Source organism: Kaistella sp. SH40-3, from assembly GCF_030686865.1.
In the GTDB taxonomy this organism is placed as follows: domain Bacteria; phylum Bacteroidota; class Bacteroidia; order Flavobacteriales; family Weeksellaceae; genus Kaistella.
The window spans coordinates 1-57,671 of the sequence record NZ_JAQYUS010000007.1 but is presented as its reverse complement, the minus strand read 5'-3'; the positions used below and the strand labels follow the sequence as shown (position 1 = coordinate 57,671).

The following is a 57,671-nucleotide window of genomic DNA, read 5'->3' as shown; positions in this document are numbered from 1 at the left end:
TAACTCTGAAAATAAAATATAAAGATTTCGCGGTTTATACCAGAAGCAAAACGCAGGAAGTTTATTATGATAATGCGCAAGACTTTTATGAAACTGCACTAAAACTTTGGGAACTCCGACCCTTTGATAAACCGGTTCGTTTGCTGGGATTATCACTTTCTAATTTAAATACGCAAGAGAAGAAACAGATTTCGGTGCAGTTGAAAATACCTTTTGAGGAATTTGACTAGGGCTGAATTCAAAATCAACTCCGTAAAGATTAAATTAATTTACCTTCTAAAGAAAAACCGCATCATTAAAAAATAATGTAAAAAATTTCTCCCGTAGTCGAAATACTATTTTTTTTAGACGGTTTTCTACATTCGACAAGAATTCTCCTATCCCAAACTGGAACTTTTTGAAATTATCCGGCACTTCTTATCATAGGTCAATCTCCCCCTCGCTTGGGTGCTTTATTTTTGCACCCAGATAACAATTAAATATTTAAAAATGAAAAAAGTATCAATGTTGGCGCTTTCAGTGGCTCTTGCTGTAGTATCATGTAAGGAATCAAAAACAGACACCGCTACTTCTACTACAGAACAAACCGTGGCTGAACACAGCGAAGAAACCTTCAACGTGAATACAGACAGTAGCATGGTAAAATGGACTGCTTACCACAAAGGCGGCTTAAACCCAAGATTTGGAACAACCAAAACAACAGGTTTATTTTCTGTAGAAAATGGTAATCTTATCTCCGGAAGTCTGGTTTCTGATATTAATACCTTAACTACAGATTCAACTTCAGTAGATCCTGCAGCCACCGAAGGAAAAACTTCTACAGATCTTGACATGCATTTGAAAAGTGTAGACTTCTTCGATGTTGCAAAATACCCAAGTGTGAAATTTGACATTACCAAAGTAGAAGATCTTCCTGCAGGTACAGAAAGCAAAGTAGAAGGAGCAAACAAACAGGTGAGCGGAAATTTAACAATCAAAGATAAAACTGTAAATGTTACTTTCCCGGCGAAAGTTCATATCACTGCGGATAAAATAAATTTAGTTTCCAAATTCACTATCAACAGACAAGATTGGGGCTTAGCATATGGCGCAGAAGGTGATCCAAAAGACTGGATGATTTCTCAGGAAGTTGATCTTGAACTGAATATTGTTGCAAACAAATAGTTTTTTTTTAATAGTTTATTAATTTAAGGCCGCAATTTTTGCGGCTTTTTTTGTTTTTAATGGTGAGAGGTTTCGAACCATCTTTTAAGGTTAAAAATTCTTCCTAACTTATTTATAATACTTCTTAAACCTGAGCTAAATTCAGTGATTTTAAAAAGTAATTTTTTAAAAAATCAAGCATAAATCAGAGCAAGATCCACAGAGCAAAAATTCAATTCTCCATTAAAAAAGAAAAACTTCATAATATACTATCTTTGAATTATAAAGGAATACTTATTAATAATCAAATTCGGGATAGTTTTTGCTCCTCCATTTCAAAATTTATAAACGATGAACCCAACCATGATTCAATTTTTCCATTGGTATTCTGATGGAAATTCACAATTGTATGATCAGATTAAAGATTCAGCAACTTATTTAAAGGAATTAGGAGTTTCTGCCGTTTGGTTTCCGCCCGCTTACAAAGGTGCAGGTGGTGGTTATTCTGTGGGGTATGATCCTTATGATTTATTTGATTTAGGAGAATTTGACCAAAAAGGAACCGTTCCAACAAAATATGGAACGAAAGAACAATACTTAAATTCCTGCAAAACTTTACAGGAAAACGGAATTTCGGTAATTGCTGACATTGTGCTGAATCACAAAGCGGGAGGTGACGAGAAAGAAAAATTTCATGCGGTAAAAGTCAATCCGGAAAACAGGCAGGAGAATTTATCTGAACCTTTTGAAATTGAATCGTACACCAAATTCACATTTCCGGGAAGAGGTGAAAAATATTCCGATTTCAAATGGAACTTTCAATGCTTTACCGGCGTTGATTATGCTGAAGGTCAGGAAGACGGTATCTTCCAAATCATTAACGATCATGGCGAAGGTTGGGAAGAAATGGTGTCCAACGAAAAAGGAAACTACGATTATTTGATGTACAATGACATTGACCAAAGAAATCCATTTGTTCGCGAAGAATTAAATAATTGGGGAAAATGGTATCACGATCAAATTCATTTTGATGGCGTCCGTCTGGATGCGGTGAAACATCAATCACCCGAATTTTACCAGGAATGGCTTTATACCTTACGCGTGAATACAGGCAAAAACATTTTCGCTGTCGGTGAATATTGGGCTCCCGGAGAATTACCTCTTCTGGAAAAATATATAGAAGCCACCGAAGGTTCGATGAGTTTATTTGATTCCTCTCTGCATCATAATTTTCACGAGGCCTCTTTGGCAGGTGCTGACTATGATTTGCGAAAAATATTTGATAACACCTTAACTTTAGCCAATCCACTTTTATCGGTGACATTGGTTGATAACCACGATACGCAACCTTTACAGGAACTGGAAGCGCCCGTAGAAAAGTGGTTTAAACCTTTGGCCTACGCTTTAATTTTATTGCGACAAGACGGTTATCCCTGTATTTTCTATCCCGATTTATTTGGCGCTCATTACACCGATAAAGATAAGGAAGGCAACGATCAGGAAATCTTTTTAGATAAAGTAGAAAAAATTGAAGAATTGTTAAAAGCCCGACAGTTATTTGCGTACGGAAATCAGCGTGATTATTTTGAAGACGCCAACTGTCTCGGTTGGGTTCGGGAAGGTGACGGCGAACATAAAGGATGCGCCGTAGTTTTGAGTAATAAAGAAGCGTATAATAAACCTATGGAAATGGGTGCACAATATGCTGGACAAACTTTTCATGATTTTCTTGGATGGTTTGATGAAAAAGTAATCATTGACGAAAAAGGTTGGGGGAATTTTCCAGTTCCGGCCGGAAATGTTTCTGTTTGGGTACCGGAGGAATAAATTTTAAGAGAGTTCAAAGAATTATTTAGTACTTCGTTAACATAAATTCTCTAATCAAGAAACTATCTTTGTGTCAATAAAAATAAAAATAAATGAGCGATAACTGGATTATAAAAGCATTCGGAACGATTTCTAAAGACGATGATTTAAAAGAAATGACCATCGATAGAAGAGAAGTTAAACCAACGGATATTGAAATTGAAATTCTATATTGTGGCGTTTGCCACAGCGATCTTCATACCGCCAGAAATGATTGGGGCGGCACAAAATATCCCGCAGTTCCCGGTCATGAAATTGTGGGAAGAATTACGAAAGTTGGTGCAGAAGTAACCAAATTTAAAGTCGGTGATTTAGCCGGAGTTGGTTGCTTGGTTGATTCCTGCAAAGAATGCGAAAGTTGCAAACAGGATTTAGAACAATATTGTTTGAATGGTTCCACGGGAACTTACAATGGACATGATAAATATTTAAACCAGCAAACCTTTGGTGGCTATTCTGAAAAGATTGTTGTTACTGAAGATTTCGTTCTAAAAATTCCGGAAAATTTAGATTTAAAAGCAGTTGCACCGTTATTGTGTGCTGGAATTACGACTTGGTCTCCGCTGAAACACTGGAATGTAAAAGAAGGAAGTAAAGTTGCAGTCGTTGGTCTGGGCGGTTTAGGTCACATGGCAATTAAATTGGCCAGAGGTTTAGGTGCTGAAGTTACTTTGATTTCACGAAGTCCGGATAAAATTCAGGATGCCTTAGATTTAGGCGCTCATGCTGTTGTAATTTCTACCTACGAAAATGAAATGAAAGCCGCTGCGGGAAAATTCGACTTGATTATCGACACCGTTCCTTATGACCACGATATCAATCCTTATTTATCTACTTTAAATATTAGTGGAACATTAGTTTTGGTAGGATTTATCGGGAAAATGGAAGATGCTCTTTTCACTCCTCCGATGATTTTAGGAAGAAGATCAGTTGCCGGTTCTGTGATTGGTGGAATTAAAGAAACGCAGGAAATGCTCGATTTCTGTGGTGAACACAACATTTTACCGGAAATCGAAATGATCAACATGCAAGATATTAATAAAGCATACGAAAGAATGTTGAAAAGCGATGTCCGTTATCGATTTGTGATTGATATGCAGTCTTTGAAGGACTAATTGTTTAAACCACAAAAGGCACAAAAGTTTTTTCTTTATTAAAGTGAAAATTATGCTTCTCATAAGTTCACAAAAAATCTGTGGAATCTGTGCGTGATAACTCTAGTGGTTTTTGACACATAAGTCACATTAGTTTTAATTCCTTTAGCGTGAAACCATCTTTCTGATAAGTTCACAAAAGTATGTCGCTAATCAATACAGACTATAAAAACAGAAAATCCGGTTAAATTTCAGCCGGATTTTTTTGTTTTTACTTTAAGATTTCTTTCGCAACTTTCTGTGTCCCATCAATTGGTTCGGTCATTTTCAATTTTAAAACATCAGTCACAATCGGATAAACATTTACATTTTGAAACTCCCCTATTTTTTTATCATTTTTAAAGGCGGGTCCAAATGCGATAAATGTTGCTTTCATTTCCGGAACTTCGTACGGACTGTAACCGTGTTTTCCCAGAGAAGTTTTCTTTCCTTTTTCTAAAAATATTTTCGGTGCTTTTGGAACGACGATAATTTGTCCGATTCGGTTATAACGATCGTCTTTCAAGGAAAAATTTAATTTCTTTGGAAATCTTTTGTTCAGAAAAACATCGTAATCTGAAGTTTTATTTTTCTTTAATTCTTTGTAAACCGAGTGTACTTCTGCGGGGTCTTTTACCACAACCCTCATTAAAGTTTGTGAATTATAAAAATCAAATCGGGATTTATCAAAAAGCATTTCGGGAATAGCAATCGGATGTTCAACATCTACTTTTATCATTCCATGATCGGCCACAAAAATAAAGTTCACATTTTTCAATCCCAGTTGTTTTACTTTTTCTACTAAATTTCCGACGGCGTCATCAATCAAATGAACAGCATTTTCGGTTTCTTTAGTATCTGGACCAAAATGATGTCCACTCGCATCAACTTCCGGAAAATACAAGGTAATAAAATGCGGACGACGATCCTCCGGTAATTTTAGCCAGTCAACGACTTTATCTACTTTTTCGTTCGGTGTAAATTTTTCGTGGTAGTGATAATAATAAGTTGGTCTTTCTCCACCAGCATCACTAGCAGACCCAACCCACATCATCGAGGCAGAAAGCATTCCCTGTTTTTCAGCCAAACTCCAAAGTGGTGTTCCGCCGTACCACGTTCCGTCTTCGGCTGCTTCTTTATTGCTCATGGCGTAAAACTTTTTCTTTTGATAATCGTAGAAATAATTATCAATCAAACCATGATGCGCAGGATATAAACCGGTAATTAAACTCCAGTGATTCGGAAAAGTGATCGAAGGGAAACTAGGTAACATCGCTTTTGCAGAAACTCCGTATTGCGCAAGTTTCAAAAGGTTTTCTGCTTTATATTTTTCAGCATAATCATACCGGAAGCCATCAGCAGAAATTAAAATCACGTAAGGTTTTGAAATCACTTCAACAGCGTTTTTTCGGTCGAGGTTAATGACTTGGGCAGTATCTGTTTGGGCAAAAAAAAGAAAAAAACTTAAGAGTAAAAGGGAAGAAAATAACTTTTTCATAATTTAAAAATAAGCACAAAGTTACTATTAAAATACATTTTGAAATATTTAGAAATAATGGGATTGTATAAATAAACAAAAATCCATAAATTAAAAACAGATGATAAAAAAATATCACATCGCTAACAGCAAATAAAATATGTTACGGATATGCTAATTTTTATTAATTTTTGTTAAAAAATATTACATTTGCAAGGAAACCATGTATTCAATATGAAAAAATTACTACTCTTTATATTTTTCTTAATTTACTTTACATCTTTTGCACAACTCGACCGTGAACACTGGTTTGCCCCCATGGTCGATCGTGTAGGAAATGGCTCGCAGTATCAATCAATATATATGTCAACTAATGAAACGATTCCATTCAAAGTTGAAATTTATCATAACAATATCATAATTGCTACGGTAAACATCAGTAAAAACAATCCTGTAAAGTATAGCATTCCCAATAATCAGCGAAGTAAAATTATAACTAAAAATCAGTCTGATTTGTTTCGACCAGTTGCTATGGGTATTTATTTAAAGGGTGACAAACCCTTTTTCGCGAGTCTGCGATTTTCCATTAAAAATCACGGAGAGATACAAACTTCTAAAGGTACCGCGGCTTTAGGAACAGAATTTCGAGCGGTCATGGCTCCTATAACCGTTTACAATGATTATCTGAATTTTATGAACAGTATTATGGCGACAGAAGATAATACGAAAGTTACCATCACCGATTTTCAGTCTAATATTGTATTCTCAGATTATGTCAATAGAACCCAAATTACATTTACACTTAATAAAGGAGAGTCTTATATTATCGATGGAACTGGAGAATATTCCCAAAATTTCACTGGTTATATCGGGGCAAAAATAGTTTCTGATAAACCAATTATAATTGCCAATGGTAATTTCAATGGTCAATATGCTGGAAACTACGGAAGTTCTTCAGATATTTTAATGGACCAGGGAGTTCCCGTTGATAAACTAGGACAAGAGTTTGTGCTGATGAAAGGAAATGGGAATACTAATTCCAGCATGGAAAAGGGATTAATTTTGGCTACAGAAAACAACACACAAATTTATATTAATAACGGGACAACGCCTTCTGCGACATTAAATGCTGGTCAATATTACCTCACTGATACTTCTGCTTATCTCAATCAAGGATCTGGGCATTATAATATGTTCATTAAAGCAACTAAAAATATATATGTTTATCAATTATTAGCGGGAGCAATTTCATCGCCAGAAGCAACGGGCGGATTTAATTACATTCCACCTTTAAACTGTTATCTACCTAAAAAAATTGATGAAATCGGAAAGATTGAAGAAAACGAATATTCTTCAAATAATGTTAGTTATAGTTTAACAGTTCCTACAAAACTTAATATCATTACAGAAAGAGGAGCGACCGTTGACGTAAAACGGAATGGAGTATCACTGGCATTAAATATAAATAATGGCCCGTTTGATGTAAGCGGAAATAATGCTTGGGTCACGTATTCTATTCCTAATATCACAGGCAATATTGCAATATTCTCTTCTAATGCAGTTACGGCAGGGATTTCTGCTGGAAATGACGCAGTGGGATACGGTGGTTATTTCGCCGGATTCTCGTCAATACCCTTAATTTTAAAAACAGAAGGAGAGTGCCTCCCAGGCGTAAAACTAGAAATAACAGCAGGCTTTGATTCTTACGAATGGTTAGAAAAAATTGGGGGAGTTTATGTTCCTGCTTCAGGAATTAACAATACTTTTCAATACATTCCAACGCAAGCTGGAATTTATGCTGTAAAGGTAAAACAAGGTTCTTGTGATGAAATACAAACCCGTGATTTTAAATTCTACAACTGTACTACTTTTACAAATTATAATTACACCACTTGTACCGAAAAGACAGTCACTCCGATTTTTGCACTAAGCACCCAAAGTGTAAATATTTCAACCCTTAAAATTGATACTCCGCCTACCAAAGGAACTGTCGTAATCAATCCCGATGGAACCATCAGTTATACTGCAAATGTTAATGCTATAGGCGCTGATACTTTTAAATTCTCATTCTGTGGAAATGGTACAATACCCGACTGTGAAACCGTGCAGGCAACAATCAACCTGAATCAAATTGAACATTACGACAAGGTTTTGAATGAATGTTCCCTCACCGGAATTGCTACTTACAATCTTAGTTTAGCACAAGTTTCACCAGATGCTACAGTTACCAAAGTATATTATGAAACCTTAAACGGTGCACAAAATCAAATCGCTTCAGAAGTGATTAGTAATTTCTCCAGCATCACTACCCCAGATCGTTTTGTTTGGGTGCGACTGGTAAATGGTTATGGCTGTATTGCAATTGCGAAAATTGAACTTAAATCAAAATTAGCCGCCGAGGTTAAACCTGAATTATATGTAAAAACGCATTGCGACGAAGATATTGATGGCGTGCTTGACGGTATTTATAAAGTTGATCTAACCACGATTACGCCATTTGTTTTACAAATTCCAGCCGATTATGTTATACGTTATTATGATACTGAAATCAAGGCAAACGCAGGATCGTTAACAGAAAATATCTCTGGTATTTTCAGTTTCCCTTCAAATACTAAAATTTGGATCAGAGTTGAACCGAAAAATGGTTGTCCAGAAATTGTTAAAGAAATCTTTTTAAAAACTGGAATCAAACTTAATGTTACCAATTCAATTGACGTTACCGTTTGTGATAATAATGTGGACAATATCGAAAATATTATTCTGAGTGACTACACCAATCTCTTTACAACTGAACCAACTGCAACCGTAAAATATTTTTCCACTTTAGCGAATGCCCAAAACAATACCACTTCGGTTCCTGCTGCACAAATTATTACTGAAGATGAGACGTTCTATTACCGATTTTCAAAAACAGGAAATTGTGATGTACTGGGAACTTTGAATATTTTATTTAAAGCATCTACGCCATCAACAACACTTCCTCCAACTGTTAAAGTTTGTGAAGGAAATACAACTCCCCTGAATGTAGGAAATGATTACACAAATGTTCTTTGGAGCACAGGTTCAAATGCAACTACCATTAATGTTGGAGTTGGAAATTACTGGGTTGATCTTACCAATGCATCTGGTTGCGTTTATCGTCAAGATGTTTCTGTTGTTGAATCAGCAAAACCTATATGGAATATTGCGACTTATAATGCAACAATTTGTGATGATGATTTTGATGGAAATATTCCAGTTAAATTTTCAACAATAACGCCGACTATCATCCAGAACGCTGCTTTATTCACGGTTGAATATTCTTTGTCGCCAACCTTCGTCCCACTTCTACCAGATGACTGGACTTATTCTGCAAACACCACGGTTCATGTAAGAACTATTTCAGCATTCTGCCCAACTGAAACAAAAATCATCGACTTTAAAGTCGGAGCAAAACTGAATTTAATTAAAACATTACACCTCGATTCTGAATGTGATGATGATTTTGATGCTACTAAAACAATTTACTTAAGCAACTACCTTTCAAAATTTACAACCGAAATCGGAGTAACAGCCACGTACTTTAAAACTTTAGGTGATGCTCAAAAAAACACAGGTTCAATACCAAGTCAAGTAAGCATTACCAATGCTGAAACTTACTATCTGCGTTTCCATAAAAACGGAGTTTGTGACCAAATTGGATCCTTAACTTTAACCATCAAAGTTCCAACAAAATCAACAACTTTATTTGACTCCCCAATCTATATCTGTCCAAATGTAACCACTACTTTAGATGCAGGTCCAGGTTACGCTGCGCCTGGAAGTATAAAATGGAGTACCAATCAAACTTCTCAAAAAACATCAGTGGGAGTTGGCGAATATTGGGTTGATCTTACCAATGCTGCTGGCTGCATATATCGTCAAAATATTTCGGTAAAAGCAGTTCCCTTACCACAAATTACAGGCGTTGAAATTCAGGGCGGAACCGTTACCGTATTAGTCTCTGGCGGAAATTCGCCTTATCAATATTCAATCAACGGATCTGATTATCAAACTTCGAATATTTTCACCAATATTCCGGTGGGAGATTATACCATTTATGTTATTTCTAAAGATCAATGTATTCCGGTAACAACGGGTATTAATATTCTTAGGATTCTAAACGTAATAACGCCAAATGATGATGGCAAAAATGATATTCTTGACTATTCTGATTTGCTTCGAAAAGACAATCCATTCTTACAAATCTTCGATCGTTTTGGCGTTTCTGTATTCAAAGGTGACAAGAATAACAGTTTCTCTTGGAACGGAAAATCTTCTGGGAAAACCGTAGCGACTGGCAGTTATTGGTATGTTCTACAATGGCAAGAACCAGGCTCAGCAACCATAACAAAATTAACAGGTTGGGTTTTGGTTAAAACCAGAGAGTAATGGAGTTGTTAAGGAATTACGGAACTATCTAAAATTCTTTAATTGCAAAAGGCAAACGCTTTATTTTAATATAAGTGAATCAGAAGTCTGCAAAAGCAACATAACAAAACTTCACAAAAAAAACCTGAATTCGTGTTGAATTCAGGTTTTATATTTTAAGAGAAACTTTAATTATAAAGATACAATTTCGGCCAATATCTTTTTAGTTTCTTGTTCCAGTTCTTCTAAACCATCATTATTAAAAATAATATAATCGGCTAATTTCACTTTGTCTTTTTCTGGCATTTGTCTCAACATAATGGTTTCAACTTCGCGATAAGTTTTGTTGTCACGATCCATTACTCTCTTCAATCTACAGTTATCATCGGCAGTTACCAGAAGAGATTTGTAGCAACTCTTATTTAATTTTAACTCAAATAAAAGTGCTGTTTCTTTAAATACAAAAGGTGAGGTTTGCTGACTGACCCATTTTTCAAAATCAATTTTTACCGCGGGATGAATTAATGAATTAAGTTTTAACAGCAATTCTTCATTTTCAAAAACAGTTTCTGCAACATATTTCCGGTCATAAAAACCATTTTCATCGTAGGCTTTTTCACCTAACAATTCTTTGATTTTCTGCTTAAGTTCCGCATTATCATTAACAATCGTTTTCGCTCGGATATCTGAATAATACACAGGATAACCTGCATCTTCTATAAGTTCCGATACGGTTGATTTTCCGGAGCCAATTCCACCGGTTATTCCAATTATCTTTGTATTTTCCCTGGGTTCGGGTTCAGCTTCTTCTTCTATCATAATTTTAATTTAATATTCTAATCTTAGTAACCAAAAACCTCATTCATGCTAAAGGTTTCATCTAGTCTAATTCCTTTCTCCGTCATTTTCAAACTCGCCAATTCGTTGTGCGCATCGTGTTCAAAAAACAACAGATATTCATTATCCACACATTGTTTCAAAAACTTCGCTTTTTCTTCCATCGTCAAAAGTGGTCGCGTATCATAACCCATCACATAAACCTGTGGAATATGCCCAACCGTCGGAATTAAATCTGCCGCAAAAACTATCGTTTTTTCCTGATACTGAATCACGGGAAGCATTTGTTTTTCGGTGTGTCCGTCAACAAAAATAACATCCATTTTCAAATCCGGAGCGAAACCGTAATTCCCACTTTTCGGAGTTGGCAAAAAATTCAACTGTCCGCTTTCCTGCATCGGCAGAATATTCTCCTTCAAAAAACTTGCCTTTTCTCTCGGATTAGGTTCAGTTGCCCATTTCCAGTGCTCTTCGTTCGTCCAGAAATTTGCATTTTTAAAAGCAGGTCTGTAACCGGTTCTGTCGTCATTCCACTCAATTGCACCACCACAATGGTCAAAATGAAGGTGTGTCAAAAAAACATCTGTAATATCTTCTTTTACAAAACCATATTTTTTCAGGTTTTTATCCAAAGTATCATCGCCCCAAAGGGAATAATGTCCAAAGAATTTATCGTCTTGTTTATTCCCCAAACCACAGTCGATGAGAATCAGTTTTTTACCGTCTTCCACCAAAAGTGAACGTGTCCCCAATTCAATCAAATTATTTTCATCCGCCGGATTTGTCCGTTGCCAAAGCGTTTTCGGCACCACACCAAACATGGCACCACCATCTAATTTAAATTTTCCGCACTGTATAGGATAGAGTTTCATAAAATTTTAATTTTTTATCTTGATATATTTTTAACGCAAAGATGCGCAAAGGATTTCTTATATACACTTTACCTTTTAAGAACGCAAAGGCGTTTCACTCAGCAAAGTAACGTCTATAATTTATTGACTATTCTTTTAACACCATCTTTAAACAATAATGAGTGAAAGTTTAAAATCATTCCCAATTTAAATCCTGTAATTCTTAAATAATTTAAAAGTTGATAAGTATGATAACTATTAATCTCAGAAACTGTTTTAATCTCTGTTATTACTTTATCCTCAATTAATAAATCCAATCTAAAAGCCTTTTCAATAATCAATCCTTCATATTCAACTGGAATGTCTTTTTGCATTTCAACTTTTCAACCTTTTCTCTTTAATTCATAAACCAAACATTCTTCGTAAACTGCTTCATACAGTCCAATTCCAAGTTTACGATGAATTTTTAACCCCGACTCAAATACAACTTTTGAAATTTCATTTTCATTCATATTTCAAGTATTTACTTTTAAGATATCTACTCAAGCCTTGGCTAAGTGAAACGCCTTTGCGACCAAATAATAACAAATATATTAAAATTTCTTTGCGTCTTTTGCGTTAAAAATAAGTCTAAAATAGTTCATCCGGTCTTTTCGGAATCGAAATATTCAAATGTTTATATGCTTTCTCCGTCACTTCTCTTCCTCTCGGAGTTCGAATAATAAAACCTTCCTGAATCAAAAACGGTTCATAAACTTCTTCCAAAGTTTCCGGATTCTCTCCAATCGAAGTTGCCAAGGCAGAAATCCCCACCGGTTTCCCACGGAAATTTTCGATCATCACGCGCATAATTCTATTGTCCATATCATCGAGTCCGAATTCATCAACATTCAATGAGTTCAAAGCAAATTTCGTAATTTCAATTTCAATTTCGCCATTTCCTTTAATCTCCGCAAAATCCCGAACTCTTCTCAAAAGTGCATTTGCAATTCTGGGTGTTCCACGACTTCTTCTGGCAATTTCCAAAGCGGCATCTTCATAGATTTTAACATCTAAAACTCTTGCACTTCTTTCGATAATCATTCCCAAAAGTTCAATCGTATAATATTCTAATCTCGACTGAATTCCGAATCTTGCCAACATCGGTTTGGTCAACATTCCACTTCTCGTAGTTGCTCCAACCAAAGTAAAAGGATTTAGTCCGATCTGAACACTTCTCGCATTCGGACCACTTTCGAGCATGATATCGATTTTATAATCTTCCATCGCCGAATATAAATACTCTTCTACAATGGGAGAAAGTCTGTGAATTTCATCGATAAATAAAACATCATTTTCTTCTAAATTCGTGAGCAATCCGGCCAAACTTCCGGGTTTATCCAAAACAGGACCCGAAGTTATTTTGCAGCCAACTCCCAATTCATTCGCGATAATATGTGCTAAAGTCGTTTTCCCCAATCCGGGTGGACCGTGCAAAAGAACATGATCCAACGCGCCGCCACGGTTTTTCGCCGCTGCAACAAACACTTCTAAATTATCCAAAGTTTTGCGCTGTCCCGCAAAATCCTGAAAACTCTGCGGACGGATTTTTTCTTCTAAAATCAATTCATCCTCGGAGAAATTTTCTTGATCGGGATGCAAAAAATCGGTCATTTATATAAATTTGTTCAAAGATAGAAAATTTTAGAACGGAAATATTCTTATATTTTTGATTAAAATAATAAAACCGAGCATTGTTTTTTCTTCTTTAAACTTTTATTTAAAATCCAAAACACCAAAAAATAAAAGTCTTAATTTTGCACCAATATGTTTTCAACACCTCAAAAGCAAAGAACTGCTTTATCTGCCTACTTCTTTTTATCGGGACTTTGTTTTTCTACCTGGGCTTCCAGAATCCCCACCATCAAAGCAATTTTTAATCTTACGGAAGGAGATTTAGGAAATCTCTTAATGATTATGCCTGCAAGCGCCATTATCGGAATTCCTCTTTCGGGATGGCTGGTCGCAAAGTATGACAGCCGAATTCCTCTACAATTTGCCAGCGTACTATTTCTGTTATCTTTATTTTCAATTGGTTGGGGTTTCTCATTGGTTGGACTTGTAATTTCCCTTGTTGTATTTTCAATCGCCCTCCGGATTATTAACGTCGCAATTAATACACAATCCCTTTCGATACAGGAAAAATTCGAAAAGAGAATCATGGGAAAATTTCATGGCGTTTGGAGCATTGGTGGTATTGCCGGTGTCCTTTTCTCAACGATTATGATTAAATACGAAGTCTCGATCTTCTGGCACTTTCTAATGATTATGCTGTTTGGTCTTTTAATAATTACCGGCATGTTTCCGTTTCTGATTAAAAATGATAAAGCGAAAACAAGCAATCCTTTCAAATTTCAAAAACCCAGCAAATACATTTCCTTACTTGGTTTCATCGTCTTTTTCGCCGCAGTTTGTGAAGGTGGAATGTACGACTGGAACGGCGTTTATCTAAAAGAAATTGTTAACCAGGAAGTTTTCACATACGGATATTTACTGTTCATGGTATGTATGACGATTTCCAGATTAACCATCGATAATTTGATGAGTCGATTTGGAATGCAAAAACTGTTCATCACAAGTTCAGTTCTTATCGTTTCGGGAGTTCTTCTAGCAACGCTTTTCCCCTTTTTGGTGCCCGTTCTCATCGGATTTTGCATGGTAGGATTTGGTGTTTCCGGACTTTTTCCTATGACATTTATTCTCGCTGGTAAAGCAAAAAAATATTCGGTTCCAATTGTGATTTCGATTATCAGCACGTATTCTACGGTCGGTATGTTTTTAGGCCCGCCGATTATTGGTTATCTTGCAAGTGCCTTTGGATTGCAAAAAGCATTTATCACTTTTATTTTTGCGGGATTAATGTTTATACCACTTTCAAAAATGGTTTTTGGTCATTTAAAAAAGACCAGTTAGATATTTATTCAATTCATTAGTAAAACACTCTTTATTAATACATTACGAAAAAATAAACCACAAAAGTCACAAAAGTTTCTAGTAATTTTGAAGATAAACAATCTCTCATAAAGATAAAAAAAGGTGATGCAAAAGCGTTCTGCCTATTTGAACTTTAATCGGACTATTTTTATGCTTTTCTCTTTTGTTACTTTTGTGGTTGAAAAAATTCAATTATAATTTTTTCCAAGTCCTAAAGTCTTTTATTTTAAATTTGAAAATATTTTAAAAACTATCCTCATGAAATTAATCGGTCCTTTCAAACAAATTGTAACGCTTGCCAATCTTCCGTTGCGTGGAAAACTTTCAGATGATCAACTCGAAATCATCAATGAGGGCGGACTTTTAATTAAAAATGGGAAAATTGAAACCGCTAATTCTTTCCAAGATTTAAAAGAACAATTTCCAAATATAGAAATCGAAAATATACAAGAGGAACAAATTTGTTTGCCGGCCTTTACAGATTCTCACACGCATATTTGCTTTGGTGGAAATCGCGCCAATGATTTTGCCATGCGAAATGGCGGGAAGACCTATTTAGAAATCGCAGAAAGTGGCGGTGGAATTTGGAGTTCCGTTCAACATACAAGATCTGCGAGCGAGGAAGAATTATTAAAAACAACTTTAGAAAGAATTAATTTTCTGATATCACAAGGAATTACGACGATTGAAATAAAATCCGGTTACGGTTTAGATGTTGAAAGCGAACTGAAAATGTTGCGTGTCATTAAAAAAGCACAAACTTTTACAAAAGCGACTTTGGTTCCGACTTGTCTTTCTGCCCATTTAAAACCCAGAGATTTTGAAGGAAGTTCGCAGGAATATTTACAATATATTTTAGATCAAATTTTACCCAAAGTAAAAGAAGAAAATCTCGCAAATCGAGTTGATATTTTCATTGAAAAATCCGCATTTCTTCCAGAAGAAAGCAAAGCATTTTTATTAAAAGCAAAAGAATTAGGTTTTGAAATTACCGTTCATGCGGATCAATTTACGTCAGGAAGTTCGAGAATCGCCGTAGAAGTTGGTGCAAAATCAGCGGATCATTTGGAAGCAACAATTGATGAAGATATTGAGTTTTTAGCAAAATCTGAAACGGTTGCAACTGCACTTCCGGGCGCAAGTTTAGGTTTAGGAGAAAAGTTTACGCCAGCCAGAAAAATTTTAGACGCAGATGGAATTCTCGCCATCGCCTCGGATTGGAATCCAGGTTCTGCACCGATGGGAAATTTAATTACCCAAGCGAGTATTTTAGCGACTTTCGAAAAATTATCGACGGCGGAAGTTTTAGCGGGAATTACTTTCCGATCGGCTTTTGCTTTGAATTTAGAAGATCGTGGAACTTTAGAAAAAGGAAAGAAAGCAGATTTTGTTATTTTTAAAACAGATAATTTCCAAAATGTGCTTTATCAACAGGGAAGTTTAAAAGCGGAATCCGTTTACATTGACGGTGAAAAGTTTTAAAAAAATCTTATCTTTAAACCATAAAATTCAGATCAATGAGCAACTTAGATATGTGGGAAGTTTTTATCCAGACAAAACCGGGACTTTCCCATAAACACGCAGGAACTGTGCAGGCAGCAACGGCGGAAATGGCATTACAGGCAGCAAGAGATGTTTACACCAGAAGAATGGAAGGAACCTCAATTTGGGTCGTTCCGAGTAAATATTTGGTGACTTCGGAAGGAATTGATAAAGAAGCATTTTTCGATCCGGCCGATGATAAACTCTATCGCCACCCGACTTTTTATGAAATTCCGAATGATGTGAAAAACATGTAAATTCTTAGAAACAAGAATCAAGAACCAAGAATCAAGACCTTAATTCTCGGTTCTTGGTTCTTGGCTCTTAAATCTTTAAAATAAATGAATCCACTTTTTAATTATACTTTAAAATTAGCCGATGATACTTTGATTTTTGGTCAAAGGTTGGGCGAATTGTGCGGACAGGGACCTTATCTGGAAGAAGATATCGCCTTGACGAATATCGCTTTAGATTATCTCGGACAGTCTAATAATTTTTATAAATACGCCGCGCAAATTCAGGATCTTGGAAAATCAGAAGACGATTTGGCATTTTTGCGTTTGGAAAAAGAATATCTGAATTGTCAGTTGTCGGAACTTCCGAATGGTGATTATGCAAATACGCTTTTGAAAGTTTATTTCTTTTCGGTTTATCAGAAAATTCTTTACACGGAATTAATGAAAAGCAGCGATGAACAACTTTCTGCAATTGCGGAAAAATCTTTGAAAGAAGTAAAATACCATTATACGCATACTTCAACCTGGATTAAAATGTTTGCTGGCGGAACCGAGGAAAGCAAAACCCGTTTGAAAAACGCGGTTGAAAATCTTTGGGAATATACGGCCGGAATGTTTGCAGAAACTCCGGGCGAAGAAGATTTAGCAAAATTAGAAGTTGTTCCAAACGGAAAAGAAATTTATGAACTTTGGAAAAAAACAGTTACTGAAGATTTCCAGAATTTCGGCATAGAAATTCCAGAAAGTGACTTTATGCAAAAAGGTTCCCGAACTGGTTATCACACCGAATATTTCGGTTATATTTTATGTGAATTGCAATATATGCAAAGAACTTATCCGAATTGCGCCTGGTAATTTTAGTTGATAGTTGATAGTTGATAGTTGATAGTTGATAGTTGATAGTTGCAAAATTATTGATATTGCCCTTTGATGAACTTTTCAACTGCATAATTCACTTTAATAATCATAAAACTTTTGTGCCTTTTGTGGTTAAAAAAATATAAATCCCGTGGTTAATCAAGCAGACTTATTAGAGATACTTTCCCAAATTCCGGATCCCGAAATTCCCGTTATCAATATTGTGGAACTCGGCATTGTTCGGGAAGCAAAAATGATTTCCGACAACGAAGTTGAGATCGTGATTACGCCGACTTATTCGGCATGTCCGGCGATGTTTAATATTGAAGAAGACATCATTAAACTCTTTAAAGAAAAAGGAATTCAGGCAAAAGTTATTACCAAAATTTCTCCCATTTGGACGACCGACTGGATTACCGACGAAGCCCGTGAAAAACTGCGCGTTTACGGAATTACGCCACCAGAAAAAGGAAATCACGAAGATCATTTAAATGTTCCGAAAAAATGTCCAAGATGCGGTTCGACCAATACAAAGCAAATCAGTAGATTTGGTTCTACCCTTTGCAAAGCCAGTTATCAATGTAATGATTGTCTGGAACCTTTCGATTATTTTAAATGTCATTAATTCAATTTGAAAATGTGCTAATTTGTAAATTTGATGATTTAAGAAATCGTTATTCAGCGCATTATTTTAAATATAATTAATCGTTTATCTTTGTTAGAATCCTTTTTTTAAACGGAAAAATCCAATCACATTTTCAAATTTTAAAATTCTCAAATTAATAATATGTACACACAACTCGAAATAGAATCTCACTTGGATGGGAAACTGCAAATCGCCTATCTGAACGACGAAAAAACTTATAACAGTTTAAATAAAACTCTACTTTCTGAACTTCGAACTTTTGTTCATGATGGAAGTCGTGATGAAAATGTTCGTTGTCTGGTGATTTCAGGTCGTGGGAAAGCGTTCTGTTCGGGACAAAACTTGAAAGATGCGATGTCTTTTAATGATCCGGATGAAGATCGGGTTATTCAAAGAATAGTGATTGATTATTATAATCCTTTGGTGAAAGAAATTGCAAACGCCAGAAAACCTGTAATATCTTTGGTTAATGGTCCTGCAGTTGGCGCCGGTGCAATGTTGGCGTTAATTTGTGATTTTACATTAGCGACTGAATCTTCTTATTTTTCACAGGCTTTTGTCAACATCGGATTAATTCCTGATACCGGCGGAACGTATTGGTTACCAAAACTTTTGGGCAGACAACAGGCGAATTATTTGGCGTTTACCGGAAAAAAACTATCTGCAAAAGAAGCAAAAGATTTAGGATTAATTGCCGATGTTTTCGAAGATGAAAATTTTATGGTGAATTCGATGGGCGTTTTAGAACAAATCTCCAATCTACCGACGAAAGCGATTTCCTTAACAAAAAAAGCCTTCAACGAATCTTATGATAATACATTGAGTCAACAACTGGATGTAGAAGGAATATTGCAACAAACAGCCGCCGAATCAGAAGATTTCATGGAAGGAGTTTCAGCATTTTTGGAAAAAAGAAAACCGGAATATAAAGGTAAATAGCACATTGTAGAATGTCGGATGTACAAAGAAAAATATAAAATACTTCTTACATCCGACATTTTACTTTTTACAAAAAATAGAACAATGAATAAAATTGGAATTATCGGTTCTGGAACCATGGGAATTGGAATTGCACAAGTTGCAGCAAATTCCGGTTGTGACGTTTTTTTGTACGATGCGAATTCAGCACAGATACAAAAATCTTTAACAAGTCTTAAAAAGGTTCTGGACAGATTGGTTGAAAAACAAAAAATATCGCCAGAAAAAAGTGAAGATATTTTTTCTAAAATAAAACCTTGTACGGAACTTTCGGATTTTAAAGATTGTGATCTGGTCATTGAAGCCATTATTGAAAATAAAGAAATCAAAACGAAAGTTTTTCAGCAATTAGAAGAAATTGTTTCAGATGACTGTATTATTTCGAGTAATACTTCTTCGATTTCGATCACTTCCCTATCTTCAGAATTAAAAAACCCGAAACGTTTTATTGGAATTCATTTTTTCAATCCGGCGCCTTTGATGCCTTTGGTGGAAGTGATTCCTGGATTATTAACGGAGAAAACTTTAGCGCACGAAATTACGGCGTTAATGGAAAGTTGGAGAAAAACTCCAGTGATTGCGAAAGATGTTCCTGGATTTATTGTGAACAGAATTGCGCGTCCGTTTTATGGAGAAGCGTTGAGAATTGCTGAAGAGAATATTGCCACGCCAGAACAGATTGATGATGCGATGCGAACTTTGGGGAATTTCAAAATGGGACCTTTTGAATTGATGGATCTCATTGGAATTGATGTCAATTTCTCTGTAACAAAAACGGTTTATGCAGATTATTTTTTCGATCCAAAATACAAACCGAGTTTGCTTCAACAAAGAATGAGCGAGGCAAAATTACACGGTAGAAAAACGGGAAAAGGTTTTTACGATTATTCTGAAAATGCTCAAAAACCCGCTCCCGAAAAAGACGAAGAATTGTACCAGGAGATCTTCACGCGAATTTTATCAATGTTAATCAACGAAGCCGTAGAAGCCAAACGACTGGGAATCGCCAACGACGAAGCCATCGAATTAGCCATGCAAAAAGGCGTGAATTACCCAAAAGGTTTGCTGCAATGGGGATTTGATATTGGGTTTGATAAAGTTTCTGAAACTTTGCAAAATCTTTACAATGAATATCAGGAGGAAAGATACAGACAAAGTCCTTTACTTCGTAAAATGTAATAATTAAATAAATCTATGGATAAAAAGAACGAACTTTCTGACTGGTCAGATAAAAAATTAATTAAACAAAGAGATCTCTTAAAAGGAGTTTTAATCGGAATGTATGTCGTTTGTTTTCTCTCGATTGTAGCATTACTGTATATCTTTTTCTTTAAAGAATTTGCCAAATTATCAATTGGCAGTTTTATTCCTGTTTTTCTGTTGCCGGTCATTACTTTACCTTTACTTTCTCAGGTGAATTCCTTAAATAAAGAAATTAAATCCCGCAACTTAAAAAAAATTTCGCCCATTATATTTTCATTTTTAAAATTATCAAATTAAAACCATGACTCCACACGAACTCGCTCAATACATGCTCAATCAGGATCACTTCTCACAATGGATGGGAATAAAACTCATCGAAGTTCGCGAGAAATATTGTCTGATTGAAATGCCTGTAAAACAAGAAATGATCAACGGATTGCGAACGGTTCACGGCGGCGTAACTTTTTCTCTTGCGGATTCTGCCTTGGCTTTTTCTAGTAATAATACGAATGAGGCTTCGGTTGCGCTACATTGTTCCATGAACTTTACTAAAGCAATTCGATTGGGAGATACTTTAACGGCGGAAAGCGTTCTCATTTCCGATACCAGAAAAACTGGAGTTTACGATATTTCGATTACGAATCAGCATAAAGTTTTGGTAGCAACTTTTCGGGGAACGGTTTATAAAATTGAAAAGAAGGTGACGGATTTGTAGATTTGAATTTCACTTAATCCCAAGTAAAAAAACTCAATCATGAAAAATTTAAATACCAAGAAATCTATTCTTAAAACTGAACTTAAAATGGGTGAGAAAAGCGGTTTTGTACAAAATTTCAATAGAAGTGAAAATTTGAAACAAATTCACAACAAACATCTAAAGAAGTAAAATCCTAATCTGCAGCCCGACTTGAACGGAGCTCTTTTTGCATGACTGAAATTTCTATTGATTAACAAATCTTCTAAAGCAAAAAAGCGGGAGTGGAAGGCGGAAATGTCTGCCCAAATAAAGAGAATTATTCCCAAACAATTTTGAGAAAAATGAAACTTCAAAAACTATTTTGAAGTTTTTTTTATTTTGATGTAATATAATCCCGAAATTAGTTGTCTTACTTATAGAAACAAAACAATGACCCACGAAATCTTTAAAAATACGGTATTCTGTCTCAAGGATGAGATGTATCGTTTTGCGAAAAGATTCGTGATTAGCAGTGACGAAGCGGAAGATGTTGTGCAGGATTTGATGATGAAATTCTGGCAGAAAAAAGAAGATCTGGCGAGTTTCGGAAATTTGAAATCTTATGCGATGAAGTCGGTGAAAAATGAATGTCTGAACCGATTGAAACACGAAGACGTGAAAATGGGCTTTGCAGATTTTCAAAAACACAGAAGTGAAATTCATGAAGTAGAATCTAATAATATGAAAGATCAGATTATCGGTTTTATTAATGAACTTCCGGGAAAACAGAAAGCCGTAATTCATTTGAAAGATGTAGAAGATTTCGATATTGCGGAGATTTCTGAAATTTTGGAAATGGAACAAAATGCTGTCAGAGTAAATCTGATGCGTGCACGACAAAAAGTAAAAGAACAAATCCTGAAATTGATGGATTTCGAAAATAAAATGATTGAAAATTTATAACAATTACTATCATGAAAAAAGACAATACGGAAGATCAATATAAAAAAATCACCCAAGAACTTAACGAAGAGAAGATGAACTGGGATTTTGAAGATTTCTTGGAGAAAACAAAGCAGGAAGAGAAAGTTATTCCTTTAGTTCCCAATAAGAAAGGCGGTTCTTTCCCGAAAACATTTTGGATGGCGGCAAGTGTAATATTGCTGGTATCAATAGGAATCTTCTTTAATTATGAAAGCGGAAATACAGTCTCTGAAAACGATCAACTGGTTCAGAATGAAATCAAAAAACAGAAAGACAGTTTTCGCCAGGAATCAAATCTTGCTGTGAATGCGATTAATGATTCTTTAAAAATAAAATCCGACAGCATCATTTCTGATTCTACCAGAACGGTTGAACAAATTGATGAAGCCGACATTATGGATCAGATTATTCCGAAACGCGGACGTATTTACCGAAATTCGAGACAGCGGTATGCAGAAGTTTCTATTCCAAAAGATAACGAAAAGACAAATTCAAAAACGCCGAAATACGAATCCAGTTACGTGATCATCAACGGACAAAAAATAGAAAACGAACAGGAAGCGATTGACTTGACGAAGTATTCCTTCCGGATTCTGTCTGAAAATGTATCTAAAACAGTGGCTCAAACCGAGGTGCTCAACTCCTTCACCAATGATTACTAAAAAATAATATCATGAAAAAATTACTCTTAATATTCGCCCTACTCTTTTCCTATTTCTTTCAGATTAATGCACAGAAAGATAAACTAGATCTACTTTTTGAAAAGTATCAGGAAACCGATGGTGTGACTTCCATCAAGATTGCTAAACCAATGTTCAACATGCTGAACAAGTTGAATATTGCGGATGATGAACTGGCTCAAATCAAACCTTTATTGAGTAAAATCAATGGCTTGAAAATTCTGATTATTGAAAAACCCGAAGATCAAAAACAGCAGAGTCAATTTCAGAAATTGGAGGCCGATATCGCAAGTTCCATTAAAAACATGAAATATGAAGAATTGATCACGGTGCACAGCAAAGACAACAAAATAAAATTTTTGTCTTCGGATGCAGTGAATGGGATTTTAGACAATCTTTTGCTCAGCATTAATGCCGACGGAAACTCTTTATTAATGATGCTTGACGGAAAAATTTCGATGGATGATGTGAACAACCTCATCAATGAAGCCGAAAAATCAGCGACGAAAAGTTCGGTAACGACAGAGAATAAAACCTCAACCGGAACTACGCAAGTTCGTAACGTCGGTAAGTTTACCGGAGTTTCTGTTTCGAGTGGCATTAAGGTGAATTTCACGCAGGGAAATAATCAATCAGTCATCGTTGACACCGATCCGAATTTACAGGAATATGTTTCTACGGAAGTTGAAAACGGAATTTTGGTAATTGCTGTTAAAAATAAAAACAACAAGAATTTAAATTTCAAAAAACTGCTCGTAACGATTGAAGCGCCACGACTTTCTTCTGTAAAAGTTTCCTCGGGATCTTTGCTGACGACTTTAAATACGATTAATGAAAATGATTTCCAAGCAGAGATTTCTTCCGGAGCAAATCTGAATGCGGATTTAAATATCAAAAATAAAACAAGTGTCGATATCAGTTCCGGCTCATCGATGAGAATGGATGTGAAAACCCGGGATTTCGAATTCGAAGGAAGCAGCGGTTCCTCTTCAACAGTTGTCGGAAATGCGGAGAATACGATTTTCAGTCTTTCAAGTGCAGCGTCTTGTAATGCGCAAGATTTAAGTTCAAAAAATGGAACAGCAAAGGCGTCATCCGGAGCATCGCTTAAAATGAATGTTACGGAAAGTTTAACCGGATCTGCAACTTCGGGCGCTTCAATTCGGTACAAAGGAAATCCGAAAAATATAATTGAAACAGGCAAATCATCCAGTGGTGGAAGTGTAAAACCTATAAATTAAAATCATGAAAAAATTATATTTCTTCTTTGGATTCGCTCTGTTGATAGTTACCATGCAGTCGTGCATTGTATCTCAGAAACCTAAAATGGGGTTCTTTGACAATCCATATTACGATTACGGCGGCGCACAGTTTACGAGTATTAATGTTCCCATGTTTCTGGCAAAACCGATTGTAAAAAAAGCATTGCGGGAAGATGGCGAAAGTGAAGAACTCATCAACCTTATCAAAAAAATTTCTGATGTTAAAGTGATGACCATCGAAAACGGAAACTCAGAAATGGTCGCTGATTTTGCTAAGTATCTAAAGAAAGATAATTATGAAGAATGGATGACGGTGAAGAAAGAAAAAGAAACCATCAATTTTCAGGCGAAACAGAAAGGGGAAGAAATCAGAAGATTGATGATTACGATTACTTCGGGAAGTGAATTGGTTTTGGTTGATGTTTCAGGAAAATTCACGGCGGACGATATTTCGCGCCTTATTAATTATTCAGAGAAAAATGACCTGCGAAAAAAGGTAACGCACTAATTTAAGAATTCAATTTAAATAAAACTTTTGCGTCTCTTGTCGTTTAAAATAAGAAACAATTAATAGTTCAAATTAACAGTTCAAATTAATTTTTTGTTAATAAAAAATACAAATTTTCATTTTTAATAAAAATAACTTAATTTTGCACAGAAAGTAAAGATGTCTATCCACAACAAAATCGTAGAAACGGCCATCACTTTCGATGACGTTCTTCTTATCCCTTCTTATTCAGAAGTTTTACCTAATCAGGTTTCCTTAAAATCAAGACTTTCCGATAAAATTACGCTCAATGTTCCCATCGTTTCCGCAGCAATGGATACGGTAACGGAAGCAGAAATGTCTATCGCTTTGGCGAGAGTTGGCGGTATAGGTTTTATTCACAAAAACATGCCGATCGAAGAGCAGGCAGCGCAAGTTTACCGCGTAAAACGTTCAGAAAACGGAATGATTTCCGACCCAGTTACCCTTACCAAAGATCACACTTTAAAATATGCCAAAGATTTAATGGCGGATTATAAAATTTCTGGTTTACCCGTGGTTGATGACGAAAATACCTTAATTGGAATCATCACCAACCGTGATGTAAAATACCAGGAAAACCTGGATGCGAAAGTAGAGGAATTAATGACGAAGGATAAACTCATTACTTCTGATAAAGAAACAAGTCTGGAACAAGCCAAACAAATTCTGTTAAAAAACCGCGTAGAGAAACTTCCAATCGTTGATAAAGATTTTAAATTAGTGGGATTAATTACCATTAAAGACATCGATAATCAAATGGAATATCCCAATGCAAACAAAGACAGCAAAGGAAAATTAATCGTTGGTGCCGGAGTTGGAATTGGTGAAGATACCATGGAGAGAGTTACTGCTCTAGTCAATGCCGGAGTTGATATTATCGCCGTGGATTCAGCGCATGGTCATTCTAAAGGGGTTCTGGATAAAATTACAGAAATTCGTGAAAACTTTCCTGATCTGGATATCATAGGTGGAAATATTGTAACTGCTGATGGAGCGAGAGATTTAATAAATGCCGGTGCCAATGTACTAAAAGTTGGTATTGGTCCAGGTTCAATCTGTACGACCAGAGTCGTTGCCGGAGTTGGTGTTCCACAACTTTCTGCTATTTATAATGTTTTCGAATATGCAAAAAGTAAAAATGTTGCTGTAATCGCTGATGGTGGAGTTAAACTTTCAGGTGATATTGTTAAAGCCTTGGCTTCTGGCGCAAGTGCTGTAATGCTTGGTTCATTATTAGCCGGGACTGATGAAGCACCAGGTGAAGAAATAATTTTCCAAGGTAGAAAATTCAAAGCGTATCAGGGAATGGGTTCACTTTCTGCGATGAGACGTGGCGGAAAAGAAAGATACTTTCAAAGTGAAGCCAAAAAATTCGTGCCGGAAGGAATTGAAGGTCGCGTCCCACACAAAGGAAAATTAGAAGATGTAGTCTTTCAGTTAACTGGAGGAATCCGTGCCGGAATGGGTTATTGCGGAACAAAAGATATTGAGACTTTGCAAAAAGACGGAAAAATGGTCATGATTACGGGAAGTGGTTTGAAAGAATCTCACCCGCATGATGTGATTATTACCCAGGAAGCACCGAATTATTCTTTGTAACAAAATTTTTAATTAATATAAATGCCGAGGTTAATTCCTTGGCATTTTCTTTTTATGGATTTTAATAATTGGTATATTTACTTTTTGAAATATGCTATGAAAAGATTTTATCTTCTAATTTCGTTTTGCTTACTCCTAAGTTGTGACCTAATTCCTATTGGAAATACGGTTTATCGACCCAATTCAAATACTGCAAATTCTACAGGCATCATTAATGAAAGTAAAGAATTTTCTGCTTTAATGGAAAAAGATCAAATTAATAAAGGTCGAGTCAATGCAGAAGTCGTGAGCTACCTCTTAAATGATTCTGATCCCAGCGAAAAAAGTACGGCTGCCGTTATCGAAAATACTTCGAGGTGTGATCTTATTTTGAGATTGGCCGGAATTTCAAATAACAAAATTTACAACTTACCTGTACCAAGAAATAGTAAAAATCAATTCGTCATCGAAAAAGGAAACTATACTTTAAAATCAAATATTTGCGGTGCGAAATATTATTCACAAAAAAACATTAAGAATCCACTTATTCTGAAACTTTCTACCAATTAGTTTTAATCTTTCTAAATTTTTTTTATCTTGAGCCTTTAAGTTTAATGATTATTAAAGTAAAAAGGCCTTCTACCAATGTTTTTTTTAACATCACAACTAATCTGATAAAACTCATAGTCCATAATTTTCAAATCTAATCCAATTAGGATAAATTTGTCCTATTAAACAGAAACAAATATAATTTACAATAATGAAACGTATTCTAACAAGTTTTGCACTCGTTCTTTTCGCATTACAAGCGTGCAAACAAAATCCTTCAGACAATTCCTCGGCACAAACCGAAAACACCATGGACATTAAAGTAAGTGGTGAAACTGAAAACCAAGCAAAAGTTAATCCACCCATGGTTCCTGCGCCAATCGGTGACCGTGCAGCCAAAAAAGTAGTCGTTCGGTTAGAAGCAACTGAAGAAGTTGGTGAACTTGCTGATGGGGTAACTTACAAATTCTGGACTTTCAACAGCACTGTACCCGGAACTTTTATCAGAATTAGAGTTGGTGATGAGGTTGAACTTCATGTAACCAACAGAAGCGACAGTGTTATGCCCCACAACATCGATCTTCACGCGGTGAATGGTCCAGGTGGTGGAGCCGAAGCAACGAACGTTGCGCCAGGAAAAGAAGCCATCTTTAACTTTAAAGCTTTAAATCCAGGACTATATGTTTATCATTGTGCTGCAGCGCCTGTTCCATTGCACATCGCAAACGGAATGTATGGTTTGATTTTAGTAGAACCAGCAGGTGGTTTGCCAAAGGTTGACCGTGAATATTACATCATGCAAGGTGAATTCTATACCAAAGGAAAAACTGATGAGAAAGGACTTCAGGAGTTTGACCAAGACAAAGGTGTTGACGAAAGACCAACTTACGTAGTTTTCAATGGTAAGAAAAATGCCTTGATGGGACCAAACGCTTTAGAAGCAAAAGTAGGTGAAACAGTAAGGATTTTCGTAGGAAATGGTGGACCAAACTTGGTATCTTCTTTCCACGTGATTGGTGAAATCTTTGACAAGGTTTATGTAGAAGGCGGAAGTACCATTAACCATAATGTTCAAACTACAGTAATTCCAGCAGGTGGAGCAGCCATCGTAGAATTCAAAGTTGAAGAGCCCGGAAATTATATTATCGTAGACCACTCTATTTTCCGTGCATTTAACAAAGGTGCAATCGGAATGCTAAAAGTGACTGGAGAGAAAAATCCGAAAGTTTATAATAAAGTTCAATAATCATATCCTCATTAATTATAATTAAAGAAACCGCCATGTCCAAAATTTTTAAAATATTGATGTTCGTTGGTGGTTTCTTTTTTCTACTGGTTTCTTGCGAAAAAGCAAATACGCTTTCAACGAAAAAGGTATCATCAGACACTGTCGAAAAAGAAGTTGCCATAAATCCAGATGTTAAAATGGTTTTAATTAAAGGTGGCGATTATCAACCTTTTTATGGCACAGACAGCACTTTGGTTAAAGTAGAAGATTTCTTATTAGATGAAAGACCTGTAACGAATGCGGAGTTTCTAGATTTCGTAAAGAAAAATCCAAAATGGAAACGCAGCAATATCAAAGCAATTTTTGCAGATGACACTTATTTGAAAGATTGGCAAGATGATGAAACGCTTCCTAAAAATGCAGATCCTAATGCAGCCGTAACTTATGTTTCTTGGTTTGCAGCAAAAGCCTATGCGAAAAGTGCAGGGAAGAGATTGCCGACTTTAGATGAATGGGAATATGTTGCCATGGCTGATGAAGAAACCCCAAATGCAAGAGAAAAACCAACCTACTCTGCACACCTCATCAATCTCTATAACGAAAAAGACCGACAAAAAAATAAAGTAAAAATATCTGCGCCGAATTTTTATGGAGTTTATAATATGTTCGATTTGGTTTGGGAATGGACGGATGATTTTAATTCTATCATGACGACCAGCGATTCCAGAACCGCAGAGTTCGATGATAAAGGATTATTCTGCGCTTCTGCGGCAACTAGCACCACTGATGTTCTGAACTATGCCTCTTTTATGAGATACGCTTTCAGATCAAGTTTAAAAGCAAATTATACCGTTGGAAATCTCGGTTTCCGATGTGCAAAAGATCTTTCAAATACCACAAAATGAAAAATTTCTTCATCATATTAATTTCTGCCTTATTCTTATTTTCCTGTAAAGAAAATACTGAAAAGCAAGCAGAGCCAAAAAAATCCGAAAATGGATCTATCTTTGTCCTGGATTCGAAATGGCAAAACCAGGATGGCAAAGAACTTCAATTAAAAGAGTTAAAAGGAAAGAACTTAGTTGTTGTAATGATTTTCACAAGTTGTACAACGGCTTGTCCGATTTTGGTTGCTGATATGCAAAAGATAGAATCCAAGATTGATCCTAAAAAATTAAAGGAAACAACCATGGTCTTAGTTTCTATCGATCCAGAGAATGATACTCCAGAAGTTTTAAAAGCGTACGCTCAACAAAGAAATATATATGGAGAACCTTGGCTTTTTTTAAGAAGCGATAAAGAATCTGTACGTGAATTAGCAAACGTCTTAGCCGTGAAATACAAAAAGATTTCACCGATTGTTTTCTCTCATTCCAACATCATTTCTGTATTTAATAAAAATGGGGAGATGGTAAATCAAGTAGAAGGAACCGTAAAATCTGAAGACGTTGCAAATACAGTAAATGGCCTGAATTAAAATAACACTAAATCAGCCATTATTGCCTGCGAAAGAAATTTTGCAGGTTTTTTTTACCACTGATGCGCAAAAGAGACTGATGAAATTTAGCGCTCTCTTATTCTAAATTATTTTTAAATTTTTCAATTCGATGTTCCGTTAATGCATTTCCTTTTTCGATTTTTTCTTTAGAATACAGTTTAAAATCATTTTCTGTTTTCTCCAAAAGATGGTCATAAGGTCCAACCGAAGAAATCAATTTTACTAAAACCGGAGCGATTTCTAAAGTAATAAAAAGTCCCATAATAAATGCTGCAGCCACTCCGATAATTGCGGAATTTTTTCCGAGTTCATCAAGTGCTTGTAATCGTGCTGCAAAACCATTAAACTGATCTTCGAAGGTTTCAGTTTTATCTCTTTCCTTTTCGATATTGGTGTACACTTTCGAAACTTCCTTATCTAAATATTCTAATCGTGGCGCAATTTGTTTTTGATAATTTTCCATATCCAAACGGCGTTGTTCTTTCAGTTCTGCTTTTCTTTTTGCATTCGAACCATAGCCAACTTTCCCACTGGTTAAGCCACTTTGTTTCCCCAAAATTTCTTTTTCCAATTCCACGGAAGCAGAATCGAATGATTTTTGATACTCCGCAATTTTAGATTGAATTTGTTTTTTCTCCGTTTCAAACGGTCCGGATTGTTGTAGAATTCTTCCGTTCATTTCTGCTTGAAGTTGCGTTTTATTTCTTTGAATAATGGTGTTCAATTGTTTATTAACTTCTTTTTCAAAGATTTTTAATTCTAATGGCTTAGAAATGATAATTCCTAAAAAAGCCGCTAAAATCAATCTCGGCACCGCCATCAAAAATTGATTCCACCACGTTCCGGTTTTTTTGATTGAAGAAACAATATACCGATCCAGATTAAAAATCATTAAACCCCATAAAACTGCAAAACCAACAGATATCCAAACATCATCAAAAACGGTAAACATGGCATAACCTGCGGACAGTGTTGCAAAAACTACGGTGAATAAAACAATTCCTCCGATCCCAGAAAATTTGTTCCATTCGCTAGGAGTTTTTCTTAAAATGTGAATATTTCCACCCGAGCAAATCATCAGAAACTGTTGAAACCAATTCATCGAATGATTGGTCTGATTGAGGGGATTTATCTGTTGAGTTTTCATTATTGTAAAATTATACTTTGTACAATTTGTAGCAAAAAACAGAACAATGTTACAGATAGTATTAGGTTTAACATTATAATACTAAAAAAAATTGGCAATATTTAAGAATCAGTATTAAACATTCTTAAATATTGACATGAAGCTCTCAAAAGCAGTAACTTAGTAGTCAAACTAAATATCTAATAACCAAAATCCTTAACCATGAAAAAGATTATTATCGTTGTAGCAATGATTTTTTCAATTGGAATTTTTGCTCAAACATGTGGATTTGATGAGGTTCAGAAAAACCTGGAACTCAAATATCCTGAAATTAAAAAGAACAGAGAACAGGCAGAAGCTCAACTTCTCGCGACCGATGTAAAATCCTATCTTAACAAAATTGGGGCATCATCTAAAAACGGACTTTATACGGGAACAATTTATGAAATTCCCGTTGTCATCCATGTCATTACCTCTTCCTCGGCTGCTAATTCAAGTCTTACCTTAACTGACAATCAAATCATCACCTGGGTTAACAACTGCAATCAAATGTTTGCAACTACTTACGGAAATGGATTTTTTCCGGAAGGTCCAGGAAGTCTTGACGGAAATGTAATTCCTATTAAATTGGTTTTAGCCAAAAGAACTCCACAATGTACAGCCAGCACTGGAATCGTGAGATATAATGGCAGCACCATCTCTGGATATGACCAATATGGTGTACAAAGAGCCACCGCAAATGGCGCCACTACCGAACAAATAAAAGCCTTAGCACCACATTGGTCAGAAAATTCTTATTTCAACATCTACGTTGTTATTGGTTTTGATGGAGACAAAACTACTTTTGGACTATTGGGCTGGGCTGGCTATCCAACAAATTCAGACGCCTTCTACGATAGTTTTATGAAGGTTACGGTAGTAACCAATACTAATGATGATACGTTGGCTCATGAATTCGGTCACGCTCTCGGACTCTTACACACTTTTGAAGGAGCGCCTTCATCACCAGTCAGTAATCCGCCCACTTCTGCAGACTGTCCTACTAACAACAACTGTATCATCGACAATGATAAAGTCTGCGATACCGCTCCATGTGCAAGTCTGCTGCGAGTAAATCCAACTCCAACCAATGCGGTTATAAATCCTTGCACCGGAACATTTTATGATGGTGTACAATATAACATTATGAACTATACCTATTCGCCAAGAAAATTCACAGCAGGTCAAAGAGATCGGGCACTTTTTGTTTTCATGCAATACCGAGCAAATTTAACCTCTTCTTTAGGAGGAACGGATTTGGGCATAAATCCAGGCGCAGGAACTTTAAATGAGGCGCTTTGTAATCCTGCAGGCATCACAACGCCAGGCAATTTTGGAATGGGACCAATCAATGTTTTACTTGGAAGTATTAACAACAGTTCTGGACCCTATAATCCGATGGCCAACAATTATTATGTAGATTACAGTTCTCAAAACTGTTCGAGCAGCGCAGTCTATACCAATATCCCTACCTCAACTGTAAGTGAGTTAAGTGTCAGTTTTAGAACCAATCCTCAGTTTATTAAAGCCTGGATTGATTATAATAATAACGGAATTTTCGAAACTTCGGAATTAATAGGCGCTTCGACCAGCAAAATTCAACCCGAAAACTCCCCTTATCTAATTTCATTTACTCCGCCAGCAAATGCTGTTAAAGAAACGTATTTAAGAATGAGGGTCATCGCAGATAATACCGACGACACTCCTTGCCAGAATTTAAGTTATGGACAGGCAGAAGATTACTCAGTGAGAATTACAAACGGTTTAGCCACAGTTGAAAATCCGAAAGATGTGGATTTAATTCATTATTCAAGATCTGAAAATAAACTGTCACTGATTAACAAGATTAACAGCAGAGGTTTTGGGATCTACGAAATCTACGATATGTATGGCAACATCATACAAAAAGGAAGTGCGAAAAATGATATCATGATTGAACAAAATCTTCCGAAAGGCACTTATATTGTTCATTATCAAAACACCTCCAAAAAATTCATTAACAATTAGATAAACTACGAAAGAGCCATTTAAAAACATGGCTCTTTCTTTAGATAAAAAGTCATGAAAAAAACTATTCTATTTTTCATTATTGTTTTGTTCTTCTATCAGTGCAATTCTCAAAAGAAAGAATTAAATCCTCAACCAATGTTAGAAATAAGCAATAGCGAAATACCGAATCAAAAATACTTTGTGGGCAAATGGTACAATACTGAAACCTATTATGTCACTGGAAATAATAAAAAACTTCAATCGCAGTCGAATTGCCAGTCAAATTCCTATTGGGATTTTCAGATAGAAAATGATATTTTGAAACAATCAAAATTCACAGCAAAAGGTAAGAACTGTTCTGAGTTTATCTCAACCCATAATGGTTCCGTAATTTTCACAGATCATGAAATGCAGTATTTTGTAGATGATGTGATGTATTCAGTTACTATAAAAGTGATCTCTGATCAGAAATTCATCTTAATGACAAAAGATTTTATCGGCAAGAAAAATGTAGTTATTGAAAAAACCTACGAGAAAAAATAAAAAGAAACTATTTCAGTCGATCGGGATTTTGTTTCAAAAAACTGTCCCAGCCACTGTAAGATTTGTCCGTTGTTAAGTTTCCGGAATTAAAGTGATGACAAACCGCAACCGCCAAACCATCGGAAGCATCCAAATATTTGGTTGGAAATTCTTTAAGGTTCAAAAGATTTTTCAGCATTCCGGCAACCTGTTCTTTGCTGGCATTTCCGTTTCCGGTAATGGCCATTTTTATTTTCTTTGGAGAATATTCGGTAATCGGAACATCGCGGTGTAAAGATGCGGCCATAGCAACACCTTGCGCACGTCCTAATTTCAGCATGGATTGTACGTTCTTTCCAAAGAAAGGAGCTTCAAGGGCAACCTCATCAGGATGATATTCATCAATTAATGCTAAGGTTTTTTCAAAGATATATTTAAGTTTGGTTTCGTGATTGGGATATTTTTTTAGAATGAGTTCATGCATAGAAATCAGTTCCATTTTATTCCCCTTCACCGAAATGAGTCCGAAACCCATAATTGCGGTTCCAGGATCAATACCCAAAATTATCTTTTCTACTTGCACGCTACAAAAGTAGAGTCTTTAGTTCAAACCAAAGAATAATATCTATTTTTTTCTAAAATTACACTAAATTTGAATATCCCACTTTTAAAAATTTAACCATGTCTATTTTTTCCCGTTTTCAACTTTTTACAGTTTTGATTTTTCTATTCAGTTGCAGTTCCCAAAAATCTGTTGATGTTGAAAGCACGATCAGCAATTCCACAAAAACGAACGAAAATAAAATCGTGTATCTTTTTTTTGAAATTGAGAAAACGGAAAAGGGTACGGAAAAGGTAAAACATACTGACACAAAAATAACGGAAGGAACATTAAAAACAGGTTTACTTCGAAACAAAGAACATCTTCCGGGAAATATCCAGGTCACATTTTTAGGAAAGGATGGAAAATCAGTTTCTGAACAAATCATTGAAGATCCTTTGAACCCAATGATGGAAACCTATGCGCAAGAAGGCATGAATAAAGAAAAAATAAATCTTCCGAAAGCAGAATTCAGCATCAGATTTAATCAAACTGGAAATATTTCCTCTGTTCAACTGGAAAAAATTACCGAGAAATCAACTTCTCATTTAATTACTTTAAAACTATAATATCATGAAAAAACTTCTACTCTTTCTATTCGCAAGCCAATTTTGCTTTGCGCAGGTTTTTGAAACAGTTCCCATTATTGAGAATGGTCCGCGAGACAAAAGAATCAACATGGTGGTTCTAGGAGACGGTTTTACAACAGCCCAACAAAACGACTTCATTTCCAATGCAACATCATTGGTCAATTATGTTTTCTCTAAAAAACCTTACGATCAGTATAAAAATTATTTTAATGTTTATGCGATCAAAGTTATTTCAGCAGAATCTGGAGTTAAACATCCGGGAACAGCAACTGATGTTACGGAGCCCATCATTCCCGTTAGCAATCCAAATAACTTTTTAGGATCCACGTTTGATGTTGGCGTTCACCGCTGTCTTTATTCTAACACCGTAAACAAAGTGACGAATGTTTTGGCCAGCAATGTTCCAGATTTCGATATCGCCTTTATATTGGGTAACTCGCCAGAATATGGTGGTTGCGGCGGCACTTATGCTTTTCTTTCTTTGCATGCTGCAGCAGACGAAATTGTAGTTCATGAACTGGGACATTCCTTTGGTAATTTAGCCGATGAATACTGGTTTTCTGGAACAGGGGAATCTGCAAATAAAACCAAAAACAATAATATTGAAACCAACAAATGGAAGAATTGGGTCGGTTCGAATGGAGTCGGAATTTACCCTCATGAGGAAAGTCCAACCTGGTTTCGACCGCACCAGAACTGCGAAATGCGTTATTTGGATCGTGAGTTTTGCTCCGTTTGTGCACAACAATTAATCGAGAGAGTTCATACTTTACAAAACCCGATTGATTCGTTTACGCCAAATAATTCATCAGCCATTAATCTTACCGCTCCGATTACTTTTTCAGTCAATGAAATTTTGCCAATCCCAAATACTTTAGTGAACACTTGGTCTGTAAACGGAACTGCGATCAGTGAAACATCAAACGCAACAACAATTGCTGCGAACGTCTTCAGCAATGGAGTTAACACGGTTCTTTTTTCGGTGGTAGATAATAATCCTTTATTAAAAGTAGACAATCATCAAAATCTCCATGTCTCAACAATCAGTTGGACTGTAAATAAAACCCTTGCCGCCTACGATGTAAATGCGACAAAAAGAAATTTCCAGGTTTATCCTAATCCGGCAAAATCACAAATTTTCATTAAAGATGAAACTAAGAATTTAAAAAATATAACCGTAGAAATTTATGATGCTGCAGGCCGTAATTTGAAAAACCCACGCGTTCAGAATTTATCCGCAAATGAAGTTTCTGTTAATGTTGATGGAATTTTACCTCAAACGTATATTCTAAAAGTTTATGAAAATAAAACCTTGATTTTAACTCAGAAAATTATTAAAGAGTAAAAACTTTAATCATTAAAAACAAATAAATCCGATGCATTTCTGTATCGGATTTTTCTTTGTTAAACCGTTCTAGATTATTGTTGCAAAGTTGTTTTAATCATTTCTTTCCTCAATTCAATAACTGTATTTTGAATCGCATCTGTAATTTCCTTCACCTTTTTATGTGGATTGAAAATCGCATTTTTCCCGTTCATTTCATCTGCAATATTTGAAAGAATAATTACCGAAGTCTTACTTTCCGGATAATAAATTAAAAGCGATGGCGCACCTTTCACATAACCAGTGTGGAAATAAGCAAGCGGTTTTCCGACATTCATCATCATCCCTAATCCATAATCCATTTTCCCCAGAATGGGATGATTTCGATCTGCAGATTTTTCCATGAACTTTTTTAAAGATTCGGGCTTTAAAATTCGATCTTGGTACAAAGCGGTATTCCAACGATGCAAATCATTTACTGTTGATAATATTCCGCCTGCTGGGACACTAATCGATTTATCTGCAAGTCGCTTCGGCATATTTTCAACTGCTTGAAAACTCTTTGAATTTCCCGTAAAAGCGCTGGCGAAATTTTTACCATTAAAGGAATTTGCAGTGAAAGAGTTTTTCATCCCTGCCTTTTCAAAAAGTTCTTTTACATTCTCGTCATAAGATTTCCCCGATACTTTTCCCACGATTTCACCTACCAACATAAATCCTTTATTAGAATAATTAAAGGCTTTTCCAGGTTCTGAAACCAGACCATTTCCGAAATCGCTGATTCCCGAAGTATGATTCAACAGTTCTTTAATGGTAATATTTTTGAATGGACTGGTTTGAAAATCGGTTAAATATTTTGAAACTTTATCTTCTGTATTTAATTTCCCTTCATCTTCCAGCAATAAAACCAAAACTGCTGTAAACTGTTTACTCACAGAGGCAATCGCAAAAACAGAACTGCTGTCAAGTTTTTTCTTCTGCTTAAAATCTTCAAAACCGTTTTCTTTCTGATAGAGAATTTCATCATTTTTAATCACGGCCACAGAACCATTAAAATTATATTTCGAAAATACAGAATCAATTTGCTGAGTCAGTAATTTCTTTTGAAAACTGTTGATTGTACTATCGATTAAAGCATTTCGAGTTGTGGTTTGTTCGGCGATTTTATCCGCTTCAGATTTACAGGAAAAGAGGACGAATAATAGAAATAGAAAATAGAGCGGTCGGATTTTTTGAAACACTTTTTAGAATTTTGATAAAAATAGAAAATTTAACTGAAAGAAAAAACCATCAAATCTTTAGAAACTTGATGGTTTTAATTATTGGTTAATATTATTATTTGAGAAATTACTTCTCGCACGTACAACCTTTACAAGTGCAGTTGGTACAAGTACATTTTTTGCAGTCTCCTGATTTACAACCTTCGCAGTTACAGGTACAATTATTACTTTCCATAATTTTATAATTAGAGGATTAGAAAATAAAGGTAAAAAATGATTTTGATAAAAAGGGTGTAATTATTTGATTTAACGAACATTAACAACATTTAAAAAAATAAAAAAACCGTGTCACGGTTTAGAACCTTGACACGGTTGGTAAATATTTACTATTTAAACAAGTTAATTACATATTCCGTCTGTACATTCCACCTACTTCAAACAAAGCATTCGTGATTTGTCCAAGTGAACAATACTTCACTGCTTCCATCATTTTTTCAAATAAATTTTCCTGGTTGATGGCGGCGATTTGTAGATCGTGTAAAATCTGCTCGCTCTTATCAGCGTGTGATTTATGGAAGTTTTCCAGATTCTGAATCTGCAGTTGTTTTTCTTCCTCAGTTGAACGGATTACTTCTCTTGGTAAAACAGTTGGTGAACCATCTTTTCCTAAGAAGGTATTCACGCCGATAATTGGAAATTCTCCGGTATGTTTCAGCATTTCGTAATGCATACTTTCTTCCTGAATTTTTGAACGTTGATACATGGCTTCCATGGCACCAAGAACGCCGCCTCTTTCGGTGATTCTGTCGAATTCGGTGTAAACTGCTTCTTCTACTAAGTCGGTTAATTCTTCAATAATAAATGAACCTTGCAATGGATTTTCGTTTTTTGCTAAACCTAATTCTTTATTAATGATCAACTGAATTGCCATCGCTCTTCTTACTGAATCTTCAGTCGGAGTGGTAATTGCTTCATCATAAGCATTGGTATGCAAAGAGTTACAGTTATCGTAAATCGCATACAACGCCTGCAAAGTCGTTCTGATATCATTAAAATCAATTTCCTGTGCGTGCAAAGATCTTCCTGAAGTTTGAATATGGTATTTCAACATTTGAGATCTTTCGTTTGCATGATATTTAAACTTCATTGCTTTCGCCCAAATTCTTCTGGCAACCCGACCGATTACGGCATATTCCGGATCAAGTCCGTTGGAGAAGAAGAAAGATAAATTCGGAGCGAAATCATTGATATTCATTCCGCGGCTCAAATAATATTCTACATAAGTAAAACCATTTGCCAAGGTAAACGCCAATTGTGAAATTGGATTTGCGCCCGCTTCTGCAATATGGTAACCAGAAATTGAAACCGAATAAAAGTTTCTAACTTTCTGGTCAATAAAATACTGCTGAACATCTCCCATTAATCTCAATGCAAATTCCGTAGAGAAAATACACGTGTTTTGCGCCTGATCTTCTTTTAAAATATCAGCCTGAACTGTTCCACGAACGGTTGCAATCGTTTCTGCTTTAATCTTATTATACGTTTCAGCATCGATTACTTCGTCGCCCGTAATTCCTAATAACTTTAAACCTAAACCATTATTTCCTTTTGGAAGTTCGCCTTCATAACTTGGTCTTTTCAAACCTTTATCATCGAACTTGGCTTTTAATTTTGCTTCAACTGCTTCCCAAAGATTATTCTCTGTTAAATATTTCTCAACATTTTGATCGATGGCTGCATTCATAAAAAACGCTAAAATCATTGGTGCAGGGCCATTAATGGTCATTGAAACCGAAGTCATGGCATTGACCAAATCAAAACCTGAATACAATTTTTTGGCATCATCTAATGTTGCAATTGAAACTCCAGCATTTCCGATTTTACCATAAATATCTGGTGGCAACGCTGGATCTTGTCCATATAAAGTTACAGAGTCAAAAGCCGTTGATAAACGTTTCGCATCCATATCTGCGGACACGTAATGGAATCTTCTGTTCGTCCTTTCCGGTCCACCTTCTCCAGCAAACATTCTGGTTGGATCTTCACCTGTTCTTTTAAAAGGGAAAAGTCCAGCCGTGTAAGGAAACTGTCCCGGAACATTTTCCTGACCTTTCCAACGCAACAAATCTCCCCAATCTTGAAATTTCGGTAAAGAAAGTTTTGGTATTTTTAAATGAGATAAAGATTCGTATTTGGTTTCTACCTTAATTTCTTTTCCACGAACGAAATAAGAATAAGCATCTAAAGCCATTTCTTCTTTAAAATGTTTCCACCCTTTTAGAAATGCGATATTTTCTTCAGAAAGTTCTTTCTTCGTTTTAAGGAAAACCTTTTCCAGTTTTTCAGAAGTATGCTGATCATCAGTAATTAAAACTCTCGCACCTTCCAAAAGATACATTCTCTTTGCAATCAATGCCTGATTTTCAACCTCTTTATCGTATTCGTGATTAGACTCTACAATTTCAGAAAGGTAACGAACTCTTTTTGGTGGAATTACCGTGGTATCATCTGAAACATTTTGCTCTACAAATTCTTTAAATTGAGCCGCATTTTCACCGTATGATTTTTCTAAAGTTTCATTAACCTTATTAATTAAAGAATTGTATAATTCTGTAGTTCCGTAATCATTGAACTGACTTGCCTTCGTAGAAAACACCGGCATTTCTTCCAAAGTTTTATCAAAAGCGATATGATTTCTCTGATAGGTTTTTCGAACGGCCTGCAAAGCATCTAATGCTCCACGTTTATCCGATTTATTTAAAGCAATTAAATCTGCATAATCCAACATGTCGATTTTCTCCAATTGTGTGGAAGCACCATATTCAGGCGTCATCACGTACATTGAAACATCTGCGATATCGGTAATTTCAGAACCAGATTGCCCAATCCCCGACGTTTCCAAAATAATCACATCAGGTTTTGCTAATTTTAAAATATTTAAAGCGGAATGAATATAAGGAGAAACGGAAACGTTATTTTCGCGAGTCGCCATCGAACGCATATAAACGCGAGGATCATTAATGGAATTCATTCGGATTCTATCACCCAAAAGTGCTCCACCAGTTTTCTTTTTTGAAGGATCTACAGAAACAATAGCAATTTTTTGATCAGGATTTGAACGTAAAAAACGACGAACCAGTTCATCAGTTAAAGAAGACTTTCCTGCTCCACCAGTTCCGGTGATTCCGATAATTGGAATTTTGGAATCTTTTGCTTTTTCGTCAATTGCTTTTACCAAGTCAGTTTTTTCGTCAGAGAAATTTTCTACGGCTGAAATTACTTCTGCGATGGATTTAGAATCTTCAAATTTAATTTTATCTAAATCTGAAACTTCAATATGTTCGCCGGTTGCGAAGTCGGATCTTTGCACTAAATCATTGATCATTCCCTGCAATCCCATTTCACGGCCATCATCAGGAGAATAAATTCGGTCGATTCCGTATTCCATTAACTCTCTGATTTCTTCGGGAAGAATTACTCCGCCACCGCCACCAAAAATCTTGATTTGAGGTGCGCCTTTCTGACGAAGAAGATCGTAGATATATTTAAAATATTCGTTGTGACCACCTTGATAAGAAGTTAAAGCAATTGCATTTGCATCTTCCTGAATAGCGCAGTCCACCACTTCTTCCGCTGACTTATCGTGACCGAGATGAATAACTTCCGCACCTGTGGCCTGAATCATTCTTCTCATAATATTAATAGCAGCGTCGTGACCATCAAACAAAGAAGCGGCTGTTACGACTCTTACTTTGTTTTTTGGGGTATATTTTTCTTGATTCATAATATAATTTCGATTGTTCCAAAGATAAGGATTTTTGGAATTTTAGAAAAAGAAAACCCTTTCTGTTTATTGAAAGGGTTTGAATTAAAAAGTTATTGTTTTTTTAAAGTCCATGTTCCGGAGTTTCCTTCATCTATTTTCCACATGCCGGAATAGGTATTTTGTGGACTACTTGTTATGTTGCCTAAAATGGTAAAGCTTGAAGTACGAGATATTACTTTATTGAAAGATGACCCAGTCATTCCGCCCTCAAATGCTTCATTGAAAGAATTCGTCGTAGAAACTCTTTTGACTTCAACAAAATCTTTTGCGGAAATTTCCAGTCGAAGTGTTCCTTGATCTGAACCAGTGTAAGTTCCAACATATATCCCTTTATAAGGAGAAACATAATTTTCTTCTGCCTTTCTTTCCCAATAATTATCCATTATTTGCTGGCAAGAAGAGAGTATGAACAAAAAAAGCAGTAAAACAAATCTATAAATCTTCATCTGTGTTTTTCACAAATATAAATCTACTGGATAAATCTGACAATAAATAACACAGAATTTTTAAAGTTGATGAAAAACTTTATGAAATAAATTAAACCATCTATATTAAAGACTTTGTTTAATAAATTGGCTACACTTTAAAAATGGCTATTTTTGCGGAAATTAATTTCAAATGCAAAAATCCCTACTCTATTTATTCGCCGGAACGGCTATCAGTTTTTTATTGAATTACTTTCTACTTGGAAGTCAAGGTTGGGAATTGGATTTATATTATGGCTTTGCTTTTGGTCTGGCGTGGGGAACGGCTTATTTTTTAGATGATGAAAAGTTCGCTCTTCCGAAGAAATTAGGTTATTCTTTTCTATCGATGGGAGTTTTAATGATTATTGGCCTCCTTTTATTTAATCTGGAATTAGCAGTTCCATCAATCATCAAATTCTCGATGGTTTTTGTGGCTTATTATGTACTGGCGAGTTTTAGAAAAACGAAATCATTGAGAAAATAGGAATTTCTAATTATCGTTTCAAAAGATCAATTTCAATTAAATTATTATTTTTCGCTTGTTTTTCTTTCTCCGTATTTTCCCTTCGTTTTATAAATTCAGCTGATGAGATAGCATTACCATTACCATCACGCATATTGCTAATATTGCTTTTTGCCATCATCTGCTTAAAATCTTTTGCAGGATCATCTCTCAACTCCCAGAACATTTTTTTATATTTCTCCTGACTAATCGACATAGGAATTGCCTCCTCATTAAACTTTGAAGTTTTTGTTTCTACTACTTCAAACTTCGTAACGCCTTTCAGTTCATACTTATGGGTCTTGGATTCATCCTCCATTTTTATAATTAATCCAGGAAGTCCATGAAATTTATACGGTCCATCTTGAAAAGGAAGTTCTGTAGAAAACCAGGCCGTCCAATTTCTTCCACCAAAAGTTGCAATTGCTTTTTGTGCCGTAAATTCACCAATGGTTTCCTTTTCGGGTAAAATTTTCCATTCTATTTTTCTCTCCTCTAAAACTTTATAAGAATCAGCACCAATCCTTGTTTCTAAAGAAGTTTTAAAAGCAGGATAGGTTTTGAATACCTTATAAGTCACCAGTGCATTATTACGTGGAGTAACAACACCTGTAACATTCATGCTTCCTGTTGCTGCAATTTCTTTCTCATATTTCGCAACTAATAAAGAGTCTTTTACAAAAACATCTCGGCTGTAAAATTTCGAACCTTCTTTTGTAATATCTAAATACATCAATTCTTTGTTCACTTCTGATTTATTTAAAGTATCTCTTACGAAATGGTAATCATAAATAAACCGTTGGTTTTGTGCGGTGTAAAACAATGATGACAGCAGGAACAGTAGCGTTAATTTTTTCACAGTATTTTTTTTGATTCATAACAATTTTTAAAGATAGAAAACTTTTTAATTCCTCATTAATAAAAATAAAGCCTACGAGTGCTAAAACAACGTTTATAAAAAATCTAGTAATAAACTTTAAAATAATATTTAGATATAGAAAAAAAATTCATACCTTTGCACACCCGTTTTGGGGAAAATTATGTTTAATCGTAAACGAAAAAAGTGTGAATACATTAAGTTACAAAACCGTTTCAGCTAATAAAGCTACCGCAAATAAAGAATGGGTTGTGGTGGACGCTGAAGGACAACCTTTAGGAAGATTAGCTTCTAAGGTTGCAAAGATTTTGAGAGGTAAGCACAAAACGAATTTTACACCTCACGCAGACTGCGGAGATAATGTAATCGTTTTAAATGCTGGAAAAATTACCCTTTCTGGAAACAAGTGGGCTGACAAGACTTACATTTGGCATACTGGTTACCCAGGTGGTCAAAAGTCAATGACTGCGCTAGAACTTCAAAAGAAAGATTCTTTAAAAGTATTGGAAAAATCTGTAAAAGGTATGCTTCCAAAAACTAAATTGGGATCTCAATTGTTTAAGAACCTTTATTTATATGAAGGAACTGACCACAAACATGAAGCTCAAACGCCGAAAGTAATTAATATTAACGAATTCAAATAATTAATATGTCAATAGTTCATAAAATCGGAAGAAGAAAAACTTCTGTTGCAAGAGTTTACGTGAGACCAGGTTCTGGTGTTATCACGATAAACAAAAAGGATTCTAAGGAATACTTTGGAACTGACGTTTTGGTTTACAAAGTGAATCAGCCATTTTTATTAACAGAAACAGCAGGTCAGTACGACGTAACTGTGAATGTTTTTGGTGGTGGTATTACTGGTCAGGCCGAAGCAATCAGACTCGCTATTTCTAGAGCCATGTGCGAAATCAATGAAGAAAACCGTTTGCTTCTAAAGCCACACGGATTGCTTACTAGAGACGCAAGAATGGTAGAAAGAAAGAAACCAGGTCAGAAAAAAGCAAGAAAGAAATTCCAATTCTCGAAACGTTAATCTGTATACAGAAAACGACTGGAGAACAAGTTGGAGGTTTTTTATCTCGTATTTATTATCTAATCAAAAATGCCCCGTTAGTTTAGCACCCAAACATTTCTCCCATCTAAAGAAATTGTTGATTGCACAAAAGCGGCACGTAAACTAAAAACAAAAAAGAGACATGGCAAAAGCAAATGTTAAAGACCTTTTAGAGGCAGGAGTACACTTTGGTCACATGACCAGAAAGTGGAATCCAAATATGGCTCCATACATTTTTATGGAGAAAAATGGTATTCACATCATCGACTTACATAAAACAGCAGTAAAATTAGACGAAGCTTGTTCAGCTTTAGAAAAAATTACTTCTGCAGGTAAAAAAGTTCTTTTTGTTGCGACTAAAAAGCAAGCAAAAGAAGTTGTAGCGAAATATGCAGCAGAACTTAATATGCCTTATATTACTGAAAGATGGCCAGGTGGAATGTTAACAAACTTTGTTACCATTCGTAAAGCGGTTAAGAAAATGAACCACATTGATAAAATGAAGAAAGATGGTACTTTCGAAACTTTATCTAAAAAAGAAAGACTACAAGTTGATCGTCAAAGAGCAAACTTGGAGAAAAACTTAGGTTCAATTTCTGACATGGTTCGTCTTCCATCAGCATTATTTATTGTTGATATTATGAAGGAACACATCGCTGTTACTGAGGCTAAAAAATTGGGAATTCCAATTTTTGCAATCGTAGATACAAACTCTGATCCAAGAAAAGTGGAATACGTGATTCCTGGAAATGATGATGCATCTAAATCTATTGATATGATCTTGAACATTGTTTCAGATTCAATCAAAGATGGTCTGTCTCAAAGAAAAGCAGATAAAGAAAAATCTAAAGAAGAAGGAGAAAAAGTTTCAGCAGATGCTGATGCAGATTTCACTTCTGAAGCTCCAGCAGCAGAATAAGATTTTATCTTCAATATTAAAAAAAAGGTTCAGAATTTAATTCTGAACCTTTTTTTATGCTTTGTGGTAAAACTGTTTAGATCTTCTTTTAATTTGAAGTACCGCTTCCATTAGCACCCAATTGTTGCTTAGCAGAAAATAGATCTGTGGTTTTGTGTAAGGTTACCAGCATATTCTTACCGATGCTCTTTCTAGAACTATAGTTCGCTTCGCACATATTACCGGATAATTGATAGTCGCCTTTACTCACAGTAACAAAATTCTCCCCGTGGGCAGGAACGGCAAGATTATAATGCTCATTACCATGAATCCTGATAATCATATTGCAGTCTCCTTCATTTTTAATCAAAAGAATAGCCTTATTATTCGAATCATCATTATCAAAAAGTTGATTTAACAATTTGAGTGTTTTTTCCTTATGTGCGGCAGATGTTTCCGATATTAATTTCCGAAATTCCTGTTCTTCATTAAGACTTGAAAAAGGAGAAGTTTTGATTTCCGTTTTATTGTTATTACTAGTGGTAACTGAAATAATATTTGTTGAAGTACTTCCCTGTGCTTTATTTTTCCCTCTATTCATCCAACTGGAATTTTTAAGTTCAACGAGTCGGCGTTTTAATACAAATCGCCGCGAGTCATCAGGATGCGCTTCTTTTAGAAAGTTTTCTATTTCAGCAATATTAGTACTGTTGATGATATTAATGTATTTTTTCTGGGAATAAATTGAAATACAAGTTAAAACTGAAAGGGCAAAAATTGTCTTCTTCATTAATTTTCAGGAAGGATTAAGTGATTCTAAATTTAATATAAGTGATCGTTTTTCCCTTTGCCTCAAACAAACCTTCGTAGTATGTTTTTATTTCTCTCAATAATGGCGTTTCCGGATCAAATTCTGGGGCACCATAAATGTCGTGGTTTGCGAACATAATCTCATGACCTAAACCTTGAAGAAGGCCTAAAGTATACCCATGTAAAAACTCTGAATCAGTTTTTAAATGAATCACTCCATCCTTCTTTAAAATTTTCTTGTAGCGTTCCAGAAAATCAGGATGGGTCATTCTGTGTTTTGTACGTCGGTATTTAATTTGTGGATCTGGGAAGGTAATCCAGATTTCATCGACCTCATCTTCTGCAAAGAAGTGATCAATCAATTCAATCTGCGTTCTTAGAAACGCAATATTATTTAAATTATTGTTTATTGCATCTTTCGCACCGAACCAAAATCTGGCACCTTTAATATCGATACCAATAAAATTCTTTTCCGGAAATGCTTTTCCTAATCCCACGGAATATTCTCCTTTTCCACAACCTAATTCCAAGACAATAGGATTGTCATTTTTAAAAACTTCCTGACGCCATTTTCCTTTAAGATGAAAATCAGCTAATGCTTCTTCTCTTGTTGGTTGAAATACGTTGGGAAGCGTTCGGTTCTCGGCAAATCTTGCCATTTTATTTTTACCCATATGTTATATGAAAAAGCCAATATATCTATCCAGCTTCTATTTAAAATTAAAAAATATATTAATGTTGAAATTATTTTCCAGGATTATCCAAAGAAACCATGATTGCTTTCTGGATTGTTTTCTGCGACGCATATTGTGCTCCACAAACTTTACTTGTAAATAGGTAATCCCCTTTTTGTACCACGATAGAATTTTCGGCGCGGGATGGAATTGCAAGTCGGTATTTAAAATTGCCAATCCCATCGATTCTTATAATCATATTGCAATCTGATTTATTCTCTATTAAAACGATACTTTCTTTGCTATTTGGATCATTATCGAAAAGTGAATTTAGAATTTTGACCGTTTTATTCTTATGCTCAACTGGTGAAGTAGACATGAGCAAAGCAAACTCTTCCTGTTCAGCAGCATCTAAAGTTGCTATAGAACTATATCCTGAAAATGATCCAGCATCTGTTGACTGTGGTACCGAGCCACCGCCTTGCACGGAAGCAAAACTATTTGAATTTAGTTCTTCCTTGTATTTAGCAATTTGTTTTTGTCTAATGATTTCAGACATTTCTTCATAACTAATTCTGGTAGAAGATTTTTTTCTTAAAAGTGCAATTTTCTGCTGAAAATCTGCCACTCTTGAATCTGCAGGATGTGCAGTTTTTATATAATCCTTCAGCATTTCAATCAACCGTGGTTTTAAAACTACTCTTTTGGGATCATCAGGATGCGCAATTCTTAAATAAGCATCAATTTCATAAATACTAGTACTCCTCATTATGTTACTGAAGTCTTTATTCTTTTGTTGAGCGCAGATTTGATTACTACATAATAATATGCAGAGAATGAAAAAGATACTTTTTAGTTGAAACATAAAGGAAGTTCAAAATTTGGCTTTTACAGAAAGACAATTTATTGTATGCTATCTCATTAAAGCATAAAACATTGTATAATCCTTTAAAGGAATTATTCGTCAAATATAAAAAATAAATAACAAATATTCCGTGACCAACCAAAGCTATTTTGACATGTTCATGAGTTGGGAGTTTTTCAAACGTCGTTGATAAATTGGTAAATACTTATCAATATAAATTGCGATTGCATCATAATTATTTGCTTTCACAAAAGGATAAATATTATCGGAGGAATAAACGAACTGTAAAAAATTATCAATGAGATTTGCAGGAATTTTCAGATTAGTAAAATACGCTTCACCATAATAGTTTTTAATATTGGTGATTGCAGCATTCATTTTTTCATATTCAAGCGCTCGTTCCTGCTTTTTACGTTCTCCAGAAAGAATATCAAAAATACTTTCTAAATTGAAAGTAAGTCCACCACCGCTGAAGTCTGCAACAGGCAACAATGGTGAATTCCCATCGCCTTTTGGAGTGGGCAGGCCAATCATCTTTTGCAAAGCGAGAGTTTTCTCTCCCGTTTTAAGTGAACTCACATCTTTTCTTAAATTTCCAGTAGGTTTAAACTTATTAATTACAACCTCCTGAATATCGTAATAGGCAATTTTCAATTCTACAAAGTTTTTTTCCGTTTGAAGTTGCTCTGCAGCAACTGTAACATCTTTTCTATCGGTAACAATTGAGGTAAAACGAATTACATCGCCGGGTTTCGCCGGGATTTTGAAGGTGCCGAAATAATCGGTATAAACCGTTTTATGTTCCGTTAAATTGGTCACATAAACTTGATTAAGATAATACACCGACTTATCTCTGATGATAATTTCGCCGGAAAAAAATTGGGATTGCACTTTAATCAAAATAAAAAAAGTGACCATTAAATATAACTTCCTCATACCGTTGGCAAAATAAATGATTTTTTAACAAATAATTCTCATTCGTATTTTTAAACTTGGTTAAAGTTTGGTTAAATCCTCAAAATTAATGTTAATAGATTTTATTTTTTAAGAAATCTTTAGCAAAAACAAAAATCCCTGGGAATTTCCCAGGGATTTTAAATATAGAATGAAAGGTTATTTTTTGATAAATTTCACTTTAGTTACTTCACCAGCATTATCTACTGAGATAATATATGCTCCTTTCTGCAATTGAGAAACCTGCACTTTATTATCAATCACTTTACCTTTATTTACAACCTGACCGGTCATATTATAAATTATAAAGTTTGCTTTTTCAGAAACCTTGCTGATGTTTAACACCTCAATCGCTGGGTTAGGATACACCTGAACTTGATTCGCTTTTACATTATTTACTGCTAAAGTATTGGGAACAATTTTAACACCGTAATCTTCAACCTCGCCATAGGTAAACGAACCACAAGGCGTTGTTTGCGTAGCGTTGAATTTTAAAGCCACTCTCATTCCCACGGTTTTTTCACCCATATAAGCATCTGCTGGTACTGCGAAAGTTGCTATTTCAGGATTTACTTTATTTGCAGTTGAAGACATCACCATTTCACTTGCTTCATAAACTCCATTTCTATTGAAATCTACCCATACAGTAACTCCCTCATTATACTGAGTCCCACTCCATTTCTTAGTAACTGAAATCGTATTATTGGTTGTATTTGCCATTAAGTTTACAGTTCTTGCAGGATCAGATGAATAGTTGGTGTAATTAGAGGCTCCAGAGTTGCTGTTCACCCCACTTGCTCCTTCTGCAACAACTGTTACATTAGAAATATGTTCATCGTTAGAATTGGTTGATGTTAAAGTGCAATACGCCATCATCAAGGTCATAAATGTTTGGTTGACATAAGTTCCAACTGTACCTGAACAAACAGAAGCCACCTCTACGTTATACGTTTCACTTTCATTTAAACCTGTAATCGTATAAGTAGTTGCAGTCAAAGGAACCTCAGTCCAAGTTGAAGCCGAAGATGCTTTGTATCTTAAGTTATAAGTTGCACCTGCAATTGGATCCCAAGAAACATTTGCAGAATTGATTGTAATACCGGCAACAGTTAATCCCGCCGGAGCAGTACCATCACAAGAAACAATTGCAGACACTGTAACTGGTGCTACAGCATAGAATACATTCCCGATTGCAGCGATTCTTACTTTCAATGTAGTATTGGTTGGGAATGAAGCGAAACTAAAATCTTCAGAACCATCATTTGGAGTAGATGCCGAAAGTACCGTCCACGTTGCTCCGTTATCCATTGTGTAATCAATTTTTACATTTGCTACATTATAAGGTGCTGCAGAAGTACTTGCAACATCCCAAGTTAATGGACCTGATGCATTATTATAAACTTTCGAAGTGGTAATTTTAAATGGACCCGCACTCCCTACCGTAAGGTTTTGAATACCGATTGCGGTTTGTTGATTGGTCACATCAGGATTATTATCTCTTACTGTAACTCTAAAGTTTGTTGTTCTTGCAACATTAGAAACTGATTCCCAATCAGCGGCACTCGATAAAACACCATCCATTACCAAAGATAATTTCGGGAAATATCGCGATGGATCTGATGTTCCCATTAATGATCTAAATTTCGCACCGGCTGTATTATTTCCGGTAACAGATGTTACTGCAGATGTTGCACGGTCATATTCTTCCCAAGTATAAGTAAGCGGATCATTTTCCGCATCCGTAGCAGAAGCGGTTAAAACAAATGCAGTCCCTTTTGGAATTGTTTTGCTCTCCATTGGTGCAATTACAGGCGGAGTATTGGTAAGCGGTGTACTAATTTCACAGTTTTGGGTGTTCACATAAATTTGAGATTGCTCAATACTTCTTACATGAAAATAAGCATCAGAATGCATTTGCACGTTTGCAGAGGTAATCCCTGCATAACCCATAATCGTAGAACCAGAACCAGGTTCCATATGAGCGGTATTATACGGCGCTCCCTGAATCCCATGAGAGAAAGTGTGATCTGCACCAAATTGGTGACCCATTTCGTGTGCCACATAATCGATATCAAAAGTATCACCTACTGGATCATTTCCACTTGCCGGTGAAGTATATGCTGAACCTTTCGACGTGTCGTCGTTTGCACTTGCAGGATTTCTACAGACATTACCAATATCTCCAGCGCTTCCACCGCCTCCTGATCTTCCGAAAAGATGACCGATATCGTAGGCATCATTTCCAATAACAGCAGTTAGGTTTTTCTGAAGTTCTAAACTCCATGCACCTTTTGCTCCAGAAGAAGCATTACTATAAGGATCTGTACTTGCATTGGTATAAATTAATTCCGGGAAATCCTGCAAAATCATTCTGATTGCAAAATCTTTCTCAAAAACGCCATTAACTCTGGTCATGGTGGCATTAATCCCAGCAAAAGCCTCTGCCACACCACCAAAGAAATTAGTATATTCACCTGTCACAGAAACTGCCAAACGATAAGTCCGGAATTTTTGATCATCGTTTTTGTTGAATATATTGCTTTGTGCAGCATCGTCCGTATTTTGTCTCAGCCGATCTATTTCCGTTTTGCTCAACAAGTTTTCTTTTGTAGAACATTCAAATGCATTTCCTGTCCTTTGAGTTTTAGGAAAAACACCATAAACTGTTTTAGAAGCATTTTGCGGTTCAATGAATTCATAACTGCCATTGCTGAAAATCATTGATTGAAAATCGTTTGGTGACAAACTAAATCTCACCGACTTTCTGCTATCATCAACACTAACTCCAGCATAAGAACCTAATTGATATCGATCTGCAAGCGATTTCACCAAAACTGGCGCACTATAGACCGCAAATTTTTCAATTTTCCCATCTAACGTGGGTAAATTTACAATTACAGGTTTCTTACCTTTTCCTGCCTCTACTGCACCACTTAATTGCGCTTGCAGTAACTTGAGATTTAAATTATAATAACTTTTAACCTGGGTTTCAGGTCTCATTTTTTCACCCTGCAATGTTGTAGGACTCCACTGACTAAAGAGTGCTGTAGTCATCAAGCCACAGGCTAAAGTGGTAAAGACTTTCTTCATGATATATTTTATTTAATGGTGCCCAATTTACTATTTATCAATTGGCCATCAAAATAAAAATCACAAAAAATTTAATTAAATCAACTTAAATTAATATTTATATTGAAAACAAATTATATTATTCCCAATAAAACAAATGAGGAATTAAAACAAAACCCTCATCGTAAATTTGGGGAATTTTAATTAAAATAAATACAGAAAATAGTGAACGAAAAGAAAGGGGAGATTTGTTCAGATTTTTAGAATGTATAAGCAATATTCCAAGAAAAGCCAATATTGAATTTCGCAGAACTTTTGCCAAATCCTGGAACAATCATCGGTTTTATCTCGTCTTGTTTTGAAGTAAAAACTAAGTATTTGGGTTGCGCAGTAGTTTCAATATAAAAAGGAGATTCAAATAACTGCACTCTTCCACCGATGTTAATTTCCATCCAATAAGAACTTTGCGTAGATTTTGGGAATGCCTGCGAAACATCGCTCCCACCAAAACCACGAATAGGAACCGCTTTATATTCCTGATTATAAAAAGAACCCGCAACTTTGCCCCCTATAAAAAAACCATTCATGGGATTTTCTAAATCATGCGCTAACATATACAAGGTTCCTAATTTTAGAAAAGGTCCACTTGCAGAAGCATCATAGCCGTTTTTCTGATAAATATTTTTCTCGAAACCAACATCTGCAATCCCGTACCAGTTATCTTTAACCTTCGACGAAACAAATACCTGAAATAATTTTCGGTCAGAAACAACTCCAATTCCAGCATTCAAAACATCGAAACCGACTAAAAAATTCGGTTCATATTTCCATTTTACTTTCAAAGAATCCTGCTTTTTTTGAGCAAAACTCATCATCAACATAAAACTAAAAAAGAAGGAAAAGATGCGTTTTGTTTTCATCGATGATTTGGGTTTGATTTTGTTCTACTCCTAAAACCGAATTGGGAACTTCGAGTTCAGAGTTTACATTTTGATATAACTTTTTTATGCCACACGCCGGCGAAACATATTCTGAAACAGTGCTATAATTAATTTTAATCTGGGAATTAACAGCCGCTCTGGAAACTCCGACATACATTTTTGTAAAAGGTGTTTCGTCAACCCGCAAAGGAATCAACACCGAATCTGTTTTGCCCACAATACCATAAACCGGAATTGGACCCGTTCCATAATCTACAGCAATAAATAAGGAATCCATGGTTTTCATTTTCCCAGTCGCTTTGGTTTTGAATTTAACTTTCATTCTGGGCGTTGCTTCACCACCTATACAGATATCATCATCTGAACCACACGAGTAAAGAAATAGGGAAATAAACAATAAGAAAATGAACTTGGTTTTCATTATTTTGGATCAAGGGCTTTTTGAATTCTGTAGGCTAAATCTTCGTAATGGTATTTGTTTACAAGATCAGGCGATGTTCTTGATGCGATATTTTCTTTAATATTATTTAAAGTTCCACGCACGATTGCATTAACATCTGAGTTTTTAGAAACCTCAACAGTTCTTGCAAAACGATTTGGTGCAGCAGGTTTCGAATTTAATAAGGTAATTAAAGATTCCACATAATTGCGTTGAAGATTTCGTCTGTAAATATCTTCACTTGAATTATTGAAAATCGTTTCTTTTAAATCGTTCATATAGTCAACCAACGGATAAGCATTTGAATCCATCATTTGATTTTGATTCATCATCTGAAGAACATTGGCAGACAAAATTCTATTTAAAACAGTGCTCTGAAGATTTTCAACCACACTAACTGATGTTTTTCCTGTCTTTTCAAAAACCTCTTTCTTCAACAGCCAGTCTGGAGTTGTAAAAAGATTTTGGTTCAGGAATTCTAAAGCACGTTTTTGATCAGTTTTAGCAACCACTTCATACACAGGTCCACCTTGCTCAACTGTTTTCGGCGTTTCTAACTGACCACCAATATATTTAGAAACATGTCCCAGATATCTGGAAAATTGTCCCGTCACCTGATCGTACATGGTAGAAAGATCGGTAAAATCTTCGTTTGGTTTTTTGGTCCAGTCCTGAAGATTATCCACAATACGTTTTAAATTTTTAATACCGTAAGCACTTGCAATCATGGCATCGTCACCAACTTGCTCACTTTGGGAACGTGGATCGTATGGATTGCTTTCTGTACCAAACCAAAGACGGTTATCTTTCAGTTTATTAATCACCCATTTATTTAGGTGTGCTTTTTCTTTATCCGGAGTATTAAATTGGTAAAATCTTCGGTAACCCCATTCAATTGCCCAGTCATCGTAGTCACCAATTCTTGGCATTATTCCAGCTTCGGTGATTTTATCTTCTGGTTGTGCAACATAATTAAATCTTGCATAATCCATAATCGATGGCGTGTGACCATTTTTCTCTAACCACTTTTTATCTCTCAACTTTTCTACCGGAACCGTTGAACTCGAACCGAAGTTGTGTCTTAATCCTAAAGTATGTCCAACTTCATGAGAAGAAACAAAACGGATTAATTGACCCATCAAAGCATCATCAAAATCCATTTTTCTGGCACGTGGATCGTTTGGTGACGCTTGCACAAAATACCAGTTTCTGAGTAGAAGCATTACATTGTGATACCAGTTGATATGGCTTTCTAAAATCTCGCCAGTTCTTGGATCAGAAATCGACGGACCAGAAGCATTCGGAACATCAGAAGGTTTATAGACGATAGCAGAAAATCTCGCATCTTCTAAACTCCATTCTGGATCATCTTTCGCATTCGGAACTTTAGCATAAATAGCATTTTTAAAACCTGCTTTTTCAAAGGCTTTTTTCCAATCATTAACCCCTTCCATTAAAAAAGGAACCCATTTTTTCGGAGTTGCTGGATCGATATAAAAAACAATCGGTTTTGCAGGTTCTACCAATTCTCCTCTTTTGTATTTTTCTAAATCGTCTGGTTTTGGCTCCAGTCTCCATCTTTTAATTAAAGAAACTCTTTTTACCCCTTGCGGATCTAAATCGAAATCGGTGTAACCTACTGCGAAATAACCTACTCGAGGATCAAAGTATCTCGCCTGCATTTTATTCTCTGGTAATAACACCAAAGAAGAATTTATTTCTACCGTATAATTCCCACTTACAACTGGTTTTTCCTGTCCAGGTTGAACAGTGAAATTACCTAATGTTTTAGCGAAAGTTTTGGTGGTATTTATTTCAAGATTATTAGGAAAAGATTTAACAAAATTCACGTAAGATTTATCTTTCTGGAAAGCACCAACTTTATAACCATTCTTCACGGTTGCTGCAAAAGACACCAACTCATTATCTGCATTCAGCATATCGGTAGCTTCAATTACAAACGATTTTTTATCTTTCCCAAATGCCTTAATATCGAAAGCCATAATAATGGATTGCATATTATTCCGCATCACAGAATTATACATTTGCGAAGTAGAATCTTTTGCATAATCAGCGAAAGAAATCGATTTAATGAAGATTTTATCCTCTGGACCTTTTTCAAATGTGATCACGTTCTGCCCAATTTGATCGCCAGCATAACCACTCGTTCCCGAGCGCATTCCAGCTGCGGCTTTGGTTAAACGACTCACCAACAAAAACTCTTTTCCTAGAACAGTCTGTGGAATTTCTAAATAGTATTTATCTTCAACTTTATGAACGGCAAGAATCCCTAAATCGGTGATTGCTTTATGGGTAATCACTTCTTTGTACGGTTTTATTTTCTCTGTTTTTTTTACTGCAGGTTTCCCTTTTACCGTTCCAGCAGAATCTGATTTGGTAACCAGCGTATCTTTTACCTGTGCTGAAGCAGAATTTACAAATCCTACAATTAAAACTAATGCTAAGAAATTCTTTAATCCTTTCATAATTATTTATTGAAAATAAATATAGTGTTTATATTTTAACGAGTAATGCGATATTTTCTACATGATGCGTTTGCGGGAACATATCAACTGGTAAAATTTTCACCAATTTATAATGATCCTTCATCAATGCCAAATCTCTGGCTTGGGTTGCAGAATTACAACTTACATACACGATTTTTTCTGGAGCGATTTTCAGAATTTGCTCCACTACTTTTTGGTGCATTCCATCTCTTGGTGGATCGGTAATCAGCACATCTGCTTTTGGATGTTGTGCGATAAATTCATCATTAAAGATTTCCTTCATATCACCACAATAGAAAGTACAGTTGGTTAAACCATTCAATTCTGCGTGTTCTTTGGCAGCGTCAATTGATTCCTGAACAGATTCAATCCCAATCACCTGCTTTGCTTTTCTGGCAACGTATTGCGCAATCGTTCCAGTTCCGGTATATAAATCGTAAACGACCTCATCCCCTTTTAAATCTGCAAATTCTAAAGTTTTTGCATATAAATTTAAAGCCTGTTTATAATTCGTCTGGAAAAAAGATTTTGGTCCGATTTTGAATTTCAAACCTTCCATTTCTTCCATCAAAAATCCTTCGCCAGAATAAATCTGAACGTCCTGATCATATAAGGAATCGTTCTGTTTGGAATTATGACAGAAAAGCAAAGTTTTAATCTGTGGAAATTGACTCAACATAAAGTCAAATAATTTCTGCTGATTCTCTTTCTCCTCACGGAATAACTGGAACAAAACCATCCATTCGCCTTTTGAATTCTGGCGGAACATTACGGTTCTTAAAAAGCCATGTTGCCCTTTAACATCAAAAAACTCTAAACCATTTTCTACGGCATGTTTTTTAATTGCCAATCGCATCGCATTTGATGGATCTTCTTGTAGGAAACATTCTTTCAAATCCAAAATCTTGCTCCACATTCCAGGAATATGAAATCCTAAAGCATCTCTATTTCCAAAATTCTCTTCAGAACTAATTTCATATTGGGTTAACCAACGTGCATTAGAAAAGGAGAATTCCATTTTATTGCGATAGAAGTAATGTTCATCGCTTCCAAGAATTGGCATGGTTTCGAAATCCTCGATTCCTGCAATTCTTTTAATATGATTGTAAACTTCGTCCTGTTTAAATTCAAGTTGTTTGTCATAGGAAAGATTCTGCCATTTGCAACCCCCGCAAACACCGAAATGAATACATTTTGGCTCCACACGGAAGGGTGACCTTTCAACAATCTCGATCATTTCTGCTTCGTAGTAATTCGATTTCGATTTTTTTACGCGGGCGTTTACGATATCTCCAGGAACTGCACCAGAAACCAAAACGGTTTTACCTTCGTCGGTTTTACCAACGGCAACCCCTTTTGACCCCGCTGAAACCAACTTTATATTTTCTAAAATTATATTTTGTTTTCTCTTTCTCATTATAAATAATCTGAACGCAAAAGTAAGGTTTTAAAATAAAAAAAACGGAAATTAACCCGCTGTGTGTTCTCTAAATCATTAAATAATAACTTGTTTCTACTACTTAGCCGACTTTAAATAATAATCGCGGCATCTTAAATAAAAAAAACCAATAAGACCACCAGAAATAAGAAATGCAAAAGTCCAGAGATATTTGCCGTTAACATTATTTTTAAAAACATCTACAATTAATATAATCGTGGAAATAAAACTGGCGACTAAACCAGCATAGACCAAGAAATCCCCAACCGATAGTGGAATTCCTAAACTTGTTCTATCAAAAGAAACTCTGAAGAAATTAAATAAAAAACCTAACGCTATAAGGGGATACAAAATATTTTTAGGAACAAGTAGTTCTTTTTTCATTTTCAAAAATTTTATTAAAGATAAAAAAATCCTGCACAATTTTTGTGCAGGATTTTTAGTTTTGTCTTTGTCTAGTCCTGAAATAGCGATACACAAAAAGTATCATTATGAAAGAACAGGAAGTTACGCGTTATGTAAAGCGCACTCAAAAGGATTATTCTATGTCCTTTAAATTACAAATTGTACAAGAAGTCGAAAGAGGGCAACTCTCTGTTAGCGATGCTGCAAAGAAGTATGATATCCAATGCAGAAAAACTGTTGTTAATTGGCTAAAGAAATTTGGTAACTTTGATTGGGACAATCAAACACCTCACAATATGCCAAAATCACCAGAGCAGAGAGTAATGGAACTGGAAGTCCAGGTTAAATTACTAGAAAAGCAAAAGGCTTTATTGGAGCAACAAGCTTTTGTTGCAGATAAGAAAGCCATCATTTTCGATATGATGATTGATATTGCTGAGAAAGAATATCAAATCGACATACGAAAAAACTCCTCACCCGAACAATCGATCATTTTAGAGAAGAACAAAAACAAACAATAATGTTTGCCTGTAATTTGTTCGGGGTGGATCGACAGGTTTACTATCGGAAACTGAAAAAGAGAAAAGTAAGGCAATCTATTGCTTCTGCTGTAGTTTGTATGGTATTAGAAATTAGGAAAGAGCATCCAAGGATGGGCACGAGAAAATTATATTTTCTATTAAAGAAAAATTTAATAGACCTGAAAATTGGCAGAGATAAATTGATTAATATTTTAAGAGCAAACCATCTGTTGATTATGCCAAAACGCGCTTATCACATTACTACAAACTCTCATCATCGGTTTAGAAAGCACCAGAATCAGATTTTAGACTTAGAGATTCAACGGCCAGATCAAGTCTGGGTGTCGGACATTACATACATTGGTAAAAGAGACAATCCTTTTTATTTAAGTTTAATTACAGATGCTTATTCTAAAAAAATAGTGGGATTTAATGTTGCAGATAATATGAATACTGAAAGCACCTTAAAAGCTTTACAAAATGCTTTGAAACAAAGGGTAAATAAAGAAGTACCTCTAATACATCATTCTGATAGAGGCCTACAATATTGTGCAAATGATTATCAAAATTTGCTATTGAAAAAGAAAATAAAGTGCAGTATGACACAGAACTCAGACCCTTATGAAAATGCTGTTGCAGAAAGAATCAATGGGATTTTGAAACAAGAGTATTTTATCGATAAATTTAATCAGACTCTACCCATCACAAGAGCACTCGTAAGAAATGCAATAGAACTTTATAATGAAAAGCGACCACATTACTCTAACCATATGCTCACTCCCAACCAAATGCACAGGCAAAATAAAATCAAAATGAGAACCTATAAAAGAAAAAACACTAGCGAAAACGTTTTCACTAGTGTTTAATTATTTAATTTTATTTAATAATCTGTAT

The 57,671-nt window shown here is 35.4% G+C and carries 54 protein-coding genes and 1 pseudogene (1 of these 55 running past the window's edge); 34 read left to right on the top strand and 21 right to left on the bottom strand.

Features of this window, described 5'->3' with window-relative positions; all coding sequences use genetic code 11:
* The 4 genes from dinB to PUH65_RS11645 all read left to right on the top strand — a co-directional run.
* Positions 1–230: the 3' end of a DNA polymerase IV gene (gene dinB / locus PUH65_RS11660; RefSeq protein WP_305520175.1), read on the top strand. Its footprint begins 853 nt before the window's first position; 230 of the gene's 1,083 nt are visible here — the last part of the coding sequence; its start codon lies beyond the left edge, outside the window; it ends in the stop codon at positions 228–230.
* Between the two features lie 259 nt (positions 231–489).
* Complete coding sequence (locus PUH65_RS11655; protein ID WP_305520174.1) at positions 490–1,164, top strand: YceI family protein; 675 nt, start codon at positions 490–492, stop codon at positions 1,162–1,164.
* A gap of 342 nt (positions 1,165–1,506) precedes the next feature.
* Positions 1,507–2,970 (top strand): alpha-amylase, encoded by a 1,464-nt coding sequence (locus tag PUH65_RS11650; protein ID WP_305532424.1) that lies wholly within the window; start codon positions 1,507–1,509, stop codon positions 2,968–2,970.
* Between the two features lie 92 nt (positions 2,971–3,062).
* Positions 3,063–4,124, top strand: coding sequence for an NAD(P)-dependent alcohol dehydrogenase (locus PUH65_RS11645; RefSeq protein ID WP_305520172.1), 1,062 nt, complete (start codon positions 3,063–3,065; stop codon positions 4,122–4,124).
* Between the two features lie 250 nt (positions 4,125–4,374).
* Here the strand turns inward: PUH65_RS11645 and PUH65_RS11640 are convergent, their stop codons facing one another.
* Positions 4,375–5,640, bottom strand: coding sequence for an ectonucleotide pyrophosphatase/phosphodiesterase (locus PUH65_RS11640; RefSeq protein ID WP_305520171.1), 1,266 nt, complete (start codon positions 5,638–5,640; stop codon positions 4,375–4,377).
* A 213-nt stretch (positions 5,641–5,853) separates the two neighbouring features.
* On the opposite strand from PUH65_RS11640, the gene PUH65_RS11635 reads away from it, so the two are divergent.
* Entirely contained in the window at positions 5,854–10,029 is a 4,176-nt protein-coding gene (locus PUH65_RS11635) for a gliding motility-associated C-terminal domain-containing protein (RefSeq protein WP_305520170.1), read from the top strand.
* 171 nt (positions 10,030–10,200) lie between these two features.
* Here PUH65_RS11635 and coaE read toward each other — a convergent pair whose 3' ends face one another.
* From coaE to ruvB, 4 genes and pseudogenes are all read right to left on the bottom strand, one after another.
* On the bottom strand, positions 10,201–10,827 hold the full coding sequence (gene coaE, locus PUH65_RS11630; RefSeq protein WP_305520169.1) for a dephospho-CoA kinase: 627 nt from the start codon (positions 10,825–10,827) through the stop codon (positions 10,201–10,203).
* Positions 10,828–10,850: 23 nt separating this feature from the next.
* Positions 10,851–11,717 (bottom strand): MBL fold metallo-hydrolase, encoded by an 867-nt coding sequence (locus PUH65_RS11625; protein ID WP_305520168.1) that lies wholly within the window; start codon positions 11,715–11,717, stop codon positions 10,851–10,853.
* Positions 11,718–11,830: 113 nt separating this feature from the next.
* Positions 11,831–12,208, bottom strand: a pseudogene (locus tag PUH65_RS11620) (GxxExxY protein).
* A 118-nt stretch (positions 12,209–12,326) separates the two neighbouring features.
* Positions 12,327–13,349 (bottom strand): Holliday junction branch migration DNA helicase RuvB, encoded by a 1,023-nt coding sequence (gene ruvB, locus PUH65_RS11615; protein WP_305520167.1) that lies wholly within the window; start codon positions 13,347–13,349, stop codon positions 12,327–12,329.
* A gap of 153 nt (positions 13,350–13,502) precedes the next feature.
* Between ruvB and PUH65_RS11610 the strand changes: the two genes are divergently transcribed.
* From PUH65_RS11610 to PUH65_RS11520, 19 genes are all read left to right on the top strand, one after another.
* Entirely contained in the window at positions 13,503–14,648 is a 1,146-nt protein-coding gene (locus PUH65_RS11610; protein WP_305520166.1) for an MFS transporter, read from the top strand.
* Between the two features lie 279 nt (positions 14,649–14,927).
* Entirely contained in the window at positions 14,928–16,151 is a 1,224-nt protein-coding gene (gene hutI, locus PUH65_RS11605; RefSeq protein WP_305520165.1) for an imidazolonepropionase, read from the top strand.
* A gap of 35 nt (positions 16,152–16,186) precedes the next feature.
* Positions 16,187–16,468, top strand: coding sequence for a 1,2-phenylacetyl-CoA epoxidase subunit PaaB (gene paaB / locus PUH65_RS11600; protein WP_125024240.1), 282 nt, complete (start codon positions 16,187–16,189; stop codon positions 16,466–16,468).
* Between the two features lie 84 nt (positions 16,469–16,552).
* Positions 16,553–17,302: a 1,2-phenylacetyl-CoA epoxidase subunit PaaC gene (gene paaC, locus PUH65_RS11595; protein WP_305520164.1), complete on the top strand. Its 750-nt coding sequence runs from the start codon at positions 16,553–16,555 to the stop codon at positions 17,300–17,302.
* Positions 17,303–17,456: 154 nt separating this feature from the next.
* Positions 17,457–17,930, top strand: coding sequence for a 1,2-phenylacetyl-CoA epoxidase subunit PaaD (gene paaD, locus PUH65_RS11590; protein WP_305520163.1), 474 nt, complete (start codon positions 17,457–17,459; stop codon positions 17,928–17,930).
* Positions 17,931–18,092: 162 nt separating this feature from the next.
* Positions 18,093–18,890, top strand: a complete 798-nt coding sequence (locus PUH65_RS11585) for an enoyl-CoA hydratase-related protein (RefSeq protein ID WP_305520162.1) — start codon at positions 18,093–18,095, stop codon at positions 18,888–18,890.
* A gap of 84 nt (positions 18,891–18,974) precedes the next feature.
* Positions 18,975–20,108 (top strand): 3-hydroxyacyl-CoA dehydrogenase NAD-binding domain-containing protein, encoded by a 1,134-nt coding sequence (locus tag PUH65_RS11580; RefSeq protein ID WP_305520161.1) that lies wholly within the window; start codon positions 18,975–18,977, stop codon positions 20,106–20,108.
* 15 nt (positions 20,109–20,123) lie between these two features.
* Complete coding sequence (locus PUH65_RS11575; protein ID WP_305520160.1) at positions 20,124–20,429, top strand: hypothetical protein; 306 nt, start codon at positions 20,124–20,126, stop codon at positions 20,427–20,429.
* Positions 20,430–20,433: 4 nt separating this feature from the next.
* Positions 20,434–20,847 carry a PaaI family thioesterase gene (locus tag PUH65_RS11570; protein WP_305520159.1) on the top strand — a complete coding sequence of 138 codons (414 nt, stop codon included), beginning with the start codon at positions 20,434–20,436 and terminating at the stop codon, positions 20,845–20,847.
* Positions 20,848–20,886: 39 nt separating this feature from the next.
* A complete protein-coding gene (locus PUH65_RS11565; RefSeq protein ID WP_305520158.1) occupies positions 20,887–21,018 on the top strand; it encodes a hypothetical protein in 132 nt (43 codons plus the stop codon).
* A gap of 240 nt (positions 21,019–21,258) precedes the next feature.
* Complete coding sequence (locus PUH65_RS11560) at positions 21,259–21,771, top strand: RNA polymerase sigma factor (RefSeq protein WP_305520157.1); 513 nt, start codon at positions 21,259–21,261, stop codon at positions 21,769–21,771.
* A gap of 11 nt (positions 21,772–21,782) precedes the next feature.
* Complete coding sequence (locus PUH65_RS11555) at positions 21,783–22,454, top strand: hypothetical protein (RefSeq protein WP_305520156.1); 672 nt, start codon at positions 21,783–21,785, stop codon at positions 22,452–22,454.
* An 11-nt stretch (positions 22,455–22,465) separates the two neighbouring features.
* Positions 22,466–23,713: a DUF4252 domain-containing protein gene (locus tag PUH65_RS11550; RefSeq protein WP_305520155.1), complete on the top strand. Its 1,248-nt coding sequence runs from the start codon at positions 22,466–22,468 to the stop codon at positions 23,711–23,713.
* Positions 23,714–23,717: 4 nt separating this feature from the next.
* The gene (locus PUH65_RS11545; protein ID WP_305520154.1) at positions 23,718–24,242 is read left to right on the top strand and encodes a DUF4252 domain-containing protein; all 525 of its coding nucleotides are present in this window, start codon (positions 23,718–23,720) and stop codon (positions 24,240–24,242) included.
* Positions 24,243–24,401: 159 nt separating this feature from the next.
* Entirely contained in the window at positions 24,402–25,862 is a 1,461-nt protein-coding gene (gene guaB, locus PUH65_RS11540; protein ID WP_305520153.1) for an IMP dehydrogenase, read from the top strand.
* 96 nt (positions 25,863–25,958) lie between these two features.
* Positions 25,959–26,411 carry a DUF6759 domain-containing protein gene (locus PUH65_RS11535; protein ID WP_305520152.1) on the top strand — a complete coding sequence of 151 codons (453 nt, stop codon included), beginning with the start codon at positions 25,959–25,961 and terminating at the stop codon, positions 26,409–26,411.
* A 190-nt stretch (positions 26,412–26,601) separates the two neighbouring features.
* A complete protein-coding gene (gene nirK, locus PUH65_RS11530) occupies positions 26,602–27,636 on the top strand; it encodes a copper-containing nitrite reductase (protein WP_370692042.1) in 1,035 nt (344 codons plus the stop codon).
* 35 nt (positions 27,637–27,671) lie between these two features.
* Positions 27,672–28,523 (top strand): formylglycine-generating enzyme family protein, encoded by an 852-nt coding sequence (locus PUH65_RS11525; protein WP_305520151.1) that lies wholly within the window; start codon positions 27,672–27,674, stop codon positions 28,521–28,523.
* A complete protein-coding gene (locus tag PUH65_RS11520; protein ID WP_305520150.1) occupies positions 28,520–29,095 on the top strand; it encodes an SCO family protein in 576 nt (191 codons plus the stop codon). The genes PUH65_RS11525 and PUH65_RS11520 overlap by 4 nt, the downstream gene beginning before the upstream one ends.
* Positions 29,096–29,192: 97 nt before the next feature.
* On the opposite strand, the gene PUH65_RS11515 is transcribed toward PUH65_RS11520, so the two are convergent.
* Entirely contained in the window at positions 29,193–30,263 is a 1,071-nt protein-coding gene (locus PUH65_RS11515) for a DUF4407 domain-containing protein (RefSeq protein ID WP_305520149.1), read from the bottom strand.
* Positions 30,264–30,464: 201 nt separating this feature from the next.
* Between PUH65_RS11515 and PUH65_RS11510 the strand changes: the two genes are divergently transcribed.
* Together PUH65_RS11510 and PUH65_RS11505 are read left to right on the top strand one after the other, a co-directional pair.
* Complete coding sequence (locus tag PUH65_RS11510; protein ID WP_305520148.1) at positions 30,465–32,288, top strand: GEVED domain-containing protein; 1,824 nt, start codon at positions 30,465–30,467, stop codon at positions 32,286–32,288.
* Between the two features lie 54 nt (positions 32,289–32,342).
* Entirely contained in the window at positions 32,343–32,813 is a 471-nt protein-coding gene (locus PUH65_RS11505; protein ID WP_305520147.1) for a hypothetical protein, read from the top strand.
* A 7-nt stretch (positions 32,814–32,820) separates the two neighbouring features.
* Here PUH65_RS11505 and ruvC read toward each other — a convergent pair whose 3' ends face one another.
* Entirely contained in the window at positions 32,821–33,375 is a 555-nt protein-coding gene (gene ruvC, locus PUH65_RS11500; RefSeq protein WP_305520146.1) for a crossover junction endodeoxyribonuclease RuvC, read from the bottom strand.
* Positions 33,376–33,473: 98 nt separating this feature from the next.
* Between ruvC and PUH65_RS11495 the strand changes: the two genes are divergently transcribed.
* Both PUH65_RS11495 and PUH65_RS11490 read left to right on the top strand, forming a co-directional pair.
* Positions 33,474–33,962: a hypothetical protein gene (locus PUH65_RS11495; RefSeq protein WP_305520145.1), complete on the top strand. Its 489-nt coding sequence runs from the start codon at positions 33,474–33,476 to the stop codon at positions 33,960–33,962.
* Between the two features lie 4 nt (positions 33,963–33,966).
* Entirely contained in the window at positions 33,967–35,328 is a 1,362-nt protein-coding gene (locus PUH65_RS11490) for a M64 family metallopeptidase (protein ID WP_305520144.1), read from the top strand.
* A 74-nt stretch (positions 35,329–35,402) separates the two neighbouring features.
* Here PUH65_RS11490 and PUH65_RS11485 read toward each other — a convergent pair whose 3' ends face one another.
* The 3 genes from PUH65_RS11485 to PUH65_RS11475 form a co-directional block, all read right to left on the bottom strand.
* Entirely contained in the window at positions 35,403–36,548 is a 1,146-nt protein-coding gene (locus PUH65_RS11485) for a serine hydrolase (RefSeq protein ID WP_305520143.1), read from the bottom strand.
* A 382-nt stretch (positions 36,549–36,930) separates the two neighbouring features.
* Positions 36,931–40,311, bottom strand: a complete 3,381-nt coding sequence (locus tag PUH65_RS11480) for a methylmalonyl-CoA mutase family protein (RefSeq protein ID WP_305520142.1) — start codon at positions 40,309–40,311, stop codon at positions 36,931–36,933.
* Between the two features lie 92 nt (positions 40,312–40,403).
* Entirely contained in the window at positions 40,404–40,736 is a 333-nt protein-coding gene (locus tag PUH65_RS11475; RefSeq protein ID WP_305520141.1) for a hypothetical protein, read from the bottom strand.
* Positions 40,737–40,971: 235 nt separating this feature from the next.
* On the opposite strand from PUH65_RS11475, the gene PUH65_RS11470 reads away from it, so the two are divergent.
* The gene (locus tag PUH65_RS11470) at positions 40,972–41,304 is read left to right on the top strand and encodes a hypothetical protein (RefSeq protein WP_305520140.1); all 333 of its coding nucleotides are present in this window, start codon (positions 40,972–40,974) and stop codon (positions 41,302–41,304) included.
* A gap of 10 nt (positions 41,305–41,314) precedes the next feature.
* Here PUH65_RS11470 and PUH65_RS11465 read toward each other — a convergent pair whose 3' ends face one another.
* A complete protein-coding gene (locus PUH65_RS11465) occupies positions 41,315–42,181 on the bottom strand; it encodes a GLPGLI family protein (protein ID WP_305520139.1) in 867 nt (288 codons plus the stop codon).
* A gap of 206 nt (positions 42,182–42,387) precedes the next feature.
* Here PUH65_RS11465 and rplM point away from each other — a divergent pair, with 206 nt between their 5' ends.
* The 3 genes from rplM (at position 42,388) to rpsB (ending at position 44,175) form a co-directional block, all read left to right on the top strand.
* Positions 42,388–42,843: a 50S ribosomal protein L13 gene (gene rplM, locus PUH65_RS11460; RefSeq protein ID WP_290215815.1), complete on the top strand. Its 456-nt coding sequence runs from the start codon at positions 42,388–42,390 to the stop codon at positions 42,841–42,843.
* A 5-nt stretch (positions 42,844–42,848) separates the two neighbouring features.
* Positions 42,849–43,235, top strand: a complete 387-nt coding sequence (gene rpsI, locus PUH65_RS11455; protein WP_305520138.1) for a 30S ribosomal protein S9 — start codon at positions 42,849–42,851, stop codon at positions 43,233–43,235.
* Positions 43,236–43,398: 163 nt separating this feature from the next.
* Positions 43,399–44,175, top strand: coding sequence for a 30S ribosomal protein S2 (rpsB, locus tag PUH65_RS11450; protein WP_305520137.1), 777 nt, complete (start codon positions 43,399–43,401; stop codon positions 44,173–44,175).
* 88 nt (positions 44,176–44,263) lie between these two features.
* Here rpsB and PUH65_RS11445 read toward each other — a convergent pair whose 3' ends face one another.
* From PUH65_RS11445 to PUH65_RS11400, 10 genes are all read right to left on the bottom strand, one after another.
* Positions 44,264–44,944 (bottom strand): DUF6759 domain-containing protein, encoded by a 681-nt coding sequence (locus PUH65_RS11445; protein WP_305520136.1) that lies wholly within the window; start codon positions 44,942–44,944, stop codon positions 44,264–44,266.
* A gap of 16 nt (positions 44,945–44,960) precedes the next feature.
* The gene (trmB, locus tag PUH65_RS11440) at positions 44,961–45,638 is read right to left on the bottom strand and encodes a tRNA (guanosine(46)-N7)-methyltransferase TrmB (protein ID WP_305520135.1); all 678 of its coding nucleotides are present in this window, start codon (positions 45,636–45,638) and stop codon (positions 44,961–44,963) included.
* Positions 45,639–45,708: 70 nt separating this feature from the next.
* Positions 45,709–46,407, bottom strand: coding sequence for a DUF6759 domain-containing protein (locus PUH65_RS11435; protein WP_305520134.1), 699 nt, complete (start codon positions 46,405–46,407; stop codon positions 45,709–45,711).
* Positions 46,408–46,647: 240 nt separating this feature from the next.
* Positions 46,648–47,394, bottom strand: coding sequence for a hypothetical protein (locus tag PUH65_RS11430; protein ID WP_305520133.1), 747 nt, complete (start codon positions 47,392–47,394; stop codon positions 46,648–46,650).
* A gap of 222 nt (positions 47,395–47,616) precedes the next feature.
* Entirely contained in the window at positions 47,617–50,547 is a 2,931-nt protein-coding gene (locus tag PUH65_RS11425) for a reprolysin-like metallopeptidase (RefSeq protein ID WP_305520132.1), read from the bottom strand.
* 239 nt (positions 50,548–50,786) lie between these two features.
* On the bottom strand, positions 50,787–51,446 hold the full coding sequence (locus PUH65_RS11420) for a DUF6048 family protein (protein WP_305520131.1): 660 nt from the start codon (positions 51,444–51,446) through the stop codon (positions 50,787–50,789).
* Positions 51,412–51,888 (bottom strand): hypothetical protein, encoded by a 477-nt coding sequence (locus PUH65_RS11415; RefSeq protein ID WP_305520130.1) that lies wholly within the window; start codon positions 51,886–51,888, stop codon positions 51,412–51,414. Before PUH65_RS11415 ends, PUH65_RS11420 begins: the two co-directional genes overlap by 35 nt.
* The gene (locus tag PUH65_RS11410) at positions 51,888–54,392 is read right to left on the bottom strand and encodes a zinc-dependent metalloprotease (RefSeq protein WP_305520129.1); all 2,505 of its coding nucleotides are present in this window, start codon (positions 54,390–54,392) and stop codon (positions 51,888–51,890) included. Before PUH65_RS11410 ends, PUH65_RS11415 begins: the two co-directional genes overlap by 1 nt.
* Positions 54,393–54,420: 28 nt before the next feature.
* On the bottom strand, positions 54,421–55,830 hold the full coding sequence (rlmD, locus tag PUH65_RS11405; RefSeq protein WP_305520128.1) for a 23S rRNA (uracil(1939)-C(5))-methyltransferase RlmD: 1,410 nt from the start codon (positions 55,828–55,830) through the stop codon (positions 54,421–54,423).
* Positions 55,831–55,929: 99 nt separating this feature from the next.
* Positions 55,930–56,235: a hypothetical protein gene (locus tag PUH65_RS11400; protein ID WP_305520127.1), complete on the bottom strand. Its 306-nt coding sequence runs from the start codon at positions 56,233–56,235 to the stop codon at positions 55,930–55,932.
* 107 nt (positions 56,236–56,342) lie between these two features.
* Between PUH65_RS11400 and PUH65_RS11395 the strand changes: the two genes are divergently transcribed.
* On the top strand, positions 56,343–56,777 hold the full coding sequence (locus PUH65_RS11395; protein WP_305532427.1) for a transposase: 435 nt from the start codon (positions 56,343–56,345) through the stop codon (positions 56,775–56,777).
* Complete coding sequence (locus PUH65_RS11390; RefSeq protein WP_305520867.1) at positions 56,777–57,643, top strand: IS3 family transposase; 867 nt, start codon at positions 56,777–56,779, stop codon at positions 57,641–57,643. Before PUH65_RS11395 ends, PUH65_RS11390 begins: the two co-directional genes overlap by 1 nt.
* Positions 57,644–57,671: the final 28 nt, after the last annotated feature.

Coding starts and splice junctions, on each gene's coding strand:
- PUH65_RS11445 (WP_305520136.1), bottom strand. CDS start 44,944: ATGAAGAAGACAATTTTTGCCCTTTCAGTTTTAACTTGTATTTCAATT.
- PUH65_RS11635 (WP_305520170.1), top strand. CDS start 5,854: ATGAAAAAATTACTACTCTTTATATTTTTCTTAATTTACTTTACATCT.
- nirK (WP_370692042.1), top strand. CDS start 26,602: ATGAAACGTATTCTAACAAGTTTTGCACTCGTTCTTTTCGCATTACAA.
- rlmD (WP_305520128.1), bottom strand. CDS start 55,830: ATGAGAAAGAGAAAACAAAATATAATTTTAGAAAATATAAAGTTGGTT.
- PUH65_RS11565 (WP_305520158.1), top strand. CDS start 20,887: ATGAAAAATTTAAATACCAAGAAATCTATTCTTAAAACTGAACTTAAA.
- PUH65_RS11480 (WP_305520142.1), bottom strand. CDS start 40,311: ATGAATCAAGAAAAATATACCCCAAAAAACAAAGTAAGAGTCGTAACA.
- PUH65_RS11420 (WP_305520131.1), bottom strand. CDS start 51,446: ATGAAAACAAAACGCATCTTTTCCTTCTTTTTTAGTTTTATGTTGATG.
- PUH65_RS11570 (WP_305520159.1), top strand. CDS start 20,434: ATGACTCCACACGAACTCGCTCAATACATGCTCAATCAGGATCACTTC.
- PUH65_RS11640 (WP_305520171.1), bottom strand. CDS start 5,640: ATGAAAAAGTTATTTTCTTCCCTTTTACTCTTAAGTTTTTTTCTTTTT.
- guaB (WP_305520153.1), top strand. CDS start 24,402: ATGTCTATCCACAACAAAATCGTAGAAACGGCCATCACTTTCGATGAC.
- ruvB (WP_305520167.1), bottom strand. CDS start 13,349: ATGACCGATTTTTTGCATCCCGATCAAGAAAATTTCTCCGAGGATGAA.
- trmB (WP_305520135.1), bottom strand. CDS start 45,638: ATGGGTAAAAATAAAATGGCAAGATTTGCCGAGAACCGAACGCTTCCC.
- PUH65_RS11550 (WP_305520155.1), top strand. CDS start 22,466: ATGAAAAAATTACTCTTAATATTCGCCCTACTCTTTTCCTATTTCTTT.
- PUH65_RS11470 (WP_305520140.1), top strand. CDS start 40,972: ATGCAAAAATCCCTACTCTATTTATTCGCCGGAACGGCTATCAGTTTT.
- PUH65_RS11560 (WP_305520157.1), top strand. CDS start 21,259: ATGACCCACGAAATCTTTAAAAATACGGTATTCTGTCTCAAGGATGAG.
- PUH65_RS11400 (WP_305520127.1), bottom strand. CDS start 56,235: ATGAAAAAAGAACTACTTGTTCCTAAAAATATTTTGTATCCCCTTATA.
- PUH65_RS11535 (WP_305520152.1), top strand. CDS start 25,959: ATGAAAAGATTTTATCTTCTAATTTCGTTTTGCTTACTCCTAAGTTGT.
- paaB (WP_125024240.1), top strand. CDS start 16,187: ATGAGCAACTTAGATATGTGGGAAGTTTTTATCCAGACAAAACCGGGA.
- PUH65_RS11510 (WP_305520148.1), top strand. CDS start 30,465: ATGAAAAAGATTATTATCGTTGTAGCAATGATTTTTTCAATTGGAATT.
- rpsB (WP_305520137.1), top strand. CDS start 43,399: ATGGCAAAAGCAAATGTTAAAGACCTTTTAGAGGCAGGAGTACACTTT.
- PUH65_RS11410 (WP_305520129.1), bottom strand. CDS start 54,392: ATGAAAGGATTAAAGAATTTCTTAGCATTAGTTTTAATTGTAGGATTT.
- PUH65_RS11655 (WP_305520174.1), top strand. CDS start 490: ATGAAAAAAGTATCAATGTTGGCGCTTTCAGTGGCTCTTGCTGTAGTA.
- PUH65_RS11435 (WP_305520134.1), bottom strand. CDS start 46,407: ATGAGGAGTACTAGTATTTATGAAATTGATGCTTATTTAAGAATTGCG.
- PUH65_RS11490 (WP_305520144.1), top strand. CDS start 33,967: ATGAAAAAACTTCTACTCTTTCTATTCGCAAGCCAATTTTGCTTTGCG.
- paaC (WP_305520164.1), top strand. CDS start 16,553: ATGAATCCACTTTTTAATTATACTTTAAAATTAGCCGATGATACTTTG.
- PUH65_RS11390 (WP_305520867.1), top strand. CDS start 56,777: ATGTTTGCCTGTAATTTGTTCGGGGTGGATCGACAGGTTTACTATCGG.
- PUH65_RS11515 (WP_305520149.1), bottom strand. CDS start 30,263: ATGAAAACTCAACAGATAAATCCCCTCAATCAGACCAATCATTCGATG.
- PUH65_RS11475 (WP_305520141.1), bottom strand. CDS start 40,736: ATGGATAATTATTGGGAAAGAAAGGCAGAAGAAAATTATGTTTCTCCT.
- rpsI (WP_305520138.1), top strand. CDS start 42,849: ATGTCAATAGTTCATAAAATCGGAAGAAGAAAAACTTCTGTTGCAAGA.
- PUH65_RS11650 (WP_305532424.1), top strand. CDS start 1,507: ATGATTCAATTTTTCCATTGGTATTCTGATGGAAATTCACAATTGTAT.
- PUH65_RS11625 (WP_305520168.1), bottom strand. CDS start 11,717: ATGAAACTCTATCCTATACAGTGCGGAAAATTTAAATTAGATGGTGGT.
- PUH65_RS11425 (WP_305520132.1), bottom strand. CDS start 50,547: ATGAAGAAAGTCTTTACCACTTTAGCCTGTGGCTTGATGACTACAGCA.
- PUH65_RS11505 (WP_305520147.1), top strand. CDS start 32,343: ATGAAAAAAACTATTCTATTTTTCATTATTGTTTTGTTCTTCTATCAG.
- PUH65_RS11395 (WP_305532427.1), top strand. CDS start 56,343: ATGAAAGAACAGGAAGTTACGCGTTATGTAAAGCGCACTCAAAAGGAT.
- PUH65_RS11575 (WP_305520160.1), top strand. CDS start 20,124: ATGGATAAAAAGAACGAACTTTCTGACTGGTCAGATAAAAAATTAATT.
- PUH65_RS11585 (WP_305520162.1), top strand. CDS start 18,093: ATGTACACACAACTCGAAATAGAATCTCACTTGGATGGGAAACTGCAA.
- coaE (WP_305520169.1), bottom strand. CDS start 10,827: ATGATAGAAGAAGAAGCTGAACCCGAACCCAGGGAAAATACAAAGATA.
- PUH65_RS11555 (WP_305520156.1), top strand. CDS start 21,783: ATGAAAAAAGACAATACGGAAGATCAATATAAAAAAATCACCCAAGAA.
- PUH65_RS11495 (WP_305520145.1), top strand. CDS start 33,474: ATGTCTATTTTTTCCCGTTTTCAACTTTTTACAGTTTTGATTTTTCTA.
- PUH65_RS11525 (WP_305520151.1), top strand. CDS start 27,672: ATGTCCAAAATTTTTAAAATATTGATGTTCGTTGGTGGTTTCTTTTTT.
- PUH65_RS11645 (WP_305520172.1), top strand. CDS start 3,063: ATGAGCGATAACTGGATTATAAAAGCATTCGGAACGATTTCTAAAGAC.
- PUH65_RS11580 (WP_305520161.1), top strand. CDS start 18,975: ATGAATAAAATTGGAATTATCGGTTCTGGAACCATGGGAATTGGAATT.
- PUH65_RS11415 (WP_305520130.1), bottom strand. CDS start 51,888: ATGAAAACCAAGTTCATTTTCTTATTGTTTATTTCCCTATTTCTTTAC.
- PUH65_RS11545 (WP_305520154.1), top strand. CDS start 23,718: ATGAAAAAATTATATTTCTTCTTTGGATTCGCTCTGTTGATAGTTACC.
- PUH65_RS11610 (WP_305520166.1), top strand. CDS start 13,503: ATGTTTTCAACACCTCAAAAGCAAAGAACTGCTTTATCTGCCTACTTC.
- PUH65_RS11520 (WP_305520150.1), top strand. CDS start 28,520: ATGAAAAATTTCTTCATCATATTAATTTCTGCCTTATTCTTATTTTCC.
- hutI (WP_305520165.1), top strand. CDS start 14,928: ATGAAATTAATCGGTCCTTTCAAACAAATTGTAACGCTTGCCAATCTT.